This is a genomic window from Pseudomonas sp. GL-R-19, assembly GCF_019956375.1.
GTDB lineage: Bacteria > Pseudomonadota > Gammaproteobacteria > Pseudomonadales > Pseudomonadaceae > Aquipseudomonas.
Genome location: NZ_JAHBDJ010000043.1, coordinates 1 through 40,453, shown reverse-complemented (window position 1 = coordinate 40,453; position 40,453 = coordinate 1). Strand labels below are relative to the sequence as shown.

General features: G+C 59.8%; 30 protein-coding genes. 14 read left to right on the top strand and 16 right to left on the bottom strand.

Annotated features, from left to right (window positions below; all coding sequences use genetic code 11):
• Positions 1–625: 625 nt before the first annotated feature.
• The 16 genes from KGA83_RS20840 to vasI form a co-directional block, all read right to left on the bottom strand.
• Positions 626–1,660 carry a hypothetical protein gene (locus KGA83_RS20840; RefSeq protein ID WP_223530737.1) on the bottom strand — a complete coding sequence of 345 codons (1,035 nt, stop codon included), beginning with the start codon at positions 1,658–1,660 and terminating at the stop codon, positions 626–628.
• Positions 1,661–1,670: 10 nt separating this feature from the next.
• Positions 1,671–5,291, bottom strand: a complete 3,621-nt coding sequence (gene tssM / locus KGA83_RS20835) for a type VI secretion system membrane subunit TssM (RefSeq protein ID WP_223530735.1) — start codon at positions 5,289–5,291, stop codon at positions 1,671–1,673.
• An 88-nt stretch (positions 5,292–5,379) separates the two neighbouring features.
• Positions 5,380–6,612: a T6SS immunity protein Tli4 family protein gene (locus tag KGA83_RS20830; protein WP_108219948.1), complete on the bottom strand. Its 1,233-nt coding sequence runs from the start codon at positions 6,610–6,612 to the stop codon at positions 5,380–5,382.
• The gene (locus KGA83_RS20825) at positions 6,600–8,405 is read right to left on the bottom strand and encodes an esterase/lipase family protein (protein ID WP_223530733.1); all 1,806 of its coding nucleotides are present in this window, start codon (positions 8,403–8,405) and stop codon (positions 6,600–6,602) included. Before KGA83_RS20825 ends, KGA83_RS20830 begins: the two co-directional genes overlap by 13 nt.
• Complete coding sequence (locus tag KGA83_RS20820; RefSeq protein WP_108219969.1) at positions 8,402–8,596, bottom strand: hypothetical protein; 195 nt, start codon at positions 8,594–8,596, stop codon at positions 8,402–8,404. The genes KGA83_RS20825 and KGA83_RS20820 overlap by 4 nt, the downstream gene beginning before the upstream one ends.
• On the bottom strand, positions 8,593–9,870 hold the full coding sequence (locus tag KGA83_RS20815) for a T6SS immunity protein Tli4 family protein (protein ID WP_115948449.1): 1,278 nt from the start codon (positions 9,868–9,870) through the stop codon (positions 8,593–8,595). Before KGA83_RS20815 ends, KGA83_RS20820 begins: the two co-directional genes overlap by 4 nt.
• Positions 9,867–11,120 carry a T6SS immunity protein Tli4 family protein gene (locus KGA83_RS20810; RefSeq protein ID WP_223530722.1) on the bottom strand — a complete coding sequence of 418 codons (1,254 nt, stop codon included), beginning with the start codon at positions 11,118–11,120 and terminating at the stop codon, positions 9,867–9,869. The genes KGA83_RS20815 and KGA83_RS20810 overlap by 4 nt, the downstream gene beginning before the upstream one ends.
• The gene (locus tag KGA83_RS20805) at positions 11,108–12,904 is read right to left on the bottom strand and encodes an esterase/lipase family protein (RefSeq protein WP_223530720.1); all 1,797 of its coding nucleotides are present in this window, start codon (positions 12,902–12,904) and stop codon (positions 11,108–11,110) included. The genes KGA83_RS20810 and KGA83_RS20805 overlap by 13 nt, the downstream gene beginning before the upstream one ends.
• Positions 12,901–13,095, bottom strand: a complete 195-nt coding sequence (locus KGA83_RS20800; RefSeq protein WP_108219957.1) for a hypothetical protein — start codon at positions 13,093–13,095, stop codon at positions 12,901–12,903. The genes KGA83_RS20805 and KGA83_RS20800 overlap by 4 nt, the downstream gene beginning before the upstream one ends.
• Entirely contained in the window at positions 13,092–14,366 is a 1,275-nt protein-coding gene (locus KGA83_RS20795) for a T6SS immunity protein Tli4 family protein (RefSeq protein WP_108219958.1), read from the bottom strand. The genes KGA83_RS20800 and KGA83_RS20795 overlap by 4 nt, the downstream gene beginning before the upstream one ends.
• Positions 14,366–15,514, bottom strand: coding sequence for a T6SS immunity protein Tli4 family protein (locus KGA83_RS20790; RefSeq protein WP_223530739.1), 1,149 nt, complete (start codon positions 15,512–15,514; stop codon positions 14,366–14,368). Before KGA83_RS20790 ends, KGA83_RS20795 begins: the two co-directional genes overlap by 1 nt.
• A 125-nt stretch (positions 15,515–15,639) precedes the next feature.
• A complete protein-coding gene (locus tag KGA83_RS20785) occupies positions 15,640–16,893 on the bottom strand; it encodes a T6SS immunity protein Tli4 family protein (RefSeq protein WP_223530718.1) in 1,254 nt (417 codons plus the stop codon).
• A complete protein-coding gene (locus KGA83_RS20780) occupies positions 16,881–18,635 on the bottom strand; it encodes an esterase/lipase family protein (protein ID WP_223530717.1) in 1,755 nt (584 codons plus the stop codon). Before KGA83_RS20780 ends, KGA83_RS20785 begins: the two co-directional genes overlap by 13 nt.
• 35 nt (positions 18,636–18,670) lie before the next feature.
• Positions 18,671–21,190 (bottom strand): type VI secretion system Vgr family protein, encoded by a 2,520-nt coding sequence (locus KGA83_RS20775; RefSeq protein WP_115948435.1) that lies wholly within the window; start codon positions 21,188–21,190, stop codon positions 18,671–18,673.
• Positions 21,191–21,195: 5 nt separating this feature from the next.
• Positions 21,196–22,614 carry a type VI secretion system protein TssA gene (gene tssA, locus KGA83_RS20770; RefSeq protein ID WP_115948436.1) on the bottom strand — a complete coding sequence of 473 codons (1,419 nt, stop codon included), beginning with the start codon at positions 22,612–22,614 and terminating at the stop codon, positions 21,196–21,198.
• Positions 22,602–23,264 (bottom strand): type VI secretion system-associated protein VasI, encoded by a 663-nt coding sequence (gene vasI, locus KGA83_RS20765; RefSeq protein ID WP_223530715.1) that lies wholly within the window; start codon positions 23,262–23,264, stop codon positions 22,602–22,604. The genes tssA and vasI overlap by 13 nt, the downstream gene beginning before the upstream one ends.
• A gap of 328 nt (positions 23,265–23,592) precedes the next feature.
• On the opposite strand from vasI, the gene tssB reads away from it, so the two are divergent.
• The 14 genes from tssB to KGA83_RS30130 form a co-directional block, all read left to right on the top strand.
• Positions 23,593–24,096: a type VI secretion system contractile sheath small subunit gene (gene tssB / locus KGA83_RS20760; RefSeq protein WP_108216853.1), complete on the top strand. Its 504-nt coding sequence runs from the start codon at positions 23,593–23,595 to the stop codon at positions 24,094–24,096.
• Between the two features lie 37 nt (positions 24,097–24,133).
• Positions 24,134–25,606, top strand: a complete 1,473-nt coding sequence (tssC, locus tag KGA83_RS20755; protein WP_108216852.1) for a type VI secretion system contractile sheath large subunit — start codon at positions 24,134–24,136, stop codon at positions 25,604–25,606.
• Positions 25,607–26,023: a type VI secretion system baseplate subunit TssE gene (gene tssE, locus KGA83_RS20750; protein WP_108216851.1), complete on the top strand. Its 417-nt coding sequence runs from the start codon at positions 25,607–25,609 to the stop codon at positions 26,021–26,023.
• 7 nt (positions 26,024–26,030) lie between these two features.
• Positions 26,031–27,797, top strand: coding sequence for a type VI secretion system baseplate subunit TssF (gene tssF, locus KGA83_RS20745; protein WP_115948437.1), 1,767 nt, complete (start codon positions 26,031–26,033; stop codon positions 27,795–27,797).
• Positions 27,761–28,783 carry a type VI secretion system baseplate subunit TssG gene (tssG, locus tag KGA83_RS20740; protein WP_115948438.1) on the top strand — a complete coding sequence of 341 codons (1,023 nt, stop codon included), beginning with the start codon at positions 27,761–27,763 and terminating at the stop codon, positions 28,781–28,783. The genes tssF and tssG overlap by 37 nt, the downstream gene beginning before the upstream one ends.
• The gene (gene tssJ / locus KGA83_RS20735; protein WP_115948439.1) at positions 28,780–30,129 is read left to right on the top strand and encodes a type VI secretion system lipoprotein TssJ; all 1,350 of its coding nucleotides are present in this window, start codon (positions 28,780–28,782) and stop codon (positions 30,127–30,129) included. The genes tssG and tssJ overlap by 4 nt, the downstream gene beginning before the upstream one ends.
• A 37-nt stretch (positions 30,130–30,166) precedes the next feature.
• Complete coding sequence (gene tssK, locus KGA83_RS20730; RefSeq protein WP_115948440.1) at positions 30,167–31,513, top strand: type VI secretion system baseplate subunit TssK; 1,347 nt, start codon at positions 30,167–30,169, stop codon at positions 31,511–31,513.
• The gene (icmH, locus tag KGA83_RS20725) at positions 31,506–32,312 is read left to right on the top strand and encodes a type IVB secretion system protein IcmH/DotU (RefSeq protein ID WP_108216846.1); all 807 of its coding nucleotides are present in this window, start codon (positions 31,506–31,508) and stop codon (positions 32,310–32,312) included. Before tssK ends, icmH begins: the two co-directional genes overlap by 8 nt.
• Positions 32,313–32,418: 106 nt before the next feature.
• Positions 32,419–32,931 (top strand): Hcp family type VI secretion system effector, encoded by a 513-nt coding sequence (locus KGA83_RS20720; RefSeq protein ID WP_115948441.1) that lies wholly within the window; start codon positions 32,419–32,421, stop codon positions 32,929–32,931.
• 70 nt (positions 32,932–33,001) lie between these two features.
• Entirely contained in the window at positions 33,002–33,259 is a 258-nt protein-coding gene (locus KGA83_RS20715) for a PAAR domain-containing protein (protein ID WP_115948442.1), read from the top strand.
• A gap of 27 nt (positions 33,260–33,286) precedes the next feature.
• Positions 33,287–35,317, top strand: a complete 2,031-nt coding sequence (locus KGA83_RS20710; RefSeq protein WP_115948443.1) for a type VI secretion system Vgr family protein — start codon at positions 33,287–33,289, stop codon at positions 35,315–35,317.
• Positions 35,314–36,252 carry a hypothetical protein gene (locus tag KGA83_RS20705; RefSeq protein ID WP_108216842.1) on the top strand — a complete coding sequence of 313 codons (939 nt, stop codon included), beginning with the start codon at positions 35,314–35,316 and terminating at the stop codon, positions 36,250–36,252. The genes KGA83_RS20710 and KGA83_RS20705 overlap by 4 nt, the downstream gene beginning before the upstream one ends.
• Positions 36,249–39,608 (top strand): T6SS effector BTH_I2691 family protein, encoded by a 3,360-nt coding sequence (locus KGA83_RS20700; RefSeq protein WP_108216841.1) that lies wholly within the window; start codon positions 36,249–36,251, stop codon positions 39,606–39,608. The genes KGA83_RS20705 and KGA83_RS20700 overlap by 4 nt, the downstream gene beginning before the upstream one ends.
• 479 nt (positions 39,609–40,087) lie before the next feature.
• The coding region (locus KGA83_RS30130; protein ID WP_223530713.1) for a DUF6708 domain-containing protein at positions 40,088–40,453 on the top strand (366 nt) is incomplete at its 3' end.

Below are 40,453 nucleotides of genomic sequence, written 5' to 3'. Positions count from 1 at the left end.
ACTCTTCAGTTCAAACATCTTTGGGTTTTGAGAAAACCCTAAACTTGGCTCAGCAATCGTTGGTTACATCTTTGATTTCTCGCGGAGTAACTTGTGATGCTGATAATCTGTTGACTAGCAGTCTGACTCCACAAGCACCCACACGAATTGCTTGATTCAGTTGTTAAAGAGCGGCTGGTTAAGATCTTTCATCTCAACCGAGGTGCGCATCTTACAGCGCATCTTTTCAAATTGCAACCTTAAAAGTTTCTGATTTTTCAACAAAATCAACTACTTAAACCAAGAGCAACATCAAGCTGCTCGTTAGCGGGAGGCGAATAGTACAGTATTAAAATACGTGGTCAACCCCCCACCTGAAAATTCTTTCCCCTGCCAAAGCGCCCGGGCAGCCACCATGAAAACCCCCAGCATCTACATAAAGCATCGAGGCAGCCTATGCGCGGGGAGACCTTTTCGAGAAGCGTCGGGTCATGATGGAGCATTGGGGCAGGTATTTGAGTGAAAAATCAGAATGAGCTTAAGCCCATGCTCGCAGCGCAGACGTGGGTATTCTGCTGCGCCGATCATCATGCAGCTACTATTCGAGCTGCTTCCCAAGCAAAGTGCTCTCCCCCACAACACACGCCTAGCCACCGGAAACCATGGGTGTGATGGAGTACTCTTTCTCCACCTGCCCAACCGCCGCCGCTGCCCCAGCATTAACCATCGCCGGCCGTACCCACACAGTCCGCTCCTCCAACCGTCGAACGTGCCCACGCCGCAGATGCGCGCGCGGCGAAGCATGCTGTCCACCGCCACTTGAAGTGCCGGTTGCACGTGGAGCGCTGATCTGAAGTACGCGATAGCTGAAGAACGGCGGCTTTCCTTTTCCCTGGCGCTTGCGATTGATCAACTTCGGTGCGGCGATCTCTGCTGTGGTGACATTGGCGCAGTTGAGCACCACGCCTGTCTGCAACAGCATTGATACTTCATCACGGGTATCGGACAGGACTCTCGCGGCCACTTCTGCTCCGCAAGAGTGTTCCAGCGCTTGTGCTGCAATCTCCGGCAGCAGCAGGAACGGCGATACGCGAAACTGGCGCAGTTTGCTTAGCGGCAACCCGGCGGCGATGTAGGGTTCGGTCAATAGCTGATTGGTCAGGCCGGCCTCGCCAGGGGAGTAGTCACTGACTTCGTTGTCATGGGGCACAAAGGCGCCGCCCATGGGCAGCTTCCAAAGCCCGGTACGATCCTCCCAGTACAGCGGGATAACGATCACCCCGCCGTGCTCTTCCTGTAGGAAGCCCCGGGTATCCGGCAGCCAATTGGCGACTTCCGGGGACATGGTCAAGCACAGGGCGATACGCTTGGATGAGCGGATGCCACCGTGTTTGTCACCACCGGCTCCGTCCGGCCAGACCCAGGGGGCTTCAAGGGCTACCACTGGATACGGCAGGCGAGCCATATCGACATGCGCCTGGCGCAGCTCGCTCATGTCGACCAACTCGGCACAGTTGGGTAGCAGGAACTTCACGCTGTCATGCAGTTGCTTCGCTACAAACGTGTGGGCCATACGAATACCGGGAAGGTTCTGGCTCAGCAAAGGCAGGCACACTTCCAGTTGCTCCAGGGCCTGAGTCGAATAGTTCAAGCTGCGGACTCGATCGGTCTTATCCATCATGCGGAACTCCTTACCGTTGCGTGACGCTGTCAGTAGCTTTTTTTCTGCCGCGCTCTTCCAGCAACGTCCTCGGCAACACAAACCCCTCAAAACTGCGTTGGGTGATCGGGTTGTTAGCCTTCTCCGCCCCAATCCGATAACGCATCAGCCCATCGGCAACGGCAAAGGTCAGGTCCACGCTGGTGTCGGTTCTTCCATTGAGGTGCCCGCGGCTAAGCAGCCGGAACAACGACCACGGCCCGCGATAGCTCAGGCTGGCGGTATTGCCGGTGCTGTGCACCAGGGTCAGTTGGCTGCCATTGGTGTTGCCCAGGCTGTTGGGCCACACCAGTCCCGTGCGTTGCGGCGCGCCATGCTGGTAGGGGATCAGTTGGCCGTCGACGCTGAGCATGCTGCTCAGGCGGGTGGCGCTCAGGGCCAGGGGTTCGATGGTGAGTTGCACGGCCAAGTGGCCGCGATGGTTGAAGAAGGTGTCGCGGATGCGCTCGACATTTTTCAGCTGTTCCAGCACGTCGCTGCGCACCAGGTAGCCGCCGAGGCTGTCGGAGTACAGCACATCGAGGTTGTCCTTGAGGAATACGTTCAGGTATTGATCGTGAAACTGCTGCAGGCGCCCTTGTGGGCCAAAGAACGCTTCAAAGTCCTCCAGCGAGGCGTCCTCGCCGCTGGCCTTGAACGGGTAACGGCCCGCCAGGCGGTCGCGGTAGAAGCTATAGATCTCACTGTCCCAGCGTTTCTCCAGCTCGCGCAGGGCGGCAATCACCAGCACCTGCGAGGTCTGGTCGGCGAGCTTTTTGACCTGTTGGTTCAGCGGTTCGGGCAGACCCACGGCGACGCGTTGCAGGTTGGCGATCGGGTCGGCACCGCCCAGGGAGAAGCGGTTGAGCACGGTTTTAAGGGCGGCTTTACCGGGGTCGGGATTGTCGTGCACGGCCTTGGCATAGTCGTAGACGGCGCTGACTGAGCGCAGGGTTTCTTCGTAATAGGACGGCTGTTCGCCTTGCGCGGTGATCAGTTCGGCCAGGCTGGAGAACGCGCGCCGAATACCAGCGGCCTGCTGTTGGCCGTCCGATACCTTGTCCAGCGCCAGCGGTGCTTGTCCTTCGGCCAAAGGCACGGCCGGGTAAATCACGCTGTTGTCGCGCAAGGTTTCCAGTAGGCGCCGCAGCGGTGCGGCCGGGCCGGTGACTTGTTCCAACACGGCCACACCGTGGCTGAGGTCGTCGAAATCGGTGACCGCGAACTGATTCAGTGCCCGCCGCCAGCTGTCCACATAGTCGGCGCTGTACAGGGCGCGAATGCGCTGGGTCAGAATTTTGCGGTCTTCATCGGAGTAGTCCAGGCGCTGCCGTTCGCCGAGCACCCATTGGTCGATCATGGCCAGTTCGATGATGCCGTCGGTGCCGGGCTCGAAGTAGTCCTTGAAGCCCTTGGCGGTAAGCAACGGTGGCAACTGCAGGCCGCTGCCCTCTTGATCGGTGTTCAGCGGGCGGTAGACGATATCGAACGCTGGGCCGACCTCATTGCGCAGGTCCAGCGGGCGATGCAAACGCTCCAGAGCGTCCTGTTTCAGGCTCATGTAGACCCGTTCGGCCATGGGCAACTGGCGCAATTGCTGTTGCACCTGGGCAATGCGTTCACGGTAGTGCGGCAGGTCGGCGTCGGCGTATTTCAGCGCGTAGCCCAGGTGGCCCATCAGATCGGCCTGCAACTGGCCCTGGCCTGGATAGGCGCGCTGCCACTGCTTGGCGACCCACTCTTCGACGATGGCCGGGCGGCGGTTTTGCCGCACTTCAAGCATGCGGTAGACGCGCAAGGCCGCCAGTTGCTGATTGCTGCCCGCAGGCGCGGTGTTGATCGCATCCAGCACACCGCTGGCAATCGCCGGCAGGAAGCGCTTGGACAGCAGATTCAGGTACGCCTTATCCACGGTGGGGCCGATCGCCCTCCCCTGATACAACCCCATATCCGACAACAACGGCCACGCTTGGCGATAGTCGCCGTAGACCAGCACTGCATCGCGAATCTGGTCCAGCGGCACCAGCAAGTTGCGGCCGGTGGCGTCGACCTTGGCGTCGATGTCCCGCTCACTGAACTCCTGGCTCTTGGCCAATACGGTGGCCGCTTTGTCGCGGTTGATGTTGAAGTAAAACTGCCAGGTACCGATGGTCACTAAACACCCGAGGGACGCGACGCTGAACCCTGCGATCAGCAGCCGTCGTTTGCTGCGGGCCACCTTGATGTTGTCGCCCGCCAGCCCCGCTTCGGGGTAAATCACTCGCTGGAACAGTTGGTGGGCAAAGTAAATCGCCGTGCCTCCGTCCGGTTTGACCTCGAGTGGCGGTGGCGGCAGTTGATAGGCTTGCCCCGCTTCTTTGACGAAAGCGTTGCTCAGGGTGCCCTTCTGAAGCACCGAGGAGAAATACAGCCCGCGCACCAGCGCCGGGGTGGTGAAGCGATCGCTGCCAAGCATTTCGCTCAAGAAGCCAAACAGCGCCGGGCGCAGGCCCGCCACCTGGTGCGCCAGCGCCTGCAAGCGATCGCGCTCAATCAATGTGCGCGACTCCCTGGCGCCGTCGAAAACTTGCTCGCTCAGGCAGACGACAAAGGCCTGGTATTGGCGTGTCAGTTCCGCCAGCCAAGCATCGAAATCATCCACCGCGTCCAGGCTGAAGGTGAAGCCCAACAGGTCTTCGCGCCCACTGCGCGACAAGTGGGCGAAGAACTCTTCGAAGCCTTCCAACAGGTCGAACTTGCTCAACGTCACGTACACCGGCAGGCGCGTGCCCAACTGCCGCGTCAGCTCAAACAGCCGGGTGCGCAGCAGGTTGGCGTGGGCCTTGCGCTGCTCGGGACGTTGCGCCAACAAGGCCTGCACATCGATCACCAGCACCACGCCGTTCAAGGCCCGACGGCTGCGATTGCGCGTCAGCCAGTCGAGCAGGTGCGACCAGAGGCGCGCATGGGCGCCAGTGGGCAGTACCGGTTTGAGCTTGCCCTCCGCGCCCGACTGCTCCTCATCACTGGCCGCCGACTCCGGGTGGCTGAGAAATTCCCCCGGAGGATCGATCAACACCGCCTCGTCACCGATCCACCAATCCACCGGATAGGCCAGTTGCTCCTCCTGATGAGCCCTGACCCCGGCCTTGGTCACATGGGACAAGGCAAAGCTCTGGTTGGAGCGGGTGATCAGGCTGGTCTTGCCGGCGTTCTCCTCGCCCAGCACCAGGTACCACGGCAGTTGATAGAGCGAACGGCGGCGCTCCATATTGTTCAGCAGGTTGCCCAGGCTGCGATCCAATGCCCGCTCCTGCGCTTCGACATAAGGCAGGCAGGGGTCGGCTTCTAGGGCAACCTCATGTTGGCGTTCGACCTGCAAACGCTGGTAACGCTCCCGCACACGCCACGCCCAGACCAGCAGCGGCGCTACGATCACCACCACACTGACCGAGACCCGCATCGCCAAGTCGGCCAGCGGCTGGTGCTCACGCCAGGTCCACTGTGGCCCCAGCCACCAGATGGCGATCAGCAAGAACACCACGCCCAGCAGCACCAGCACCGGTAGCGCCTGATTGAACTGGCGCAGTAGCGGCAGGCCCCAGCGTTTGAGGTAACTCCAGACCGTTTTCATGAATCGCTCCTAGCGTATTTATAGAATTCGTTGCCTACAGACGGCATGAACGCGTTCCTTTTTGCTCCCGCTAACGCCACGCCCATGGTCATGGCTTGCGCTTTTCAAAGCTGGCGATGAACTCATCGAGGATGCGTTTGTTTTCGGCCGCCTCCTCGGCCGTTGGGCCACGGTCGTTCGCCCAAGGGTCCGGCTTGGGCGCGACTGAACTGGGGCGCATGCGCACGGACTTGAGGATCGCGTCCCACACGGCCATGGCTTCGTAATCGGTGAGGGAGGGGTTGACGGGGTCTGGTGAAGCGGGTTGTTGCCAGAGCGGCAGGTCGTAGCCATTGTTGGCGAATTCGGGCAGGGTCCAGCGAACTAAGTCCTTGGGTTTGTCAGGATTGATTGGAGTTCTTTTTATCCCACCCGCCGACATACGAAAATTCATGCTTGGACGATTCAGGGCGGGATTTTCACGATAGATTTCGGCCCCGAAGAGGATTTGACGGTGAGTGTCGTCACTGAAGCCGATCAGGGATTCTTCCGCCGGCATTCCCGCGAGGGTGATCTTCTTCGTGCGCAGGTTTTCATAATCACCCGCGAGGAAAACCCTCGCGCCCTCCTCGGTCCGGGTCTTTATGCTTTTCGTTTGGCTAGGCGATAACGCATTGACATAAACCTCGAGCGAGACATCCGAAGCAGGAGGCCGAAAATTGAATGTCGCAATCTCCTGATCGTGATGACTGCGGATCACAATCGGCCCAAGCGCAAACCCCGCGCCGGCATTTTCGGGGCTGACTTTGAAGATTTCCTTCGACAGCTTTAATAGACGGGTTTCAACGGGCACCGTATCGCCGTTGTAGGACTCCGCTCTGAGCATGACGTAGACGTCATCGATCAGCAGATGAGACTCATGAACGAATGTTTGGCGGCGTGTTGCTTGCTTGTAGTACTGCAGCAACTTTTCCCTGGGTGAGGCCATTTTCGCCGACACCAGCATCGACACATCTGAATTCTTATAGTTCTTAACCGCCGAAATCCGACGCGCCCGCTCATTCAAGGCCGCATCAAATCGCTCCTGCGTCACACCGTCCCCCAGCACCCGAACCTCAACGGTTGAGTGATCGGCACCCAGTCCATAGTAGAGCATCACATCCCCGCCCCCCGTCCAGTTGGCCGGCAGATCGATCAGGCCTCGGCCCAGCGCCCAGGTGCGCATGTTGCTGGTCAGTTCGTGCACGGTTTGTTTCTCCTGTTCGCTGGGCTGTTTGAAGGCGGTGCACCCGGTGACCGCCCCCAACAGCAGGCCTGTAAAAAAAGCGGTCAACCGGCGCATAGAGGCCTCTTGGCTTTCGCCGCGATCTTGATGAGGGAATAGAGGGTGAATTGCTGGGTTAACGGATTGGCATACGACGCCTCATGGTCGAAGCCGGGTGCCTGAACTTGCTGGCGGATCGAATCCTTGCGTGCCTGCCTGACCGGCGCACGGCCAGAACTCACCGGAACGGTGCCGTCGCCCGCGCCGTCCTGCATGCGGCAGTGCAGCTCCCAATAGCTGGTCTGCACGGTTCTGACCGGCGCGTCGGGATCACCACGCAGGGGTGGCACGGCCTCGGCTTGCCCGCCGACGTACAACGGGCTGCGTCCGTCGTCACGCACTTCATGCATCTGCAGGCTGGACACCGTGAAGGCATCGGGGCTTGAGGCATGGGGACCATTGAGACGAGACCCGCGTCGCATTTCCCAGGTGATGGATTCGAAGCTGGGGTGTTTGTCGTCGTTGCCGTAGTAGACGTAGGTTTGCGGGTGGTATGACCCAGCGATATCCTGGTGAAACTCCTTTGCGCTCCGGATGTTGTCCGCGAATATTTCCCAAGTGATTGCCTTGCCATCCTTCGGCGCCAACCACTCTTCGCGCAGCAATCCCCACCAACGGTCACGTCGCAGATAAATCTCTTCGTAGGGGTCTTTTTCCGGCTGGCGCGGCATGGCCGGCCCGCCTCGCTCGTCGATCAGCCGCAGCCAACCCGGGGCGTAATCCTGGGTGGGCAGCAATTGCAAGGCGCCCGGTGCCTGCGCAAACACGGCGGTCACTTCCTGGCCGGTCGGGCCAATCACCGCACCGGCAATGGGATCTTCGTCGCTCATGCCGACTTTGCAGCGGCGGTAAGCGACCGGCGCGCCGATGGCAGGCATCACCCCATGGACCACACCGGCGATTTTGTCGGCCATGCCCGGCAATTGCGCGCATCGCCTCGCCACCAGCCCACCCATGGAGTGCGTCACCAGAATGACCTGCTGGCAATTGCGACCGTACTGGTGCATCAGCTCGTCGATGCGCTTGGCCAGCCTGGACGCGGCCTGTTCGTTGGAGTCCAGCCAATTGTAACCACAGGCATGCACCGGCATGCGGTAGCCGCCACGCGCCACCAGCTCGTCCGAAAGTATCGACGGCAACTGGCTGGCAAGGTTGGCGCCCAATCCCGGCATGGCGATGGGGATTTCAGGTTTTAACCGGGTGATGTGCGTAGGCCCAGGCTCGACGGCGACAGTGTGCAAATGCTCCGGCCGGATGTCGAATTGTGGCCATTGGTGGGGCAGGAATTGGCTGTTCAGGGTGTCTTCCAGCCAGAGAAGAAAAGCGTGATAACTGGTTTCGCTGACTTCGCCCCAGCCACGTTCTCGATAGCGTTTGGACAAGGCCAAGGCTGCCTTTTTCTTGTCTGGCTCTGGCTGGGTAATGACCGTACCTACGGCGCGTTTAGGCACCGCTCCTTCTCTATCAACTTCCGCACGAACCGGATGCAGAATTTTTTGACGTTCACCTGGCGTTTTAAATATCCAGTTTTTCGCCAACCACATGTTCTTTCCCATGAACCCCGCATCCAACCGCCAGATGGGTACCCCCTCTTCTCCCTGCTCTTCGCTCTCCTGCTCAGCAGGCTTACTCTTCAAATTCGACCCCATGATCCCCGGCACAAAAATCACCGGCAGCACCCCATCCGGCGGCAATATGCAGTGCACCGGGTCGGTGAGATGGCTGGGCGTCAGGGTCCAGGTATGCACCGGGTTACCGCGCGCGTTGTAGGTCATGGGCGCAATACGCGGCGCCGTCGGGTTGTTGGTCATGCGGGGGCTCCGTGTTCAAGCCATTCCAGTACAAGCCCTTCCAGCGTCATGCCCTGTTGCAGGGTGACGAAACCTTCGCCATCGCTGCGCCCTTCGAACCGTGCGCCGTCTCTGCGGACCAAGGCGTAGGCGCGGTTACGGATGGGTTGGTGATGAACGCGGCTACAAGAAGATCGGCAGGCGCTGATCATTGATCTTTATCCCCGGGTGACGGCTTGCGCTTTTCAAAGCTGGCGATGAACTCATCGAGGATGCGTTTGTTTTCGGCCGCCTCCTCGGCCGTTGGGCCACGGTCGTTCGCCCAAGGGTCCGGCTTGGGCGCGACTGAACTGGGGCGCATGCGGACGGACTTGAGGATCGCGTCCCACACGGCCATGGCTTCGTAGTCGGTGAGGGAGGGGTTGACGGGCTCCCGGCGTGCGGGGCGTTGCCAGAGCGGTAGGTCGTAGCCTTTGTTGGCGAAGTTGGGCAGGGTCCAGCGAACGAGGTCTTTTGGTTTATTCGGGTCAATGGCGGAGCGTTTTTTTCCGCCTGCCGACAAACGCAAACTCATGGCTGGGCGACTCAGTGAAGGAGTGTCGCGATAGTTCTCGCTCACGAAGAGTATTTGACGGTGAGTGTCATCGCTGAAGCCGATCAGGGACTCTTCGGCTTGCATGTCGGCCAATGTAACTTTCCCAGCTCGCAGGTTTTCATAATCACCGGCGAGAAATATTTGCGTGTCTTTTTGGGTGCGGATGTGCAAGCGCTCGTCGTCATCCGGTGAGAGCGCGTTGATGTAGACATTCAGCGCCACATCCGAAGCCGGGGGACGAAAGTAGAAACTGGCGATCTCCTGATCATGATGGCTTCTGATCACGATAGGCCCCAAGGCAAAGCCTGCACCTGCACTCTGCGGTGCAACCTTGAATATTTCCTTGGAGAGTTTTAGCAGGCGGTTTTCGACGGGCTGGGTCTTTCCATTGAATGAGTCGGCGCGGAGCATGACGTAGACATCATCAATCAACAGGTGAGCCTCATGAACGAACCAGTCCGGAAGCTCAGTGCTCTCGTAGTACTGTAGTAATTTACTCTGCCCATCTGCTTTTTTTACCGACACTAACATCGGGGCATTTCCCTGCTTATAATTTTTGACCGCTGCAATTCGACGGGTCCGCTCATTCAAAGCGGCATCAAAGCGCTCCTGCGTCACGCCTTCGCCCAATACACGCACCTCGACGGAGGAATGATCGGCACCCAGACCGTAATAGAGCTTTACATCCCCGCCTCCATTCCAATTCGCAGGCAAATCAATCAAGCCTCGGCCCAACGCCCAGGTGCGCATGTTGCTGGTCAGTTCGTGCACGGTTTGTTTCTCCTGTTCACTGGGCTGTTTGAAGGCGGTGCACCCCGTGAGCAACGCAAGCGTCAAGCATGTGAAAAACAGGCGCCGCCTGCGCAGATGAGGCTGGGGGGTGCTGATCATTGATCTTTGTCCCCTGGAAACGGTTTGCGCTTTTCAAAGCTGGCGATGAACTCATCGAGGATGCGTTTGTTTTCGGCCGCCTCCTCGGCCGTTGGGCCACGGTCGTTCGCCCAAGGGTCCGGCTTGGGCGCGACTGAGCCGTAGCGGATGCGTACGGACTTGAGGATGGCGTCCCACACGGCCATGGCTTCGTAATCGGTGAGGGAGGGGTTGACGGGGTCTGGTGAAGCAGGTTGTTGCCAGAGCGGCAGGTCGTAGCCTTTGTTGGCGAACTGGGGCAGGGTCCAGCGGACGAGGTCTTCGGGCTCATCGGGATCATCTGGCTCTCCTTTCATGCCGCCTGCCGACAAGCGGATGCTCATACCAGGCCGAGCCAGCGAGGGATTGTCCCGGTAGTTTTCGCTCACGAAGAGTATTTGACGGTGAGTGTCATCGCTGAAGCCGATCAGGGACTCTTCGGCTTGCATGCCGGCCAACATGATTTTTCCAGTGCGCAGATTTTCGTAATCACCTGCGAGAAAAATTTGCCCGTCTTTTGGAGTGCGAACATGCAAACGCTCTTCATCATCAGGTGATAATGCGTTGATGTAGATGCTCAGTGAGACATCCGAGGCAGGAGGACTGAACTCGAAGCTGGCTATCTCCTGATCGTGATGACTGCGGATCACAATCGGCCCAAGCGCAAACCCCGCGCCGGCATTTTCGGGGGTGACTTTGAAGATTTCCTTCGACAGCTTTAATAGTTGGGCTTGAACGGGATCCGTATCGCCGTCGTAGGATTGAGCTCTGAGCATGACGTAGACGTCATCGATCAGCAGATGAGACTCATGAACGAATGTTTGGCGGCGTGTTGCTTGCTTGTAGTACTGCAGCAACTTTTCCCTGGGTGAGGCCATTTTCGCCGACACCAGCATCGACACATCTGAATTCTTATAGTTCTTAACCGCCGAGATCCGACGCGCCCGCTCCTGCAAGGCCGCATCAAATCGCTCCTGCGTCACGCCCTCCCCCAAGATCAAGACCTCAACGCTTGAGTGATCAGCTCCCAATCCGTAGTACAGCTTCACATCCCCGCCACCACTCCAGTTGGCGGGCAGATCGATCAGGCCTCGGCCCAGCGCCCAGGTGCGCATGTTGCTGGTCAATTCGTGCACGGTTTGTTTCTCCTGTTCGGTGGGCTGTTTGAAGGCGGTGCACCCGGCGACCGCCCCCAACAGCAGGCCTGTAAAAAAAGCGGTCAACCGGCGCATAGCGGCCTCTTGGCTTTCGCTGCGATTTTGATGAGGGAGTAAAGAGTGAATTGCTGGGTTAACGGATTGGCGTACGACGCTTCATGATCGAAGCCGGGCGCCTGGACTTGCTGGCGGATCGAATCCTTGCGTGCCTGCCTGACCGGCGCACGACCAGAACTCACCGGAACGGTGCCGTCGCCCGCGCCGTCCTGCATGCGGCAGTGCAGCTCCCAATAGCTGGTCTGCACGGTTCTGACCGGCGCGTCGGGATCACCGCGCAGGGGTGGCACGGCCTCGGCTTGCCCGCCGACGTACAACGGGCTGCGTCCGTCGTCGCGCACTTCATGCATCTGCAGGCTGGACACCGTGAAGGCATCGGGGCTTGAGGCATGGGGGCCATTGAGACGAGACCCGCGTCGCATTTCCCAGGTGATGGATTCGAAGCTGGGGTGCTTGTCGTCGTTGCCGTAGTAGACGTAGGTTTGCGGGTGGTATGACCCAGCGATGTCCTGGTGAAACTCCTTTGCGCTCCGGATGTTATCCGCGAAATCTTTCCACGTGATCGGATCCCCATCCTTCGGCGCCAACCACTCTTCGCGCAGCAATCCCCACCAACGGTCACGTCGCAGATAAATCTCTTCGTAGGGGTCTTTTTCCGGCTGGCGCGGCATGGCCGGCCCGCCTCGCTCGTCGATCAGCCGCAGCCACCCCGGGGCATAATCCTGGGTGGGCAGCAATTGCAAGGCTCCGGGCGCCTGCGCAAACACAGCGGTGACCTCCTGGCCGGTCGGGCCAATCACCGCACCGGCAATGGGGTCCTCGTCGCTCATGCCGACTTTGCAGCGGCGGTAAGCGACCGGCGCGCCGATGGCAGGCATCACCCCATGGACCACACCGGCGATCTTGTCGGCCATGCCCGGCAGTTGCGCGCATCGCCTCGCCACCAGCCCACCCATGGAATGCGTCACCAGAATCACCTGCTGGCAATTGCGACCGTACTGGTGCATCAGCTCGTCGATGCGCTTGACCAGCCTGGACGCGGCCTGTTCGTTGGAGTCCAGCCAGTTGTAACCACAGGCATGCACCGGCATGCGGTAGCCGCCACGCGCCACCAACTCGTCCGAAAGTATCGACGGCAACTGGCTGGCGAGGTTGGCGCCCAATCCCGGCATGGCGATGGGGATTTCAGGTTTTAACCGGGTGATGTGCGTAGGCCCAGGCTCGACGGCCACGGTGTGCAAGTGCTCCGGCCGGATGTCGAATTGTGGCCATTGGTGGGGCAGGAATTGGCTGTTCAGGGCGTCTTCCAGCCAAAGCAGAAAAGCGTGGTAGCTGGTTTCGCTGACTTCGCCCCAGCCACGTTCTTCGTAGCGTTTGGTCAGGGCCAAGATTGTTTTTTTCTTGTCCCTCTCTGGCGGCACTAAAACCGTGCCGGCAGCACGTTTCGGCACAGCACCTTTGTTGTCGACCTCCACCCTGGCCGGATGCAACAGTTGCTGTCGTATGCCAGCCTTTTTGTTCATCCAGTTCAGGGCCAACCACATATTCTTACCCATGAACCCCGCATCCAACCGCCAGACGGGACCCGCCTTCTTATTTTTCTTCCCTTTCTCCGGCTTACTCTCCAAATTCGACCCCATGATCCCCGGCACGAAAATCACCGGCAGCACCCCATCCGGCGGCAATATGCAGTGCACCGGGTCGGTGATATGGCTGGGCGTCAGGGTCCAGGTATGCACCGGGTTACCGCGCGCGTTGTAGGTCATGGGCGCAATACGCGGCGCTGTCGGGTTATCGGTCATGCGGGATCTCCGTGTTCAAGCCATTCCAGTACAAGCCCTTCCAGCGTCATGCCCTGTTGCAGGGTGACGAAGCCTTCGCCATCGCTGCGCCCGTCGAACCGTGCGCCGTCTTTGCGGACCAAGGCGTAGGCGCGGTTACGGATGGGTTGGTGATGAATGCGGCTACAAGAAGATCGGCAGGCGCTGATCATTGATCTTTATCCCCGGGTGACGGTTTGCGCTTTTCAAAGCTGGCGATGAACTCATCGAGGATGCGTTTGTTTTCGGCCGCCTCCTCGGCCGTTGGGCCACGGTCGTTCGCCCAAGGGTCCGGCTTGGGCGCGACTGAGTTGGGGCGCATCCGCACGGACTTGAGGATCGCGTCCCACACGGCCATGGCTTCGTAATCGGAGAGGGAGGGGTTGACGGGGTCTGGTGAAGCAGGTTGCTGCCAGAGCGGCAGTTCGTAACCTTTGTTGGCGAATTCGGGCAGGGTCCAACGAACGAGGTCGACTTCAACATCAGGATTCTTTGGCCTGCTTTTAATACCGCCTGCTGTCAGACTGAAACTCATGAAGGGACTACTCAGTGAGCGCGCTTTACGGTAGTTCTCCGCAAGGAAAAGGAGTTGACGATGGGTATCATCACTGAAGCCAATTAAAAGCTCCTCGGCTCGCATACTCGCAATGCTTGTCGCACCGCCTCGCAAGTTGTCGTAATCGTCAGCTAGAAAAACTCTGGTTGTTTCTTTGGTGCGGATTAGCAAGGGCTCACTTTCGCCTGGCGAAAGCGCGTTGACATAGACCTCCAGCGACACATCCGAAGCCGGAGGCCGAAAATTGAATGTCGCGATCTCCTGATCGTGGTGGCTGCGGATCACAATCGGCCCAAGCGCAAACCCCGCGCCGGCATTTTCGGGGGTGACTTTGAAGATTTCCTTCGACAGCTTTAACAGATGGGTTTCAACGGGCACCGTATCGCCGTTGTAGGACTCCGCTCTGAGCATGACGTAGACGCCATCGATCAGCAGATGAGACTCATGAACGAATGTTTGGCGGCGTGTTGCTTGCTTGTAGTACTGCAGCAACTTTTCCCTGGGTGAGGCCATTTTCGCCGACACCAGCATCGACACATCTGAATTCTTATAGTTCTTAACCGCCGAGATCCGACGCGCCCGCTCCTGCAAGGCCGCATCAAATCGCTCCTGCGTCACGCCGTCCCCCAGCACCCGAACCTCAACGGTTGAGTGATCGGCCCCCAGTCCGTAGTAGAGCATCACATCCCCGCCACCCGTCCAGTTGGCCGGCAGATCGATCAGCCCACGGCCCAACGCCCAGGTGCGCATGTTGTTGGTCAGTTCGTGCACGGTTTGTTTCTCCTGTTTGCTGGGTTGTTTGAAGGCGGTGCACCCGGCGAGCAACGCAAGCGTCAAGCATGTGAAAAACAGGCGCCGCCTGCGCAGATGAGACTGGGGGGTGCTCATCATTGATCTTTGTCCCCTGGAAACGGTTTGCGCTTTTCAAAGCTGGCGATGAACTCATCGAGGATGCGTTTGTTTTCGGCCGCCTCCTCGGCCGTTGGGCCACGGTCGTTCGCCCAAGGGTCCGGTTTGGGCGCGACTGAGCCGTAGCGAATGCGCACGGACTTTAGGATTGCATCCCACACGGCCATGGCTTCGTAGTCGGTGAGGGACGGATTGACGGGGTCTGGTGAAGCAGGTTGCTGCCAGAGCGGCAGTTCGTAACCTTTGTTGGCGAATTGGGGCAGGGTCCAGCGCACGAGATCTTCGGGCTCGTTGGGATCATCTGGCTCTCCTTTCATGCCACCTGCCGATAAACGGATACTCATGCCAGGCCGAGCCAGCGAGGGATTGTCCCGGTAGTTTTCGCTCACGAAGAGTATTTGACGGTGAGTATCGTCACTGAAACCGATCAGGGACTCTTCAGCTTGCATGCCGGCCAACATGATTTTTCCAGCGCGCAGATTTTCGTAATCGCCGGCGAGAAATATTTGCGTGTCTTTTGGGGTGCGGACGTGCAAGCGTTCTTTGTCATCAGGTGAGAGCGCGTTGATGTAGATGTTCAGCGATACGTCAGAAGCAGGCGGGCTAAAATCGAAGCTGGCGATTTCCTGATCGTGATGACTTCTGATTACGATAGGCCCCAACGCAAAGCCTGCACCTGCACTCTCCGGTGCAACCTTGAGTATTTCCTTGGAGAGTTTTAGCAGGCGGTTTTCGACGGGCTGGGTCTTTCCATTGAATGAGTCGGCGCGGAGCATGACGTAGACATCATCAATCAACAGGTGAGCCTCATGAACGAACCAGTCCGGAAGCTCAGTGCTCTCGTAGTACTGTAGTAATTTACTCTGCCCATCTGCTTTTTTTACCGACACTAACATCGGGGCATTTCCCTGCTTATAATTTTTGACCGCTGCAATTCGACGGGTCCGCTCATTCAAAGCGGCATCAAAGCGCTCCTGCGTCACGCCTTCGCCCAATACACGCACCTCGACGGAGGAATGATCGGCGCCCAGACCGTAATAGAGCTTTACATCCCCGCCTCCATTCCAATTCGCAGGCAAATCAATCAAGCCTCGGCCCAGCGACCAGGTGCGCATGTCGGTAGTCATTTCGCTCACGTTGTGTTTCTCCTGTTCGCTGGGCTGTTTGAAGGCGGTGCACCCCGTGAGCAACGCAAGCGTCAAGCATGTGAAAAACAGGCGCCGCCTGCGCAGATGAGGTTGGGGGGTGCTGATCATTGATCTTTGTCCCCTGGAAACGGTTTGCGCTTTTCAAAACTGGCAATGAACTCATCGAGGATGCGTTTGTTTTCGGCCGCATCCTCGGCCGTTGGGCCACGGTCGTTCGCCCAAGGGTCCGGCTTGGGCGCGACTGAGCCGTAGCGAATGCGCACGGACTTTAGGATTGCATCCCACACGGCCATGGCTTCGTAGTCGGTGAGGGACGGATTGACGGGGTCTGGTGAAGCAGGTTGCTGCCAGAGCGGCAGTTCGTAACCTTTGTTGGCGAATTCGGGCAGGGTCCAACGAACGAGGTCGACTTCAACATCAGGATTCTTTGGCCTGCTTTTAATACCGCCTGCTGTCAAACTGAAACTCATGAAGGGACTACTCAGCGAGCGCGCTTTACGGTAGTTCTCTGCAAGGAAAAGGAGTTGACGATGGGTATCATCACTGAAGCCAATTAAAAGCTCCTCGGCTCGCATACTCGCAATGCTTGTCGCACCGCCTCGCAAGTTGTCGTAATCGTCAGCTAGAAAAATTCTGGATGTTTCTTTGGTGCGGATTAGCAAGGGCTCACTTTCGCCTGGCGAAAGCGCGTTGACATAGACCTCCAGCGACACATCCGAAGCAGGAGGCCGAAAATTGAATGTCGCGATTTCCTGATCGTGATGACTGCGAATCACAATCGGCCCAAGCGCAAACCCCGCGCCGGCATTTTCGGGGGTGACTTTGAAGATTTCCTTTGACAGCTTTAAAAGGCGTCCTTCAACAGGGGCGGTATTGCCTTTGAAGGATTCTGCTCGGAGCATGATGTAGGCATCATCGACCAACAGATGGAGTTCATGAACGAAAGTCTGGCGCCGTGTTTGACGCATGTAGTATTGGAACATGACACTTTGCCGTGTCTCCCCTCTGGCCGACACCAGCATCGATACATCATCCATTTCATAGTTCTTGACCGCTGCAATCCTTCTGGCACGCTCCTGCAAGGCTGCGTTAAAACGTTGCTGCGTCACACCCTCCCCCAAGATCAAGACCTCAACGCTTGAATGATCAGCGCCCAATCCGTAGTACAGTTTCACATCCCCGCCCCCCGTCCAGTTGGCCGGCAGATCGATCAGGCCTCGGCCCAGCGCCCAGGTGCGCATGTTGCTGGTCAGTTCGTGCACGGTTTGTTTCTCCTGTTCGGTGGGTTGTTTGAAGGCGGTGCACCCGGCGACCGCCCCCAACAGCAGGCCTATAAAAAAAGCGGTCAACCGGCGCATAGCGGCCTCTTGGCTTTCGCCGCGATCTTGATGAGGGAGTAAAGGGTGAATTGCTGGGTTAACGGATTGGCATACGACGCCTCATGGTCGAAGCCGGGCGCCTGGACTTGCTGACGGATCGAATCCTTGCGCGCCTGCCTGATCGGCGCACGGCCAGAGCTCACCGGAACGGTGCCATCGCCCGCGCCGTCCTGCATGCGGCAGTGCAGCTCCCAATAGCTGGTCTGCACGGTTCTGACTGGTGAATCGGGGTCACCGCGCAGTGGTGGCACGGCCTCGGCTTGCCCGCCGACGTAAAACGGGCTACGTCCGTCGTCACGCACCTCATGCATCTGCAGGCTGGACACCGTGAAGGCATCGGGGCTTGAGGCATGGGGGCCGTTGAGGCGAGATCCGCGTCGCATTTCCCAGGTGATGGATTCGAAGCTGGGGTGTTTGTCGTCGTTGCCGTAGTAGACGTAGGATTGCGGATGATAGACGCCCGCGATTTTCTGATGGAATTGTTTCGCTTCCGATATGTTCTCCTCAAAAGTTTCCCAGGTAATCGGATCCCCATCCTTCGGCGCCAACCACTCTTCACGCAGCAATCCCCACCAACGGTCGCGGCGCAGATAAATCTCTTCGTATGGGTCTTTTTCCGGCTGGCGCGGCATGGCCGGCCCGCCTCGCTCGTCGATCAGCCGCAGCCAACCCGGGGCATAATCCTGGGTGGGCAGCAATTGCAAGGCGCCCGGTGCCTGCGCAAACACAGCGGTGACCTCCTGGCCGGTCGGGCCAATCACCGCACCGGCAATGGGATCTTCGTCGCTCATGCCGACTTTGCAGCGGCGGTAAGCGACCGGTGCGCCGATGGCAGGCATCACCCCATGCACGACGCCAGCAATTTTGGCGGCCATGCCCGGCAGTTGCGCGCATCGCCTCGCCACCAGCCCACCCATGGAATGCGTCACCAGAATCACCTGCTGGCAATTGCGACCGTACTGGTGCATCAGCTCATCGATGCGCTTGGCCAGCCTGGACGCGGCCTGTTCGTTGGAGTCCAGCCAGTTGTAACCACAGGCATGCACCGGCATGCGGTAGCCGCCACGCGCTATCAGCTCGTCCGAAAGTATCGACGGCAACTGGCTGGCAAGGTTGGCGCCCAATCCCGGCATGGCGATGGGGATTTCAGGTTTTAACCGGGTGATGTGCGTAGGCCCAGGCTCGACGGCGACGGTGTGCAAATGCTCCGGCCGGATGTCGAATTGCGGCCATTGGTGGGGCAGGAATTGGCTGTTCAGGGTGTCTTCCAGCCAAAGCAGAAAAGCGTGATAACTGGTTTCGCTGACTTCGCCCCAGCCACGTTCTTCGTAGCGTTTGGTCAGGGCCGAGAGGGTCTTTTTTCTGTCCAATCCTGGCAGAGCGATCACCGAGCCGGCGGGGCGTTTAGGTACCGCGCCTTTGTTATCAACAGCAGTCCTTAGCGGGTGCAGCTTTTTTTGTCTAACACCCGCTGACTTTCTAATCCAGTTTGTAGCCAGCCACATATTCTTACCGAGAAATCCAGCATCCAACCTCCAGACAGGGACGCCCTCAACCTCCAGATTTTCAGTCTTACTCTTCAAATTCGACCCCATGATCCCCGGCACGAAAATCACCGGCAGCACCCCATCCGGCGGCAATATGCAGTGCACCGGGTCGCTGATATGGCTGGGCGTCAGGGTCCAGGTATGCACAGGGTTACCCCGGGCGTTGTAGGTCATCGGGGCGACGCGCGGTGTCGACGGGTTATCAGTCATCAAAGGTCTCCTTGCTCGAGCCATTCCAGTACAAGCCCTTCAAGCGTCATGCCCTGTTGCAGGGTGACGAAGCCATCACCATCGGTACGGCCTTCGAAACGTGCGCCGTCTTTGCGCACCAGAGCGTAGGCACGGTTGCGGATGGGTTGACCGTCCGGGAAAAAGGTTTGAAAGCGTTCGTTGAACGATGTGCTGGGCCAGCTATTGAGTTCCGTTGCGGCATTGCTTGGGTCAATGAAGTACTTGTTCGCAGCCTTCACCGTGAAATTGCCTGGCATTCCCAACTCGATATTGCCGCCCTGCATCTTGATATAAGCCCCACCGCACAACAGGGTGATGTGCTTGTCTGCCGCCACCAGCACGTGTTGCTGGCTGGCGCTGATTTCCACGCTTTGATCCGCTTGCACATGGATGCTGTTGTGCTGGGCCTGCAACAGCAGCTGGCCGTTATGGGCGATATGGCGCATGTCGCCACCCTGGGCAAACAGTCCGAGCTCATCGCCTGCATTGATCACCACTTTCCTGCCGGCGGTGAGTTGCTGATTTTGTTGCGCCACGCTATCGATGTGCTCGCCTGCACCCATGGCAATACTGCGGGACGTCGCGGCAGCGATGCCGGCAGGCCCACTTAACGCGATGATGGGTTGCGTGCCATTGCCGGAACCATTGGCCTGATCATTGGCACCATGGCCCAACGCATTCACGGCATCAGTCAGGGACTGTTGCGGCTGCGAATCCTGGGCAATTCCTTGGGCATTTTCGGCAGATGCTCCCAGCTGTTTGGCCAATGTCAGGGCGGCTTGCAACACCTCGATCACCTGCTGGCGTTCCAGTTGACCCGCACCGGCCTTCAGTTGAGCTTCAGCGGTCAGCAATAAACCTTTTGCTGCGCGCAATGCGCCGTGACCATCCGTACGCAACTCAAAACCTTCCCCTCTAGGTTTACCGCCGCCATAGTGGCGTGGATGAGTGAGGTAACCCAGATGCAGCGCGCTATGTTCGTGATCACTCATTAGCGCCGCGCTGATTTGCGCAGTGGTGTCGTCAATGCGCAACTCGTTGGCTCGTGTACCCTTGAACTCGCGACTTTTGGTCGTCGCTACGGCGTTGAGCTTAGGCAGTTCATAGGGCGGCAGATTGGTCTCGCGGTAGGCGCGGCCCGTGGCGATAGGCTGATCCGGATCGCCATCCAGGAAGCTGATGATCAGTTCCTGATTGACCCGAGGCACGGCCATGGCGCCCCAAGTCGCACCCGCCCAGCCTTGGGCCACACGGATCCAGCACGAACTCTGATCGTTGTTTTTGTCCGCGCGATCCCACGGGAACTGCACCTTGACCCGGCCCCATTCGTCGCAATAAATCTCTTCCCCTGGCGGGCCGACCACCGTGGCGATCTGCGGACCGTCGATGCACGGTTTGTCGCACAGCGGCGCTTTCCAGTCGGAGGTCCAGCGGATGGCGCTGGCCTTCATCTCATAGGACGTGCCGCGGTCACTGCCGAAGGCTTCTTCCTGCAAACTGGTGTGCTGTTTGCCTTCGTGCTGGATGGCGATGGTGCGCCAGCGGTCATTGAAGTCCTCACGCGGGTGCTCGTTGAGGTCGAACGCCAACCCCGGTTGCAGGCGCGCATCGTCGCCTGCCAGATGGGCCAGCTTGGCGTCGTTGCGCAGGGCGGCCAGGCGGGTTTTGGTAAAGGGCTTGCCGGCGATGTCGCGTTTGTAGCGGCCGGGATAGTCGTAACGTTCGTAGTCCTGGTGCTGGTTGTTCAGGTCCTGGTCGCCGGTGGCGGTGTGCTGCTGGTTGTAGTACGGGTGGGTGAAGGTGTAGTCGCGCTGCACCTGGCGCGCAGTACGGATTTGCTCGGTGTAGTGGAAGCGGGTCAACGCCGGTTCCATGGAGTCGCCGCCACCCATGGGCTGGTAGAGCACCGGACAATCGGTGTGGGTGCCAATGGTGCCCAGTCCGCCGACGCGGTCGGTGAGGACCAGGGTGTGGCCGTCGGCACGGTGTTCGAAGCTGTAGAGCAGGCCTTCTTCGGCGGCGAGGCGGGCGATGAAATCGAGGTCGGTTTCGCCGGCCTGTACGCAGTACTCGCGGGGTTGGTGTTCGAAGCAGATTTCAGTGCGGATGTCGGTGAGCTGTTGCTCGGTGAGCACGCTGGTGATGATGTCGGGCACGGTCTGGCCCTGGAAGATGCGCCAGTTGGAACGCAGGTCGAAACGCGCCAAGGTCGGTTCGACCACGGCCGTGTAGCGGGTGCGGCGAAAGCCGGTGTCGCCCTGGGTGAACAGGCTCACCAGGCCATGGACGTAACGCACCGGCGTCTCGCCACGCCAGAGGGTGAACAGCCCCGCCAGGTCGAGCACCCGATTGAAGTCGATGGCGGCGTTGTGGCTGGCCAATTGCAGTTCAAGTGTGAACGGCTGGGACAGGCCCTCTTCAAGCGTGAATGAAACCACGTCGAAGGCGTCGCCCTTCAAAGGCTCGAAGGTGAAACGCAAGTCAATTTGGCGGGGCATCGTAGCTAGTCCTTACTGTCACTGATAACGGTTGCAACCTTCCGGTACAACTCCGGCTCCCACCCCTGCGCCGTGGTCTCGCGCATCAACCGCGCAACGCTCGCGTACAGGTCATCCGCCAGCCACGACAGGCCACGCGAGGCCAGCAAGTCGGCGGCAATCACCGTGGCATAGCTGCGCTGGCGTGGGGCGTCATGGGTGGCGTGCAGTTCTTGCAGACGCAGCAACACCACTTCCACGCCTTCGGTATTGAGCTGCGCGGCCAGTTCGTCGCGCAGGCCGGCGTATTCCTGCACCGGGCTGCCGGTGGTTTGCGCCTGGTCGGCACCGCTGATCCAGGCCTGGGTTTGCGCATCCACGAACGGCGTGCCATCGCTGAAACACAACTCCAGTAGCGCCGGCAAACGGCAGACAAAACGCTCACAGGTCTGACGAATGGCTGCGGCCACTTCCTCCATCGCCAGGCGCGAGGCGACGTGGGCGGCCAAGTAACTGCCGCGCAGCCAATACGGCGAGGCGCAGACGCTTTTTTCGATACGCAGCAGCAGGTTCGGGTCAATGGCGTTGTGGTTCAGCGCGTCCTGGTAGCCGTCGACGATGTCCTTGGGCACGGCGGTCAATTCGGTGCGACGGTCGCGGGTGATGGGCGGCGCGGTGCGCAAATGCGACCACAGGCCGAAGCGTCGCAATTGGTAGCCGGTAGGGTCGTAAGGGTCTTGCTGGTTGATCTGCTCGGCCATGTTCAACACGGCGCGGCGTTGTTCGCGCTCATTGCTGGGCGCTTGCGGTTTGGGGCTGGAAAAAAAGGCTGAATCCAGAACGCTGCCGGAGGTGGCCGCACGAGTGGGCTCAATGGCGACGACTGGCTCGCTGTATTTGTCCAACTGGCGTTGCAACGCATCCAGTGGCGCGGGGTCGAGCTTGGCGCTTTCGGCACAGCGTTGCAGATTTGCCAGGGCCAGTTCCGCCGCGGCTTGATAGGCCGGTTCAAAACTGCTGCGCTCCAGGGTCGGCAACACCTGCACCATGTCGCTCAACAGACGCTGTACCTGCTTGCGTTTGTTCAGGTAGCCGGTGGGGCCGGGCTTGGGGTAGGCACTGTCCCAATACAGTTCCACCATGCCGGCCAACAAGCCCAAGGCATCGGCCCAACGTGCCCATTGCCGGGTGCGCAGCCAGACCACATGCAGATGGGCGACGATGCGCCAGTGCTTGCACTGGATCGCCAGGTATTGACGGGAGGCTTCGTCGATATACGGCCAGTCGATATCGCTCTCGCGCAAGCCGCCGAGCTTGACCATTTCCTGGTCGATGGCCTGGTAGGTTTCGTCCTCCACATCGAAATGGCCGGCGGGTTGCTCGGGCTCGATGGGTGTCAGCAACAGCTTGACGGTGTCCGCCGGCACGTCGATTACCAGCGACATACTTGACGCTCCTGCTCGATCAGTTCGCCCAGGCCTTCGGCGTCAAACACTAGGCCGTGCAGCCTGGGATAGTCGCTCTCGAGTCGAAGGCGCTGGCCGCCGCCCATGTTGCGCAATAGGGAAATAGCCTGTAGCCCGCGTCCGGCGTCGACCACCAGGCCGGCGTCGTCCAGCACCTGCCATTGATAGGCGTCGGAGACCGGGCGCTCATCCTTGAACAGCTGGATGCGAATTCTGTTGGGCTTGGCTGGCTCATCCAGCACCAGTTGCAAGCGGGAGATTTTCGATTCGCAACTGATGGCCAGGTAAGGCCGAGGCGGCAACGCGCCCAACGCCGGGGCTGAGATCACCATGCGTTGTTGCTGGTCGTTGTCCGGCTCTGGGAACGACGACAGCAGGAAACGCTGATCCTCGGGTGGACGCTTGGCTTCATTGCGTTGGACCAGATCGACAATCGGCAGTGCCCGGTCAAGCGCGCGTGGTGCCGCTGGTGCGTGATGGATGGGCGTACCAGCGGCCAAATCAAAACACTCCAGGCGCTTCAAGGGGGAGACGATGGAAGGGCAGTCTTGTGTCGCCGCCTGCGCGTCCATTACGGCCATAGCCGTCAGGCAGAGCCCCCATTTCCATCCTCGCCATCCGTTGCGCATCAACGCCTCCTGATATGCCTCGCCGAAATCAAAACCGGACAATCTTCTTAAGTTTTCGAACTAACGCTTTTTAACCTGCGAGTTCAACGATTAACTCTAAGAGCATTGCCTGAGTTCGACGGATAGGCAAGTAAAAGACGAATAACACACCACTAAAACCGAATAGGAAGATGCATCTATCAGATATTTCCACAGAGCCTGTAGGAATAGTGGAAGCAAGTACAGCTTCCTACACCCATAACCTACGAATCGCGTCCACGTCGTCCTACATGACAAATCTTGCAATAGCCGGTTCTAATACGCCGACCTTACGAAAAGGATTATTCCCATGTCGAAAACTCAGGGTTCTGTCGCCCCCAAAGAACGCGTCAACATCAAGTACGTCCCGGCCACGGGCGACCAACAGGCTGAAGTTGAGCTACCTCTGAAGTTGTTAATCACCGGCGACTTCAAAGGCCACGGCGAACTAACCGCCCTGGAAGACCGGCAATCCGTTCGAATAGATAAAGACACGTTCAATGAAGTACTGACCAAAGCCGAAGTTTCTCTGGTCATGGCGGTTCCGTCTGTTCTCAACAACGACCAAGACACCGACTTGAACGTGCAACTCCAATTCAAAAACATCAATGACTTCGGCCCCGACGCGCTCGCCCGCCAAGTACCGGAGTTGAACAAGTTACTGGAACTGCGTGAAGCCTTAGTTGCGCTCAAAGGCCCTATGGGCAACGTCCCCGCCTTTCGCAAACACCTGCAGAACATGCTGACCGATGAAACCGCTCGCCAACGCCTGGCCAGCGAGTTGAACCTGGTGCTCGAAGCGCCAACAAATTGACTTGAACGCCCTTCTCAACGGAGTACTCCCCATGCCTATGGAAAGCGCCGTCGCCCAAGTATTGGTGGCTGACGAACCAACGTCGTTGCTCGACCAACTGCTGGCCAATACCACCATTCGCCCCTCCCAGGAAGGCTACGCAGTCGCCCGCCAAGGCGTGGCTGTGTTCATCAGCGAAATCCTGCAATGCGGCGACCATCAGCAGCCGGTCAACAAGCACCGGGTTGACCAGATGATTGCCGAAATCGACCGTGCCTTGAGCAAGCAGATGGACGTGATTCTGCATCAGCCGCAGTTCCAGCGACTTGAATCCGCATGGCGCGGCCTGAAGCTGCTGGTGGATCGCACGGATTTTCGCGAGAACATCAAACTGGAAGTGCTGCATGTCACCAAAGAAGAGCTGCTTGACGACTTCGACAACGCCGGCGACATCACCCGCAGCGGCCTGTACAAGCACGCCTACACCTCCGGTTACGGCCAGTTCGGTGGCGAGCCGATCGCGACGATGATTGGCAACTACACCTTCGGCCCGTCGTCCCCGGACATGAAGCTGTTGAGCTACGTCGCTTCCGTGGGCGCCATGGCCCATGCCCCTTTCGTGATGGCGGCAGGTCCTGAGTTCTTCAACCTCAAGAGCTATCAGGACCTGCCGTCGGTCAAGGAAGTCAGCGACATTTTTGAAGGGCCCGGCCATACCAAATGGCGCAGCCTGCGTGAGATGGAAGACTCCAAATACATCGCCGCGACGCTGCCGCGCTTCCTGCTGCGCTCGCCCTACGACGGGCTGGAGAACCCGATTCGCAGCTTCTGCTACAACGAAACCGTCGACGGCAACCACGACAATTACTTGTGGGGCAACACCGCGTTCCTGATGGCCTCGCGCATCACCGACAGCTTCGCCCGCTACCGCTGGTGCCCGAACATCATCGGCCCGCAGTCCGGCGGCGCGGTGGACGATTTGCCGGTGCACCTGTACGAATCCCTCGGCCAATTGCAGGCGAAGATTCCTACCGAAGTGCTGATTTCCGATCGCAAGGAATTCGAGCTGGCCGAAGCCGGTTTTATTCCCCTGACCATGCGCAAGGACAGCGACAACGCCGCGTTCTTCTCCGCCAATTCAATACAGAAACCGAAAAACTTCCCCAAGACCCGCGAAGGCCAGGAAGCCCAGACCAACTACAAGCTCGGCACCCAGTTGCCCTACCTGTTTATCGTCAATCGCCTGGCCCACTACATCAAGGTGCTGCAACGCGAGCAGATCGGCAGTTGGAAGGAACGCCAGGACCTGGAACGTGAGTTGAACACTTGGCTCAAACAGTACATCGCCGATCAGGAAAACCCGTCGTCCGATGTGCGCAGCCGTCGCCCCTTGCGCGCCGCGCAAATCGTCGTGCAGGACGTGGCGGGCGATCCAGGCTGGTACCAGGTGTCGTTGGCGGTGCGCCCGCACTTCAAGTACATGGGCGCCAACTTCGAGATCTCCCTGGTCGGTCGGCTGGACACCCAATAGGTGCGCGGCACCAGCCTGTTCGAGCGCCTGGAAGCCGACGCACCGCGCTACCGCCCCGGCAGTGCGGATGAACAAGCGCGCCAGCGTGTCGAGGCGATCAAACGCCACCTGGAACAGGTGCTCAACTCACGCCAGGGCTGCTCGCAAAGCAGCCCTGAACTGGGCCTGCGCGATTTCAATGGGGTTACCCAGGCCAGCAGTGATTTGGTGGTGGCCATCAGCGCCGATATCCGGCGCTCGGTGGAGGCGTTTGAACCGCGCATCAAAGTCACGGGCGTGCGTTATCAGCCCGACCCGGATTTGCCGCTAGAGCTGAACTTTCGCCTGGATTGCCAGGTGCAGGTCAACCACAAGGAAGAACAGGTGCAGATCGAGGTGGCCATGCATGGCCGCGACGGCTACACCCGGGTGAAATGAGGATGCCATGGACTTGAAACAACGTTTTGCCGAGGAGTTGCGCTACCTGCGCGAGCTCGGTCGCGAGTTTGCCGAGGACAATCCACAGTTGGCGCAGTTTCTCGGCGACGAGGCCGGCGACCCGGACGTGGAGCGATTGCTGGAAGGCTTTGCCTTCCTCACCGCCAAGCTTGGCATGAAGATCGACGACGATCTGCCGGAGCTGACCCATCCGCTGCTGCAGATGCTCTGGCCCAACTACCTGCGGCCCTTGCCCAGCGCGACCATCATCCGCTTCGAGCCACGGCCCAATGCGATCAGTCATCGCAAGGTGATTCCCAAAGGGACGCGGTTGTTTGCCAAACCCGTGGACGGCATCTCCTGCGAGTTTCGCACGTGCACCGATGTCAATCTGTACCCGTTGGCGTTGCAGGCCGTCAGCGATGCCCACAGCCGCGAAGCCTCGACACTGCGCATCGACCTCAACGTGTTGACCCCACAACCGCTCGCCAGCCTCGAGTGCGATCAGTTGGATTTTCACCTCGGCGGCGACAATGCCACCGCACTGACCCTGTACCTGTGGCTGGCCCATTACCTCAAAAGCGTCACGCTGTACGTCAACAACACCCCTTATCGTCTGAACCCCAGCGAGTTGGGCTTCCCCGGTTTCACCGCCGAAGAAGCACTGCTGCCCTACCCGCGCAACGTGTTCGATGGCTACCGGATCCTGCAGGAATACTTTGTGTTCCCCCAGCGGTTCCACTTTTTCAGCCTGACCCGACTAGCCAAGGTCTGGCCGGCCGTCAGCACTAGACAGATTCGCTTCGAATTTCAGTTTTCCCGGCCGATGCCGGTCAATACGCATTTGCGCACATCAGACCTTCACCTGTTCTGTGCGCCGGCGGTCAATCTGTTCCGCCACGATGCCGAGCCCATCGCGCTGGACGGACGCAGCCAGGAACGGCGTATCAGCCCCAGTGGCAACCGCCACGATGCCTTTGAGATTTTCAGTGTCGACCAGGTGGCCGGCTGGGACGCCGCCGACAAGGAGCGCAAGGGCGATCCGTTACGGCGCTTTACTCCGTTCGAGTCGTTCCAGCATGAGATCGAACATGCCCGGGGCCGCACCGCGCTGTACTTCCGCACGCATATCGAGGAATCCCACGGACGTGAGGGATTGCGCCATCGCATCGCCTTCGTGCGTGGCGATGAAAGCCTGTACATCGGCGAGCATGAAGCGGCGTCCATCGAACTGACCTGCACCAACCGCGATCTGCCATTGGCCCTGGGGGTCGGCGATGTGTCGCTGTCCACCGAGGTCACGCCGTCGTTTGCCATCTATACCAATCTGATTGCGCCGACCCGGTCTTATCGGCCGGTGTTGGACGCGAGCCTGCACTGGACGCTGATTTCCAATCTGTCGCTGAACTACCTGTCGTTGCTGTCGGCCGAGCCGCTCAAGGCAGTGATCCGCGCCTATGACTTTGCCGCCCTGCACGACCTGCAACAGGCCCGCGCCACACGCAAGCGCCTCAACGGTATCCAGGATGCCGTGACCACTCCCATCGACTGGCTGATGAAAGGCCTGCCCGTGCGCGGCGTGCAGACCCGTTTGCAATTGGACCAGAACGCCTTCCTCTGCGAGGGCGAGCTGTACCTGTTCGCTAGCGTGCTTTCGCACTTCTTCGCCCTGTACGCCAGCATCAACTCCTTCCACCGTTTGGAAGTGATCAATACCACCAACAACGAGTGCTATGAATGGCCACTGTTGACCGGCAGACAACCCCTGATCTAGCCGACCGGCTGCTGGCTGACGCGCGAAACTATTCGTTTCACCGTTTGCTGGAGCATTTGCACGCCTTGCATGGCGATGACCTGGAAGCGCGGCCCCTGAGTGCGGCGGCGCGCCGTCGCGTGCGCCTGCAAAGCCATGCAGGGCTGGGCTTTCCGGCCTCCGACGTGGTGTTGGCTGGCCGCGTAGAGGATGGGGGCGACGAAGCGCGCTACCGCTTGCAGACCAGCTTCTTTGGCCTGCACGGTACCGACTCGCCTTTGCCCGGTTATTACCTGGACCGCCTGGCTTACGAACAATCTCAAGAGCGCGGCATTCGTCCGGCGTTCATGGACTTTTTCAACCATCGCTTGCTGACCCTGCTGCACACCAGTTGGCGCAAGTACCGCTACTACATTCGCTACCAGGCCGAGGCGAACGACCGTTTTTCGCGTTACGTATTCTCCATGGTCGGGCTGAACGACAACGACCTTCGCGGTACGACGCCGCTGCCGTGGGGCCGCCTGCTGAGCTTTGCCGGCTTGATCGCCAACCGCAGCCGCTCCCCCTCGGTGGTGTCCGGCATCGTCGAGCATTGCTTCGACCTGCACGGCATACATATCCGTGAGTTCGAGGCTCGCTCAGTGAGTTTTCCGCAACGCCAGCGCCTGGCGTTGGGCAAGGCCAACGGCACCCTGGGCAGTAACTTTGTGGTGGGTGATCGCAGCAAGACCCGCGCCAGCAAGTTCACCCTGGTGATTCCTAACTTGACTCAAGCGCGCTTTCGTCAGTTCTTGCCCAGCGACGATCAGTTCGGGCGATTGCGCCAGTTGATGCATTTTCTGCTGCGCGATGCCACCGCCTACGACCTGGAACTGGGGCTGCGCGAAGAAGACGTACCGCCGTTCAACCTGCAACGCGCCGGCGGCACCCACCTGGGCTGGACCAGTTTCATCGAGCATCAGCAACATCGTAATCCCGCCGTGGTGCGGATTCGGGGGCGCGCATGAAGCTGAGCCTGGTTGTCAGCAATCCTGCGCAGCTGTTGCACGGCTATCTGCCCGGTCACCAATTTGGCCCACAGGGCGGCAGCATCGGCAGTGCCGCGGTGGACTGGCGCCTGGAAGATCGCACCAACAGCGTGCGACCCAACCACTGCGACATCCGCATCATCGAAGGGCGGTTCTGCGTGATCGACCGCAGCGGTAGAACCTACGTCAACGGTCACGACCTGCCGCTTGAGCGTCATGTGGCGATAAGCCTCAACGACGGTGATCGGTTGCAGATTGGTGCGTATCAGGTCGCGGTGCAATTGGGCGAGCACGCCCCAGGGCAGCGTTCGCTGGATGAACTGCTCGGCGGCCACCCTGAAGGCATGCACGTGTGGCACCAGGAAGATGCGCCGAGTAGGCCACCGGCGGATAGGCGACCTGCCACTTGCCCGGAATTCGAGCGCCTTTGCCGGCCCTTGGATTTAGCCGAGCAAGGCGACCCGCTGCGAGCGATGAATGAAGCGCCGCCACCAAAGCCGCTGGCTGATATTTGCGCGACCGCACCCGAGCGCACCGTTTGCCTGTTCAGCAACCTGCGTCTGGCCACCTTGTTGCTCGCCTGCCTGACCCTGGGCGGCTGCACCATGCTCGGCAAGATCGGCCAAGTGATCTGGACTCCATCGATTTCGGTCGGCGGCCCCGACGATCAGCCCAGCCGCTACTCCCTGAGCCTGTACGCCAGCCACGACGTCAACCCGCGCCTGATCAGTACCGGCACGGCACCGGACGAGGACGCGAGCCGTTCGCCTTACACCCTCAATGTGCAGGCCACCAGCCCGCAGGCCCTGACGGACAAAGTACAAACGCTACTCAGCCACCTTTACGAAAGCGTGCCGGCCCAGTCGCCACTGAGTTTGGAGCCAGCGCCCGTCGTGCCGATGTCGCCCATCGAAGACGCGCTGCTGGGTGACTACGACGCTCAGGGGGTCAGCCTGACCACCCCGTGGGGCAACCCGGCCATGCAGCACGTCGCCACGCCGATCGCCTTCAAGGTGTTGCAACTGACCGACGACTCGCTGCTGATCAACGCCAGCCCTCAGGCCCTGGCCGACGACCTGAAAAAGACCCTGGGCAGCACCTATATCCGCGCCGACGACTACCTGCTCAACCCAGGCCAATTCAAATTCATCGATCTGCGCGCGCTTGATGAAGACACCCGTTTCATCGCGGTGATCGCCAACTACCACAGCAGCGATATCGGACAGTGGAAACAGCGCCTGCGCGTCGAGCCCAGGGGCCGGCAGTACGCGGTGCTGGTGCAGCTGGACGCCGCGCAGGTCAGCCTCAAAGGAGAAACCCGATGACGCCCTTTTCAGCCGCTTTTGCCCCGAGTAATTACCGATGAGTTCACGCAACCCCGTCATCTGGCATGAAGGTTTGTTCGTCAAGCCCCAGCACTTCCAGCAACAGGCCCGCGCCGCCGAGGCCGCCGTGCATCAGCGCCTGCACAGCCTCAACGACGCGCTCTATGGCTTCAGCGAGCTGACGCTGAACAGCGAATACCTGAGCTTCGGCAAGGTCGCCATTACCCAAGCGCGGGGGATCATGCCCGATGGCAGCGTCTTCGATATCCCCCACGACCTGGCGCCGCCCGCCCCGCTGGAAATCGCCGACAGCAGCGCAGTCAACCAGATCGTCTACCTGGCCCTGCCGCTGCGCTCCAACGGCGCTCTCGAAGTGCGCTGGCCCGACCAGTACGGCAACAGCCGCTACATCGCCCGCCGTGAAGAAATCCGCGATACCCACAGCGATGACGGCGATCAGGTCGGCATGGACCTGGCCGTGCCCAACCTGCAACTGATGCTCGAACGCAGCGACCGCAGTGCCTTCACCGGCATCGCCTTGGGCAGGATCAAAGACAAGCGCCCGGACGGCAGCCTGGTAATGGACGAGCATTTCTATCCCACCAGCCTGTCCCTGCAAGCGGTGCCGGCGCTGCACCGCTACCTCGGTGAGGTGGCCGGGCTGATGCGCGAGCGGGCCAAAAACCTGGCCCAGCGTATCGGTTCACCGGGACAGTCGGGGGTGGCAGATGTCACCGACTTCAACCTGCTGCAAACCCTCAACCGCTTGTTCCCGCTGTTCCAACACCTGGCTCGCCAGCGCCAAGTCCACCCGGAACGGCTGTACATCGCCCTGGCCCAGGCCTGCGGCGAACTGGTGACTTTTACCGATGAAGGCCACCTGCCCCAGGAATACCCGGCCTACCAGCACGACAACCTGCGCGAGTCGTTCCAGATTCTGGAGCACACCTTGCGCCGCGCCTTGGGCACGGTGCTGCAACCGCGTGCGGTGTCGTTGCCGATTGTCGAGCAGCGGTACGGCGTGCGCAGCGCCGCATTGAACGACAAACGCCTGCTGGACAACGCTGAATTCATCCTCGCCGTGCGCGCCGAACTGCCCGCGGAAACCCTGCGTCAGCAACTGCCCAAGCAGATCAAGATCACCTCCACCGAAGGGCTGGAGCAACTGGTCAGCCTGCAACTGCCGGGTATTCCACTGCGGCCGCTGCCGGTGGCGCCGCGACACCTGCCGTTCCATGCCGGTTTCAGCTACTTCGAACTCGACCGCCATCACCCCGCCTGGCAAAGCCTGAGCAGTGGCAGCGGGTTTGGTTTCCATATTGCCGGTGAATTCCCGAAGCTGGAATTGCAGTTCTGGGCGATCAGGAGTGAAAAAGATGATTAAAACGACACCCGACTCATGGCGTCACGAGGAGATCTCCGGCGCCATCGACTTTGACGGCGAAACGATCACTGCCAGCGGCCAAAAACACTTGGCCGACCCTGAATTCGACATGCGCGGCCTGGCCTGGAACCCGCTGTGCGATGCCGCCACGCCGCTGATCGGCCTGGTCATCCGCCTGCGGCGTCTGGACCAGCACGACGACGTACCTGCGCTGTACCTGAGCGTCAGCAACCAGATCACCACGATCATGGAAGAAGTCAGCCAGCTCGACTACGACGCAGGCATGCTCAAGGCCTACTCCTACAGCCTGTGTTTGTTGCTGGACGAAGTGGTCATGAGCACTTCCTGGGGCAAGTCTTCCACATGGAGCGCACGCTCGCTGCTAAGCAAGTTTCATCAAGAAACCTGGGGCGGCGAAAAATTCTTCACCGTGATGAACAACATGATCCCCGAAGCGGCCAGGTACCAGCATGTGTTGGAGTTCATGTACCAGTGCCTGATCTCCGGTCTCAAAGGCAAATACGGCGCCCATATCAAGGGCGATGACGAAATACAGAAGATCATCACCCAACTGCACGGCCTGTTGCGACCCTTGCGCGGCGAGACACCCAAGCGCCTGACCGACCCGCTGAAAAACGTCGCCCCGCGCAACTACCGGATCAAACGCGCCTGGCCGTTGTGGACGCCGTGGGCCATGGCCGCCGTCGTGCTGACGGTCGCCTACACGATCTACTCGATCCGCCTGAACGCCATCACCCAGCAAGTGCTGGAGTCCCTGGAGCGGGTGCTGCACCTGTAACCGATTTTCAGCGCGCTCATCCCGAGCGCCTGCAAAGCCATGGCCGTGTCGGCCATAACCTGCGGCCCCCAGGGGCCGTTCACTTGATCGCGACAAGGAGCTTGTCATGCCAACACCTGCGTACATCAGCATCCACGGCAAAACCCAGGGCCACATCACCAAGGGCGCGTTCACTGCTGAATCGGTGGGCAACGTTTATGTGGAAGGCCACGAAGACGAAATCCTCGTCCAGGAAATCGACCACGCAATCGGTACGCCCACCGACCCACAGAGTGGCCAACCGTCCGGGCAACGGGTGCACAAGCCGCTGATATTCACCAGCGCCTTGAACAAAGCCTCACCGATGCTCTATCAGGCCCTGGCCACCGGCGAAATGCTGCCGACCGTTGAAGTGAAGTGGTTCCGCACCTCGGGGGACGGCAAGCAAGAGCACTTCTTCACCACCAAACTGGAAGACGCCACGGTCGTCGACATTCACACCGTGCTGCCCCACGCACAAAACAGTAGCAACGAAAACTACACCCAACTGATCAAGACCAGCCTGGCGTATCGCAAGGTCAGCTGGACCCATGTAGTGGCCGGCACCGAAGCCTCGGACGACTGGCGCAAGCCGGCTTAATCGCCAACCGGCACGTTCCGCCGCTCAGGCGGCGGAATATTCACTGACTCGATAATTTTCAGGAGGCTCTATGCCAGCCGTCGTTCTGGTCGGACACGACCATGATTGCCCTTTGTGTGGCCCCACCACCGTCGACAGCGGTACACGCAACATGACCGTAAACGGCCGCGCCGTCGCCCGTGTCGGCGACACCCTTGGATGCGGCGCCGTCATCACCAGCGGCTCGCCCTCGATGACCGTCAATGGACAGCCAGTAGCCCGTGTCGGCGATACCACCGATCACGATGGAAAATTGGAAAACGGTGATAGCAGCTGGTTGATCGACTGACATTCACACTCTCGACAAGGAGGCCCCATGCCCCGCCAAAGCGACCTGTGTTTCACCTTCGAGCCCTTGAAAGGCGATCCCTTCGAGGTGGTCTCGTTCACCCTCGAAGAAGGCCTGTCCCAGCCGTTCAAACTCGAACTGGAACTGGCCAGCCACAATGCCGCTATCGACTTCAATCGGGTGCTCGATCTGGCGGGGCTGTTCACCCTCTGGCGTGGCGACACCCCTGTGCGCTACGTCCACGGTTTGGTCAGCCTGTTCTGTCAGGGTGACACCGGCTTTCGCCGCACCCGCTACACCGCCGTGGTCGAACCGACCCTGGCGCGTTTCGACCTGCGTTCCAACTGGCGGATTTTCCAGGGCCAGACCGTGCCCGACATCATCACCAGCGTGCTCACCGAGCAACAGCTCACTGACATCCGCACTGAAATCTGCTTCGAGCACCAAGCCCGCGAGTACTGCGTACAGGCCGGCGAAACCGACCTCGACTTCATCGCCCGCCTGGCCGCCGAAGAAGGCCTGCTCTACACCTTCGAACACCGCGCCGACGGCCACACCCTCGTCCTCACCGATCGCGTCGGTGGCCTCGGCACCATTGGCACCCACACCGATTGCCCGATGATCTACCAGCCCATGGGGGGTGGCGATTCCATGGAACCGGCATTGACCCGCTTCCACTACACCGAACAAGTGCGCACCGCACGCCAGGTGCAGCGCGACTACACCTTCACCCATCCGTACTACAACCAGCAGCACACCGCCACCGGCGATCAGGACCTGAACAACCAGCACAAGGACTACGAACGTTACGACTATCCCGGCCGCTACAAACGCGACATCGCCGGCAAGCCCTTTACCAAGACCCGCCTGGCCGCCCTGCGCAACGACGCCAAACTGGCCCATCTGGCAGGTGATGATGCGCGCCTGCAACCGGGGTTGGCCTTCGACCTGAACGACCATCCCCGCGAAGACTTCAACGACCGCTGGCGCACCATCGCTATCCAGCACGAAGGCAAACAGCACACCAGTTTGCAGGAAGAAGCCTTCGGCAGTGACAGCGGCACGTCTTACGAGATGCAGGCCACAGCCATTCGCTGGACCTCGGACTGGAAAGCTCCGCTGTGCGACAAACCCTGCATCGACGGCCCGCAGATCGCCACGGTGGTCGGCCCGCCAGGGGAAGAGATTTATTGCGACGAATGGGGCCGGGTCAAGGTGCAGTTCCCGTGGGATCGTTCGGACAAGAACAACAATCAAAGTTCGTGCTGGATCCGTGTGGCCCAAGGCTGGGCCGGTGCGACCTGGGGCGCCATGGCCGTGCCGCGGGTCAATCAGGAACTGATCATCAGCTTCCTGGATGGCGACCCTGACCAGCCCATTGCCACGGGCCGCACCTACCGCGAGACCAATCTGCCGCCCTACGAGCTGCCCAAGCACAAGACGCGAATGACCATCAAGAGCCGTACCCATAAGGGAGAGGGCTTCAACGAGCTGCGTTTTGAGGATGAGCTGGGGCAGGAAGAGGTGTACATCCACGCCGAAAAGGACAAGAACGAACACATCAAACACGACAACAGTATCTTCGTCGGCAATGACCGAAAAGAAGAAGTCGGTAACGACGAGCATGTATCGATCGACAACGACCAGTCCCACGAGATCGGGCGGGACCACACGCTCTCCACCGGACGTGACCATGAGACAACTATCGGCCGGGATCGCAGTGTGCGGGTCGGCAATAATCGCTACGACACCACCACGGCCAACCACCAAAGCGAAGTGGGCGGTCACTGCCAGCAAACGATCTCAGGGCAACATCGTCTAACTGCCGGCCAAGGCATGCACCACACCACCACGGTCTACCAACTGCAAGCCAGTGAGCGTGTGGTCTTTCAAAGCCCCGGCGGCAGCCTCACGCTGGACGCGCAAGGCATCCACCTCAATGGCGTAGCGATAACCCTACATGGCCCGGTAACCTCCACGACCCCAGGCGCCGGTCAAGCCCTGACCCTGCAGCTGCAACCCGAGGCAGGGCAGACCTGCGTGGAGAAAAACCGATGACCCCGGCTAGCGTCCAGGCGTTCGTCGCCGAACAGCATGCACCCGATGCTACGCTGTACTTGTTGCTCGACCTCTTGGCCGACTGCGCCGCAGATGACCCATTACACATTGAGGCGCTACGTCAAACGCTTGGCAATGACGCCGTCACGCCTCTGCATCGGCCCGATCTAATTCATACGCCATCGGCCTGCCCAGTGCTGGTGACCCTCGCTACGCCCGGCGTCTCGCCGTCGCAAGAACTACTAACGCTATCTGCCTTACGCGCGCATGAGGATCTGGATCGTCACAAACGTTATGTGTGCGGCTGGCTCAGCAGCAGCGCAGCAGCCCGGCATCTCAGTGCCCACATCGTTTCACTCGGACAATTTCCTCTGGAGCAGGGGCGAGTTTTTTTCCCGATCCATGAGCCCCTTCGCCTAGAGTTGCTCGCGGGCACCTTCCGCCGCAACGATGAGGGTCCTTGGTGGCCGATCCAACACTGGCTGCTGCCCACCAGCAGCGGTGTCGGCAGTGTGTTGGTGGGCGCCCCCGAACGTCGCACCGCTCTGGATATCCGCACGACCGCCGTACAGCGGGACGCCCTCATGGTGTCCGCCTTGCTGAGCAGTTGGCGACGCGCCCTTCGCTTGCCGCTGACGTATGCCCCCGCCCGCTGGAACGGCCCTACTGCACTCCCGCCTCAAGCGGCAGCACAGGCCTATATCCAGATCCAGCAAGCCCGCCAGCTCGGCCTTAGCCACCAGGACGACATCCTGACATTGGCCTTGCTCCGCCTGATGCTGCACCCGCGCCTGCATCAGCACACTGGCGTTCGCGCCCTGATCGAGCAAGCGGCCCAAGGGCAAGCGCCGCTCAGCCACTTGTTGACCCCCTACAACGACAACGCCTGGCAGCGGGCCGTGTCGGATCTGACTTCTGCCGGAGCACTTCAATGACCTTGGGCACACAACTGGGCATCGCCATAGCCGAAACCGCGGTTTCAACAGATCAATGCAAGGCCTGTCAACGTAAAGGGCTGCCCATCCTGCCATTGCGTCACGCGCTGGTGCCACGCTCACCCAATGAACCTGTGCGGCCGGATACCGTGCAGATCCATACACGCCTGGGCTTACGCACGTTGCGCGCGGGTTACCTGTATGTATTGCTGGATCGCAAGATCTGGCAGGCCTATCAGGTCAGCCCGGACGGTTATCTACGTCAATTCAACCCCTACGCACCTGCGCCTGCCAACGAGACTCCGCTGTCCGATGCTTGCGTCTCGGCCAATCACGACTGCCCGGCATCGTTCCTCAACATCGACACCGACAAACACACCCAAGCGTGGCTGGCCTTTGCCAATGACCCGTGGCCGGCCAGCGTGCTGGACGCCTACAAGGCCGGTCATGCTTCAGAGCGTTTCCACAAGCTCGACCTCGCCAGCGCACGCGACAACCCCGCCAGCGTTGGCCTGGCCATGACGGATGAAAACCTGCAGGTGGACAAGCAGGTTTACGAATACCAGCAGCACCAGACGACCCAATTGCCCATCACGACCGAACCCGACTGGCCCTTTTATGAGCATCCGCCGCAGGAGTCAACGCCAGGATTCGACAGCGTGCATGGCTTCCATAGCCGTGCCCATCGCCTGAACGCGCTGAAGGGTTTCCTGCGCAACGCCATCCCACAGCATCAGCTCCAACAAGGCGTCCTGGCGTTTGTACTGGATGACATCATCGGCCTGGTGCAGGAGCTCAACGACACCCGCAACCGCTGGATCCAGCAGCGACAGACCTGGATGAACGACCCGGACCGGGCTTATCAGTACCAGACCTCTCAGCTACTGCTGGCCATTCGCGAAATCCATCGCGAACGGGCAGAAGGCCAAACGCCCCTACCGACGTCTGTCGAGCCCATGACCGGCGATGGCCCGCCGGTATTTTCCAGCCCCGAGCAGCAGCGCGAGCGGATCGTCCAGAAGCGCACCCTTGCTGCCAACCAGAACCTGGAGGAACGCTACGATGAACAGAGCCGTGCCCTGTTTCATCAACTGTATGAGCAAGAATGGGCGAGCTATCAGCGTTACATCGACCAAAGCGCACACGCCTACGCGGCAGCGTGTCGCTCCCGACAGTTTGCCTGTGTCGAGCAAAATGACTACGACGGCGATGATCGCCCGTCAGGACGGGCCTACAGCCAGACCATGGCGCTGTGCCTGGAGGGTGGCATCAGTGAGGCGCCATCGAGACAAGAGGAACACCCGCAGGAAACAAACAACGTTGAAGACACAGGTCCTACTGCCTCCCTATGGAGCGACTGGCTGAACGACCCAAAGAGCCCGGTCTACCGCGCCCTTCTCTTGCGTGACAAACGCTTGCTGACCGACCTGTTGCCCAGTTTCAATGCGACAGGCGATACCGACTGGAACGACAGTGAAAAGCTCTATTCCGCCATTACCAAGCTCATCGACAACGACGACTTCAAGCACCATGTCCGCCCCCGTTTACAGCACGCCATGGCACAACTCCTCGGTGCCCTCAACGCCGCTGCCGTCCGCTTGCAACCGTCGCTCGGCCCTGGCGTGGGGCGAGTGGTTTCGTGTCTCAACAGTGCCAGTCAACTGCTCTACAACGGCATTCATCTGACCGAACTCAAGGTGAAGATGAAGCTGGGTGAATACTACGCCCTGCAATGCGAGCACCTGCGCAACCTGCAACGCAAGACCGCTGATGCCATCGACCGCACCTGGAAAGGCCTTAAGGACGAGCTGGGCAAAATCGACGATGAGGCCCGCAAGGCGCGGAAACAGGTGCGCCCGCTGATTCAGGGCGGCCTGCTCAGCCTGGCGGTGCTGGACCCCAAAATAGCCAACCTCAGCGTGACTATTAGTATCTGGGTCGAAAGCCAGGTCACCGAACTACAGGACGCCCTGATGCGCCAGGCCAACCTCGGCGTGGATCAGCTGGGCAAAGGTGCCCACGCTACGCTGGTCGAAATCGCCGTCGGGGTTGGCACGCTGGACCCGCAAGCGCGCAAGGTGCTGCAAGGCGTCAAGGTGTCCTCGTACCTGGCGGCGAAATGGGTGCGCAGCGGCTTTACCGGGCTGCGTGGCGCGGTCGGCAGTAGCGAGCTGTTGCTGGCGATGGGCGGGATGTACCTGCTAAGCGACTCACTGAACAAAAGTCTCAAGGATGTAGAACAGGCGATGGGAGAGAAGGCTGTTGAGGCGAGGTTGGCGTTGTATGGCAGTAGCTTGGGGGTGTTGGGTGGGGGGGTGGAAATCGTAGGCATCGCACTGGAGAAAGGGGCGGTGCAGGTGCAGAAGGTCAGCAGTTTGTCGACCCAGGCGATGACTGCTGCAACAGCGACTGCTCGCGTAGGCAACGTATTTGTACGGGTCGGGGGGAGTATTGGTGCTGTGGCGGGACTGTACGATGCGACGCGAGCGGGATTCGCTGCTAACCGTACCTCCAAAGCGGGTGATGCTTCTGCTGCAGGTTTATATACGCTTTCTACGGGATTTTCGGGCGCTGGAGCGATCTTTGGCATAGCTGCCGCAGCCTATGGAAGCACAGCTCTGCTTGGCCCACTCGGAATAGCCATATTTCTCGGATTAGCAGGATATGGTTTGTACAAGTGGGCCGAAAGCGAAGAATCGACACCTCTCGACCGCTGGGCTCGCCGTTGTTTTTTTGGTATGCACAACGAAGTCCCCCCCATTCACTGGAACAAACCAGAACACGCCCACATCGCCATTGCCGAGCTGAATGCCGCGACCCTGGGCGTTGAAGCTGGCATCAATTTTCGCTTACGAATCGTCAATAGCGGCTCGCAAGGCTGGGGTGGTCCCATGGGCAGCGTAGGCGCGCCGATCTATGAACAGCACCTCGAATATCACCTGGTTCTGCCGCTCTTCGACGCCAACCGGTCGGCCTATCGCTGGTCACTAACGGTTCATCGTCACGGCGATGGCTCGGCCAACCAGTACACCAGCGGCGAAGTGCTGGCCGAAGGCGAGTTGAATTCCCCCTCCCTGGCAACCGCAGCCAGCGAACGCCGAGCGGCGCTGGCCGTACCCAAACTCCCGAACAAGCCCGATTACCGAGCCGACAGCACCCTACCTAAGCAGGAAGTACGCACCGTCTCGTTGGCCGACGCCCGTACCTTACAAGTCAAGGACATCAAAGGCGCCATCGTGCTGTTGCCCGACACCCGCCGGCACAACATTGAAGCGGCGACCTTGTCGGTAACCTACTGGCCCGATCGCGACATTCACGATGCCTATGCACAGCTCATCTTGATGGACAGTTTGTAAGCCATGGGCGCCCGCGCAAATGGTCTGCTCATTTTTACTCAGGGCCGACCATCGCTGACGCTCATAAACAATGTCCTTGCCCGTTGGTTACCCTGCTCGCTTCGTCACAGGCCTGGGTAGCAAGCGGCTCTCCCAAAGAATCGGAACTGCTAATCATGCTATTTAAAACACCGTTACTCGATAAACCCGCTCCTGGCTGGAAGCGCGACCTGCCGGGGCCTAACGAGTCGCCCTCCACTGAACCGTACCCCCCCGTACTCTCGAATCCCCCCAACCATATTGACGATATATGCCTTGAACTGGCGCGTACCACAGTTAGGACTCGTGGGATTGGAGTCTGGATGGCTCCTTGTATGTTCCTGTTTGCTCTCATTCCTCCCGTCGCTTGGATCGTTATCCTTATAGCGACTGGAGATATACCCTCGTTTGTATTTCATTTCTTCGGTCTCATCGGATTTATCATCCCCCTATGGGGAAGCGTGTTCATCTGGCGGATGGACGTCGAAGCCCCCCGCGACGAACCCATTCGCTTCAACCGCGTCCGACGCAAAGTCTATGTCTATCGTTTCCACCACGACGGGCTCAGACCCTTCAGCCGCACCGCCTGGGGCGTACGGACCGAAGTCTATGACTGGGATGACCTGCGCGCCGAAGCCTGCAGCGTGTACGGCCCCATGGGCAGTGGCGGCCTCATCGAAACCGTCACCCTCGCCGTGGTGAAACCTGGCACCCACCACGTGATCGATCGTTTTCATTTCGCCCACGAAATTCAACAAGGCGAAATGTACTGGGCCATGGCCCAACTGTTCATGCAACAAGGCCCGCAAGCCCTGCCCACCTTCCCC

Bases quoted from the DNA above. Each gene is read 5' to 3' on its own strand.
- KGA83_RS20810 (WP_223530722.1), bottom strand. From the start codon at position 11,120: ATGCGCCGGTTGACCGCTTTTTTTACAGGCCTGCTGTTGGGGGCGGTC.
- tssG (WP_115948438.1), top strand. From the start codon at position 27,761: ATGGCCACTGTTGACCGGCAGACAACCCCTGATCTAGCCGACCGGCTG.
- KGA83_RS20805 (WP_223530720.1), bottom strand. From the start codon at position 12,904: ATGACCGATAACCCGACAGCGCCGCGTATTGCGCCCATGACCTACAAC.
- tssF (WP_115948437.1), top strand. From the start codon at position 26,031: ATGGACTTGAAACAACGTTTTGCCGAGGAGTTGCGCTACCTGCGCGAG.
- tssM (WP_223530735.1), bottom strand. From the start codon at position 5,291: ATGAAAACGGTCTGGAGTTACCTCAAACGCTGGGGCCTGCCGCTACTG.
- tssB (WP_108216853.1), top strand. From the start codon at position 23,593: ATGTCGAAAACTCAGGGTTCTGTCGCCCCCAAAGAACGCGTCAACATC.
- icmH (WP_108216846.1), top strand. From the start codon at position 31,506: ATGATTAAAACGACACCCGACTCATGGCGTCACGAGGAGATCTCCGGC.
- KGA83_RS20710 (WP_115948443.1), top strand. From the start codon at position 33,287: ATGCCCCGCCAAAGCGACCTGTGTTTCACCTTCGAGCCCTTGAAAGGC.
- KGA83_RS20790 (WP_223530739.1), bottom strand. From the start codon at position 15,514: ATGACTACCGACATGCGCACCTGGTCGCTGGGCCGAGGCTTGATTGAT.
- KGA83_RS20705 (WP_108216842.1), top strand. From the start codon at position 35,314: ATGACCCCGGCTAGCGTCCAGGCGTTCGTCGCCGAACAGCATGCACCC.
- KGA83_RS20780 (WP_223530717.1), bottom strand. From the start codon at position 18,635: ATGACCTACAACGCCCGGGGTAACCCTGTGCATACCTGGACCCTGACG.
- KGA83_RS20830 (WP_108219948.1), bottom strand. From the start codon at position 6,612: ATGCGCCGGTTGACCGCTTTTTTTACAGGCCTGCTGTTGGGGGCGGTC.
- KGA83_RS20715 (WP_115948442.1), top strand. From the start codon at position 33,002: ATGCCAGCCGTCGTTCTGGTCGGACACGACCATGATTGCCCTTTGTGT.
- KGA83_RS20720 (WP_115948441.1), top strand. From the start codon at position 32,419: ATGCCAACACCTGCGTACATCAGCATCCACGGCAAAACCCAGGGCCAC.
- KGA83_RS20795 (WP_108219958.1), bottom strand. From the start codon at position 14,366: ATGAGCACCCCCCAGTCTCATCTGCGCAGGCGGCGCCTGTTTTTCACA.
- tssC (WP_108216852.1), top strand. From the start codon at position 24,134: ATGGAAAGCGCCGTCGCCCAAGTATTGGTGGCTGACGAACCAACGTCG.
- tssJ (WP_115948439.1), top strand. From the start codon at position 28,780: ATGAAGCTGAGCCTGGTTGTCAGCAATCCTGCGCAGCTGTTGCACGGC.
- KGA83_RS20815 (WP_115948449.1), bottom strand. From the start codon at position 9,870: ATGATCAGCACCCCCCAGCCTCATCTGCGCAGGCGGCGCCTGTTTTTC.
- tssA (WP_115948436.1), bottom strand. From the start codon at position 22,614: ATGTCGCTGGTAATCGACGTGCCGGCGGACACCGTCAAGCTGTTGCTG.
- KGA83_RS20840 (WP_223530737.1), bottom strand. From the start codon at position 1,660: ATGATGGATAAGACCGATCGAGTCCGCAGCTTGAACTATTCGACTCAG.
- tssK (WP_115948440.1), top strand. From the start codon at position 30,167: ATGAGTTCACGCAACCCCGTCATCTGGCATGAAGGTTTGTTCGTCAAG.
- KGA83_RS20785 (WP_223530718.1), bottom strand. From the start codon at position 16,893: ATGCGCCGGTTGACCGCTTTTTTTATAGGCCTGCTGTTGGGGGCGGTC.
- KGA83_RS20700 (WP_108216841.1), top strand. From the start codon at position 36,249: ATGACCTTGGGCACACAACTGGGCATCGCCATAGCCGAAACCGCGGTT.
- KGA83_RS20775 (WP_115948435.1), bottom strand. From the start codon at position 21,190: ATGCCCCGCCAAATTGACTTGCGTTTCACCTTCGAGCCTTTGAAGGGC.
- KGA83_RS20820 (WP_108219969.1), bottom strand. From the start codon at position 8,596: ATGATCAGCGCCTGCCGATCTTCTTGTAGCCGCGTTCATCACCAACCC.
- KGA83_RS20800 (WP_108219957.1), bottom strand. From the start codon at position 13,095: ATGATCAGCGCCTGCCGATCTTCTTGTAGCCGCATTCATCACCAACCC.
- KGA83_RS20825 (WP_223530733.1), bottom strand. From the start codon at position 8,405: ATGACCAACAACCCGACGGCGCCGCGTATTGCGCCCATGACCTACAAC.
- vasI (WP_223530715.1), bottom strand. From the start codon at position 23,264: ATGCGCAACGGATGGCGAGGATGGAAATGGGGGCTCTGCCTGACGGCT.